Genomic DNA, 57,671 nt, shown 5'->3' on the forward strand with positions numbered 1-57,671 from the left:
AAAGGGAATCACACGATTTAGAAACGCATCAACGGCCACCTCATTCGCGGCATTAAGAGCGGTGGTCGCATGCTGCCCCATATAACAAGCATCAATGGCCAGTTTTAGACATGGATAACGTTGAAAGTCCGGCTCAAGAAATGTCAGTTCACCCACTTTGGTGAAATCGAGAGGCTTAACTCCCGCGGTCACACGCTCTGGATAGGATAATGTCAACGCGATAGGGGTTGCCATATCCGGCTCACCGAGTTGCGCTAATGTCGAGCCATCTTTGTATTGCACCATCGAGTGGATCACCGATTGAGGGTGAATCAACACTTTTAGCTGCTCGCGGCTTGCATTAAACAACCATTTAGCTTCGATGTACTCTAGCCCCTTGTTCATCATGGTGGCTGAATCTACCGAGATTTTCGGCCCCATTGACCAATTGGGATGGGCAATCGCCTGCTCAGGTGTCACTTGCTCGAGATCGGCTAAATTAGAATAGCGAAAAGGACCTCCCGATCCAGTCAGCAAGATATGCTCAATGCCATGCACGTTCAGATCGCAATGACCTAAGTTAGTTTGAATATCGCTTGGCAAACACTGAAAAATGGCATTGTGCTCGCTATCAACTGGCAACAGTTCGGCACCGTATTGCTTAACGGCATCAACGAACAGTTGTCCTGACATGACCAAAGCTTCTTTGTTTGCCAGTAGAATACGTTTACCCGCTTTTACCGCTGCCATCGTTGGCATTAGGCCTGCCGCACCCACAATCGCTGCCATCACCGTATCCACTTCATCCATCGACGAAACGTGACACATAGCTTCGATACCAGCCAATACTTGGGTATTTAAGTTCAGCGACTTCAGTTTAATCGTTAGCGCTTGCGCTGACTGCTCATCAGCCATTACCGCGTACTGAGGTTGCCACTTAACACATAACTGGGTCATCTTTTCTACATTCTGACCGGCAGCTAAAGCAACAATTTTGAACTGTTCGGGGTTGTTTTCGATAACCTTCAAGGTACTGGCACCGATAGAGCCTGTTGCACCTAAAATTGTTAATTTACGCATAGCGAGAAACCGATAGTTAAGAGAGTGAGGTTAACCTCACTCTACTTACGAGAATAAGAAATAAAGAAGAGCAAATACAGGGAAAGCCGCCGTTAAGCTATCAATTCGATCCAGCACTCCACCATGACCAGGAATGATATTGCCACTGTCTTTGATGCCCGATACGCGTTTAAACATACTTTCCACCAAGTCTCCTAAAACAGAGATAACAACGGTCGTCAACGTAATGACAACAAACGCAGCAAGGTTAGCAAACTGGATATCGAACCACTCAGCGGTACCCCAACCAACAAGCAGTGCAGTAAGGATACCACCGATTAAACCTTCAATAGTCTTGTTAGGGCTAACATGTGGTGCCATCTTACGTTGACCAAAGCTCTTGCCGGCGAAGTATGCGCCACTGTCCGCAGCCCATACAATAAAACAGACATAAAGAACGAGTTTCGAGCCATGGTAAGGGTCGCTGGTCACGCCCTCTGCACGGAGCATAATGATACTCCATAGGAATGGAAGCATGGTCAGCATGCCAAACAAGTGACGAAGTAGCTTAGAGTCTCGCCACAATGATGCCGACTTAGGATAGGTAATGGCTAAGCCACTGGAGAAAAGCCACCACACAAAGCCGATAACGAGTATGGCAAAGTGGCTGGCTGATAAATGATTAAGGCTGTACGCATCAAAAGGAATTAGAGCAAAACTTAGTCCGGTAACAGCTAGACTTGGTAGCAAAGCCACCATACGGTTATTCGTTTCGACAAATTGGGTCCACTCCCAAAAGCCAATCAAAGTAACCACAGAAATTAGAGCGATAAATAGCGGCAAAGAGAGCTTAAAAATCGCTAAAATCACTAATGGAGCAAGAATCAGTGCAGTGATAATTCGTTGTTTCAAACTTGAGTCCTTATTGGCATTCCATTAATGCTCTAACTTGCTCGCCAGTGCACCCGAAACGACGTTCACGTTCAATAAACCATGTAATAGCTTCAATTAAGCTATCTTCATTAAATTCAGGCCAGTAAATAGGAGTAAAGTAGATCTCGGCGTACGCAAGTTGCCAAAGCATAAAGTTGCTAATGCGGCACTCGCCACTGGTGCGGATCAAAAGGTCTACTTCCGGCAAATCTGCCATAGTGAGGTGCTGGGTAATCACACTCTCAGTGATCTCTTCCACCGAAAGATCACCTTGCTGAACTTGTCGAGCAACCTGTTTGGCGGCCTCAGTAATATCCCATTTTCCGCCGTAGTTTGCGGCGATATTAATCACCATACCGCTGTTGTTAGCAGTGAGCGCTTCAGCTTGGGCTATTTTTTGTTGGAGACGTTGATTAAAACGACTGCTATCACCAATCACTCGTAAGCGAAGGCCATTTTTGTGTAGTCGTTTCACTTCTGTCGATAGGACAGTAATAAACAACTCCATCAAGACCCCTACCTCTTCTTCAGGTCGACGCCAGTTTTCACTGCTAAAAGCGAATAAGGTTACCGCTTTAATCCCGAGACGAGCAGCCGTGGTAATGGTTTTTCTAACCGCAGCAACACCATTCTTGTGTCCAAAAACGCGGGGCTTGCCTTGCGCTTTCGCCCAACGGCCATTGCCATCCATAATGATAGCGATATGTTTAGGGAGCAGTTCCGGTGAGAGTTGTGAATTTTGCATAGAGGTATTTAGGTAACAAGCAGGGGGCAAAGAGTAGCATAAAAAAGCACTGCGCGCAGAGCACAGTGCTTTTTTTTGAGGAAGGTTGAAGAATTAAACTTCCATCAACTCTTTTTCTTTTGCCGCTAGAACGTCATCCACATTTTTCACTGCTACGTCAGTCAGTTTTTGGATTTCGTCTTGGCCTTTACGCTCTTCATCTTCAGAGATTTCTTTGTCTTTTAGTAGCGCTTTAAGATCGCTGTTTGCGTCACGGCGAATGTTGCGTACTGCAACACGTGCACCTTCTGCTTCACCACGTACGATCTTAACTAGGTCTTTACGGCGTTCTTCCGTTAGCGGTGGAAGTGGAACGCGGATGATAGTACCTGCTGACATAGGGTTTAGACCTAGGTCAGATTGCATGATTGCTTTTTCAACTTTCTGAGTAAGTTCACGGTCAAAAACTGTGATAGCAAGCGTACGTGCATCTTCTGCAACAACGTTAGCTACTTGGTTTAGCGGTGTTGGTGCACCGTAGTACTCAACAGATAGACCAGATAGCAAGCTTGGGTGTGCGCGACCCGTGCGAACTTTAGAAAGGTTGTTTTTTAGAGCTTCAACGCTCTTTTCCATGCGCTCTTGCGCGTCTTTTTTGATTTCGTTAATCACGGTTTCACCTTAATAATTCTTCTTTCTCAAAGAAATTTTAACAGGGTTAGTCGGCGAGTCGTCATTTTCCAAATAACGACATCACTGATAAAGCTTACTCAGTAATCAAAGTACCTTCAGCTTCACCCATTACCACGCGACGTAGTGCACCTGGCTTGTTCATATTGAATACGCGAATTGGCATTTTGTGGTCGCGAGCAAGTGTAAATGCTGCTAAATCCATCACTTTTAGTTCTTTATCAAGAATTTCAGCGTAGCTCAGCTTATCATACAGCTCTGCGTCAGGGTTTGCTACTGGGTCTGCGGTAAATACACCATCCACTTTGGTTGCTTTTAGAACCACATCAGCTTCGATTTCGATACCACGTAAGCAAGCCGCAGAATCAGTAGTGAAGAATGGGTTACCTGTACCTGCAGAGAAAATAACTACGCGGCCTTGGCGAAGTTCGCGAATCGCATCCGCCCAGTTGTAGTCGTCACATACGCCTTTTAGAGGAATCGCAGACATCACGCGAGCATTTACGTAAGCACGGTGCAGTGCATCACGCATTGCTAAACCGTTCATTACTGTCGCTAGCATACCCATATGGTCGCCCACAACACGGTTCATACCCGCTTCAGCTAGGCCTGCACCACGGAATAGGTTACCACCACCAATTACAACACCGACTTGAACACCTAGTTCAACCAGCTCTTTAACCTCTTGAGCCATACGGTCAAGAATTGCAGGGTCAATACCAAAACCTTCTGAGCCTTGAAGTGCTTCACCACTCAATTTTAACAAGATGCGTTGATATGCTGGTTTAGGGTTCGTAGTCATGGATTATACCTTCCAAAAAGAGAGTTATTAATTAACAGTCATGGATAGAGACTTACCAAAATCTTTATCCATCACGACTAATCATAAAAAGACCGCAGCCATGGCCACGGTCTAGATATCTCAGCGTCGCTAAGGATTAACCTTTTTGCGCTAGAGCAACTTCTTCAGCGAAGCTTAGGCCTTCAGCTTTCTCGATACCTTCACCTACTTCTAGGCGAACGAAGTTAGAAACTGATGCACCGCGCTCTTTTAGAATCTCAGCTACAGATTTCTTAGGTTCCATAACGAAAGGCTGACCAGTTAGTGAAACTTCGCCAGTGAATTTCTTCATGCGACCTTCAACCATCTTCTCAGCGATTTCTTTAGGCTTACCTTCGTTCATCGCGATTTCAACTTGAACTTCACGCTCTTTAGCTACTACGTCAGCAGGTACGTCAGTTGGGTTAACGTATTCTGGACGAGATGCAGCTACGTGCATTGCGATGTGTTTTAGAGTTTCAGCGTCGCCTTCACCAGCTACTACTACACCGATTTTCTCACCGTGACGGTAAGAAGCGATAGCAGCACCTTCAACGTACTGTACGCGACGGATAGTAACGTTTTCGCCGATTTTAGCAACTAGAGCAACACGCTCTTCTTCGAACTTAGCAACTAGCTCTTCAACAGAAGCTTTAGAAGCTAGTGCTTCTTCTGCTACTTTGTCTGCGAATGCAGTGAAGTTGCCGTCTTTAGCAACGAAGTCAGTTTGACAGTTAACTTCAAGAAGAACAGCTACGCCATCTGCGTCTTTGATGATGATTGCGCCTTCAGCAGCTACGTTACCTGCTTTCTTAGCAGCTTTAGCAGCACCTGATTTACGCATGTTTTCGATTGCCAGTTCGATGTCGCCGTTAGTTTCAACAAGCGCTTTCTTACATTCCATCATACCTGCGCCAGTACGTTCGCGCAGTTCTTTTACTTGAGCAGCAGTAACAGCCATTCTGTATTCCTCGGTTGATTCTGGATAGGGTAAAAATCAGGGGCCTACATTTTCGGCCCCTGATGATAACTATAACTCAGTATGTGCGACAAAAAGGTTGCACATTGACTAAGTAAGACTCGGAGCCGCTATTATTCAGCTTCTACGAAGCCGTCTTTTTCAGCTACAACAGCAACGTCTTTGTTGCGACCTTCAGTTACAGCAGAAGCTGCAGCGTTTAGGTATAGTTGTACTGCGCGGATCGCGTCGTCGTTACCTGGGATGATGTAGTCTACGCCATCTGGGTTAGAGTTAGTATCTACCACAGCGTATACTGGAATACCTAGGTTGTTAGCTTCTTTAATCGCAATGTGCTCGTGGTCAGCGTCGATCACGAATAGAGCGTCTGGTAGGCCGCCCATATCTTTGATACCACCAAGAGATTTCTCTAGCTTCTCCATTTCACGAGTGCGCATTAGAGCTTCTTTCTTAGTTAGTTTGTCAAAAGTACCGTCTTGAGACTGTGCTTCAAGATCTTTTAGACGCTTGATAGACTGACGAACAGTTTTGTAGTTTGTTAGCATACCGCCTAACCAGCGGTTGTTAACGTAGTACTGGTTGCTTGCGATAGCAGCTTCTTTAACAGCTTCAGATGCAGCGCGTTTAGTACCTACGAATAGAACTTTACCTTTCTTCTCGCCAACTTTAGCTAGTTCAGCTAGAGCTTCGTTGAACATTGGTACAGTTTTTTCTAGGTTGATGATGTGAACGCGGTTACGAGCACCAAAGATGAATGGCTTCATTTTTGGGTTCCAGTAACGAGTTTGGTGACCGAAGTGAACACCAGCTTTCAGCATATCGCGCATTGATACAGTTGCCATTTTAAAATCCTCTATGGGGTTAGGCCTCCACATCCCCCATGATTCCGACTAAGCTTCTGCTCAGCACCCCGGAATATGTGTCGGAATGTGTGTGATTTAAAGATAAATGTTTTAGGGAACTCATCAGCTTCGCCACTTAGCGTCGCTAGGTGAAGAGAACTGACAATGATTCCGGCGCGCTTTATATCACATTTTAGCCCTAATTGGCTAGAAATAATTCCGCTTCACCCTGCTCGTTTGCCATCTTTTGCAACAAGTTTCGACATTGGCTAAACAACACAAATACACATTCTCATCTCTTCCTGTTAAAATGTGTCGGTTAGCACATTTATGTGCAGTAGAGGAAATAGAGAAAAGCCAATGTCAATCAAGATTAAAACGGCTGAAGAAGTCGAACGTATGCGCTTAGCAGGTAGCCTAGCTGCTGAGGTTTTAGAAATGATCGAACCTTATATCAAAGAAGGGGTAACGACAGATGAGTTAAACCAAATTTGTCACGATTATGCTCTAGAAAAAGGCGCGTACTCTGCACCGCTCGATTACCATGGCTTTCCTAAGTCAATCTGCACCTCAATCAACCACATCGTTTGTCACGGTATCCCTGCAGCACAAGACGAGATGGGTGCAAATGGACAAATGAAACCAGCCGTTCTTAAGAATGGTGACATCATCAACGTCGATATCACAGTGATCGTGCCAGATGACGAAAATGCAGATTTGAGTGTTCGCCCAGCAGGCTACCACGGTGATACATCGAAGATGTTTTTCGTTGGTGAGACGTCACCAGAAGACAAGCGTCTATGCATGGTGACGCAAGAAGCATTATACATCGGTATGCGTCAAGTGAAGCCGGGTGCGACTGTTGGTGACATCGGCACTGCAATCGAGAAGTACATCAAGACCAACAACAAGAACAATCCGCGTAACAAGTTCTCTATTGTTAAGGATTTCTGTGGTCATGGCATCGGTAACGAGTTCCACGAAGAACCACAAGTTGTGCATTACCGCAATAGTGACCGCCGCGTACTGAAAGAAGGTATGTGTTTCACTATCGAACCAATGATCAATGCGGGTAAATTCGGTTGTAGCGTTGATGCTCAAGACGACTGGACGGTATACACCGGTGACGGTAAAAAGTCTGCGCAATATGAACACACTATCCTCGTGACCAAAGAGGGCTGTGAAGTATTAACACTGCGCAGTGACGATACAATTCCTCGCTTTATGAAAAACGCTTAATTTCCTTATCCCCGCTGTTGCGGGGATATTTTTTTGTGCAACATGATTTGGTAAAGTGAAGAGAGTCAATCTCTACCCGTAACCACAGTTAATGGGTACACAAAGCACGGATAGCCTTATGCCTTTTCAATCGCCACTCACATTTAGTGACGAGCAAATCAATGTCCATGAGCTCAAGTTACAACTAGAGCAATTTGCTAGCTATCAAAAGCAGGAATTTATAAACCACCACCCTGTCAGTGATTTGGTGTTAGGTCGCTCGGATTACTTCGACTTACTGCTCACACGTTTATGGCAGCATTATGGTTTTGATAAACTGCCCAACATCAGTCTCGTCGCCGTCGGCGGTTATGGGCGCGGTGAACTTCATCCTCTGTCTGATATCGATATTCTCATCCTGTCTAAAAAAACGCTTCCAGAGAATCTAGGGGCAAAAGTCAGTGAGTTTATCACCCTGCTTTGGGACTTACGTCTTGAAATCGGCCATGCTGTACGCACAGTGGAAGAGTGTGGCGAGATTGGGCGCAACGACCTTACCGTTGCCACCAACTTGCAAGAAGCACGCTTATTAACGGGCTGTGAAGAGACTTTCCACCAGCTCAAAATGGTCGTTCACTCTGAATACTTTTGGCCTAGCGAAGTTTTTTATAAAGCCAAAGTGCAAGAGCAAGCCGAACGCCATGCTCGCTACCACGACACCACCTACAACCTTGAGCCAGACATCAAATCAACCCCAGGTGGACTGCGTGATATCCATACCCTTAGCTGGGTGGCGCGACGTCATTTTGGTGCCACCTCATTGTTTGAAATGAGCCGCTATGGTTTTCTGACTGATGCCGAATATCGCGAGTTGGTCGAGTGTCAGGAGTTCCTTTGGCGCGTGCGTTTTGCTCTACACATTGAACTGCGTCGTTATGACAACCGCCTAACGTTTGCTCATCAACCGCCCGTTGCCGAAACCCTTGGCTTTACGGGCGAAGGCAACCGTGGGGTTGAGATGATGATGAAAGAGTTCTATCGCACCTTACGCCGTGTCGCAGAGCTCAACAAAATGCTGCTTAAACTGTTTGGCCAAGCCATATTAAACCGAGGGGTTGAAAGTTCAGTTCAAGTTATCAGTGAAGATTTCCAACGTCGCGGTAGCTTGATCGAAGCACGCAAGCCTGCACTATTCCAAGCCCGACCTGAAACCATTTTGGATATGTTTCTGCATATCGCCAATGACTCCACAATTGAAGGTGTATCGCCACCGACATTGCGCCAATTAAGAACGGCTCGCCGCCGTTTCAACAAATTTCTGCATACGATTCCCGATGCGCGTGAAAAATTTCTCGAGCTTTGCCGCCACCCTAATGCCTTACACAAAGCCTTCAGTTTAATGCACAAATTGGGGGTTTTATCGGCCTACTTGCCGCAATGGAGTCAAATCGTCGGCCAAATGCAGTTCGACCTATTCCATGTCTATACCGTTGATGAACATAGTGTGCGCCTGCTTAAGCACATCAATACATTCAGCTACGCCAAAAATCACAGCAAACACCCCATTTGCTGTGAAGTTTATCCGCGTATTCTGAAAAAAGAACTTCTGATCATCGCCGCTATTTTCCATGACATTGGCAAAGGGCGTGGCGGTGATCACTCCGTAATTGGTGCCGAAGAGGCCTACGCGTTTTGCCGCGAACACGGTTTATCGACGCCAGAAGCCAACTTGGTGTCATGGCTTGTGCGTAATCACCTACTGATGTCAGTCACGGCACAACGTCGTGATATTTATGACCCAGAGGTCATTACGGAGTTTGCCAAGCAAGTCCGTGATGAAGAGTATTTAGAGTATCTAGTCTGCTTAACTGTCGCCGATATTTGTGCAACTAACCCAGAACTGTGGAACAGTTGGAAGCGCACTTTACTTGCTGAACTGTTTTACTCCACGCAACGCGCATTACGCCGAGGGTTAGAAAACCCCGTTGATGTACGTGAGCGTATTCGTCATAACCAACAGATGGCCTCAGCGCTACTGCGTAAAGAGGGCTTTAGCAGTCGAGAGATCGAAGTGATTTGGCAGCGCTTTAAGGCCGATTATTTCTTGCGCCATACTCACAAGCAGATCGCGTGGCATTGCGCCAATTTACTGCGTCATGCCGACCCAACCCAACCACTGGTGTTGATCAGTAAAAAGCCCACTCGTGGCGGAACTGAGGTATTCGTCTATACCAAAGACCAAAAAGGTATTTTCGCCACTGTCGTTGCGGAACTGGATAGACGTAACTTTAACGTACACGACGCACAAATCATGACCAGCAAAGATGGTTATGTACTTGATACCTTTATGGTGCTTGATCAACATAGCAACCCGGTTGAGGAAGGCCGCCACAAAGCGGTCGAAAAACACCTGATACATGTATTAACCGATGGTCGCCCGACTAAGCTTCGCACCCGAAGAACGCCGCGCAATCTTCAGCACTTTAAAGTTAAAACGACCGTTGATTTTCTTCCTAGCAAGAGCAAAAAGCGCACGACGCTGGAGTTTGTAGCTCTCGATACTCCGGGGTTACTCGCAACCGTCGGAGCTACTTTTGCAGATTTAAATATCAACTTACACGCCGCTAAGATCACCACCATTGGTGAGCGGGCGGAAGACTTTTTCATTATTACGGGCACCGAGGGAGGTAAGTTGAGCGAAGAGGAAGAGATGGTATTGCGCGAAAAACTCATCGCGAATGTTGCCGAACTGGAACCAAGCTGATCACTACCACAGATTGAGAAAAATATAGATAGCTCAACTATATTGCCTGTCACTAGGCTGCTACATTTAAACGTGTTCAACTGCGCTACGCTAAACTTAGGTAGCAAAACTCACGATTAATGAGGTAGCCTATGTTTCCACACCTAACGGGTCTAGGCATACAAGATCCCAAACAGATTGAGCGCTATTCTTTGCGTCAAGAAGCCCACAAAGACATCCTTAAAATCTATTTTCGCAAACAGAAAGGTGAGCTATTCGCCAAAAGCGTGAAGTACAAATACCCTCGACAAATCAAAAATGTACTGGTTGATAGTGGCAGTCATCAATATAAAGAAGTCACTGAAATCAATCGTAACCTCACCCTGGTGATTGATGAGCTCAACAAACTCACCAAACCTCAGAAAACCGCAGAAGTGGATGTTAAACAGAAAATTCTCTCTGACTTAAAACATTTAGAGAAAGTTGTCTCGAGTAAGATTGCTGAAATAGAGGCGGATTTAGAGAAGCTGAAATAAGCGCTACACTTATCGTTATGAGAATGGAGAGTCGAGAGACCGCTTTGTCTCGACTCTCGAAACCATCTCTCAAAACAAGGCGTTCTCAACTCTTACGCACGGCAAAGCCATGTATTGCGGAGATTATGCGGCGGTTACAGCCAACCAGCAAACTTACCGATAAGGTAAAGCGCAACACCAGCCATAACACCAGCAACGATGTCATCAATCATGATGCCTAGGCCACCATGAACACGCTTATCGAGCCACCCAATAGGCCAAGGCTTAACCATGTCAAAAAAACGAAACAGAATAAAACCGGTCAATAACCATTTCCAATCTGTTGCTGACAATTGAAACAAAGGTACAACTGCCATCGTGATCCAGAATCCGGCAAACTCATCCCAAACGATAGAGCCATGGTCGTGAACCCCCATATCATCAGAAGTGACCTGACAGATTTTCACCCCGACTAGACACGCAACCAAAACCACCAGTAAATATCCACTTAACGGCAGTTGCACTAACAGCAAATACAGAGGTATCGCCGCTAAAGTTCCCATCGTACCGGGTACCACTGGAGATAAACCACTACCAAAACCTGTTGCAAGTAAATGCCAAGGATTCTTTAGAGAAATCAGAGAAAGAGGGTTTGTCATAATTCGGTCTTAATTGGTTTTAAAATGATCGTAGCCGCTTAACTGCCAAGCAAGGTCTTGCCCATCAAGGGTCAATCTCAGTTTATCATCATCGTTGATCGTACCGATACGGGTGATCTGACAATCAATATCTTGCAGAGCTTGCCACATTGCGTCCTCTCGACTGTCTGGTACGGTAAAACAGAGCTCGTATTCTTCCCCACTCGTCAGCGCATATTGCTGAGCTTGCGGCGAGCTACCCACGAACTCGAGAAGCGGCTGAGATAAAGGCAGTTGCTCTACCTCTACTTGAGCCCCTACACCAGAGCGCTTCAGTATATGACCTAAATCAGAGATAACGCCATCAGAAATATCAATAGCAGCACTGGCAATTCCACGCAGTGCTTCCCCTACTTGAGTTCGAGGCGTTGAGAGGTAATGACGTTTTTCCAGTTCACTTGCAAATGGTTTAGTTGCATTGCTCTTGTCGAGAATCACGTCTAATCCAGCTTGACTGTCACCCAGTAGCCCTGTGACATAGATACCATCCCCTACTTGAGCGCCGGAGCGCAGCAATGCTTCCCCCTGAGGCACTAAACCTTGTACCGTCAATGTCAAACTCAGAGGACCTTTAGTCGTATCACCGCCAATCAATTGCAAACCATATTGATCAGCTAGGGCAAAAAAACCTTCACAAAATGGGGCTAGCCAGATTTCATCAATTTCTGGCATCGTCAGTGCAAAAGAAACCCATGCTGGCGTCGCCCCCATTGCCGCTAAATCACTGATGTTAGAAGCAAGGGCTTTGTGCGCCACCCAACGAGGATTAGCGGAGGCTAAGAAATGCGTGCCCGCAACCAAGGTATCGGTGCTAATCGCAATCAAAGAACCAACCGGTGCAGAAACCAATGCGCAATCATCACCGGCAGCCAGCACAACATCGCTGCGCTGCGCTTGCTGATCGACAAAATACTTTTCTATTAGATTAAATTCGCCAGACATAGAATAGAGAGATGATGAACTTAGGCTGTAGTATATAAAAAAGGTCAGCGAAAGCTGACCTTTTTAAACTTAAATCGATTATTTCTTACGAACGTGTGGCGCGGCTTTATCTAGCACACCATTAACGAACTTGTGGCTGTCTTCTGCAGCGAACACTTTTGCAAGTTCAATCGCTTCGTTGATAACCACTTTGTAAGGAACGTCTTCACGACGAGTCATCTCATACATAGCGAGACGCAGCAATGCGAGCTCCATCAAATCCAAATCTTGCATTGGACGTGATGTGTATGGACGAATTTTACAATCTAGCTCTGTGTGACTTAGCACAACACCTGTTAGAAGGTCACGGAAGTAAGCAACGTCAGTGTCTGGTGCAGTTAGTGCAGGCTCTGATGCGTGATGCTCTTCTTCATCATACTTACCACCAGATAAAAACTGCTCTTCAATTGTGGCAACATTTTCTTTAGTGATTTGCCAAGAGTAGATCGCTTGTAGAGCGAATCGACGTGCGTTACGACGTGCGGCTGGTTTCACACTGGCCCCCATTAGGAATCAATTTCTGAAAGAACGTTAATCATCTCAAGTGCGCTTAGTGCAGCCTCTGCACCTTTATTACCAGCCTTGGTTCCTGCGCGCTCAATTGCTTGGTCAATTGTATCAACAGTCAATACACCAAATGCTACTGGAAGGCTGTATTCCAGAGAAACTTGTGCAAGACCTTTGTTACATTCACTGCAAACATAGTCAAAGTGTGGTGTACCACCACGAATTACTGTACCCAGAGATACAATCGCATCGTACTTACCTGTTTTGGCTACTCGTTGAGCAACTAAAGGTAGTTCAACGGCACCAGGACAGCGTACAACAGTAATGTTGTCTTCGCTAACTTGCCCATGACGCTTTAAAGTATCGATTGCACCAGACAATAGACTTTCGTTAATAAAACTGTTGAAACGAGAAATAACGATAGCAATTTTTGCGTTTGGCGCTGGGAAGCCACCCTCGATCACTTTCATAAGCCTTCCTTTAACTATGTTCATCAAGTGAGAATCGCCGGATTCTAGCACAAAACTGTGAGCAATATCTAATAGGTTTTTACATATATACTCAAGTCACTTCATCAAGCGGATTCAGAGCGTTGTTGCCGATTCAAGAACAAAGAAATCGGCACAACGGATCTACTTGAAAAGTATCATGGTAATTACTCTGTCACATACTCGACAACATTCAATCCAAACCCACCCAGAGCGTGGTAACGCTTACTGGTTGAAGAGAGTAGACGCATGTCATGAATGCCAAGATCTGCCAAAATCTGTGAACCCACACCCACACGACGAGAGGTGCCTTGTTTCTTGGCTAAGGTCGGTGCTGTACCTTGATCTTGAGCTTGGAACATTTTGACACGGTGGATCAACAAATCAGTCGGCTCTTCGTTGCCTAAAATCACCAAAACACCGCCATCTTGACCAATACGCTTCATCGCTTTATCAAGCGTCCAACTGCGTTCGGCATTGCGATCGCTACGCAATAAATCGGTAAATGTATCTTGTAAATGCACGCGAACCAGTGGAGCTTGTGAATCTGCACTTTGCTTGCAGAGTGCATAATGCACTTGGTTATCAATGGTATCGCGGTAGGTAACCAAATTGAACTCACCAAATTCGGTTGGTAGCAGACACTCGGCCACACGTTCAATCGTTGTCTCGGTGTTATTGCGATACTCGATCAAATCAGCAATGGTGCCCAATTTTAAACCATGCTTTTCAGCAAAAATTTCTAAATCAGGGCGACGGGCCATAGTGCCATCGTCATTAAGAATTTCGACAATCACCGAAGCCGGCTCAAGGCCAGCTAAACGTGCCAAGTCACAACCAGCTTCAGTGTGACCAGCTCGAGTCAGGACACCACCTTCTTGAGCTGCCAATGGGAAAATGTGTCCCGGCTGCACTAGATCCGCAGCTTTAGCATTCGGCGCAACGGCAGCTTGCACAGTGCGTGCGCGGTCAGCGGCAGAAATCCCGGTCGTGACCCCTTCAGCCGCTTCAATCGAAACGGTAAAGTTGGTGGTGTATTGAGCATTATTGTCTTGCACCATTGGCGGCAAACCGAGGTTTTCACAACGTGCTCGAGTCATTGTCAGACAGATCAAGCCTCTTCCATGAGTGGCCATAAAGTTGATCGCTTCAGGCGTGATGTGTTCCGCGGCCATAATAAGGTCGCCTTCATTTTCACGATCTTCGTCATCCATCAGGATAACCATTTTTCCTAAACGAATATCTTCGATAATTTCTTGAGGCGTACTAATTGGCATCTTCACTTCCTATTTCTGACTATTTTTCTTCAGCTCGCGACTAAGCAAAGCCATTTTGTTGTAGAAATTCCATCGTAATTCGAGATTCAGGCGCTTGTGATTGCTGGCTCGTGAGTAGACGCTCCATATAACGCGCCAAAACATCGACTTCTAAATTCACTTTACGACCAACATGAAAGTCAGCGATGGTTGTCTCTTCACCCGTATGGGGAACAATGGTCAGTTTAAACGCATTCTTACGTAATGCATTCACCGTTAGACTGATACCATCGACCGTAATTGAACCTTTTTCAGCGACATACTTGCAAATTTCTTCAGGCATCGCGACCCAAAACTCTATTGCGCGCCCTACCATATTGCGTTCGACAATCTCACCTACGCCATCAACATGCCCTGAGACGATATGCCCACCAAAGCGCGTTGTCGGTAGCATCGCCTTCTCTAGATTCACTTTGCCACCCACTTGATAGTGACTAAAGCCGGTCTTGTTTAAGGTTTCTAAAGAGAGATCCGCGGTGTAACTATGCTCATTGAATGCTACAACAGTCAAACAGACACCATTAGTCGCAATGCTATCACCGAGTTTAACGTCACGCATATCGAGCTTACCGCTCTCAATCGTCACACTAATATCTTCGCCCTTTGGCGTAATAGCAGTCAGTGTACCAACTGCTTCGACTATTCCTGTAAACATAACTATTGTTCTTTATAGATTGGCGTGGCAGTGATACGAATATCCGGCCCGACTTGCTTTAGTTCTTTAATTTCCAAGTCAATGACTTGATACATAGCGGTTAGCCCCAGAGCGCCAACTAAGCCGCGACCATCACTTCCCATAAGTTTAGGCGCTAAATAGATCACCAGTTCATCAACCAAACCTTGCTTGATCAACGAACTCGCCAAAGTTGCGCCCGCTTCGACCCAAAGGTGATTAACATTGTGCTCTGTCACCAAGGTCGTCAATAAATGGCGCAGTTCGATATGCCCACTTGCATCAAGTTGTGGTACCAAGTCGCCCTGTTCACCAACACGCACAACCTCACCCTCAACAGAGAACAGCTTTAACTCATCTTGCAACTGGTTTTGGCGGTCTAAGATAACGCGAAGCGGCTGTCGCAGCGCCTCTTGGGGGTAGATTGCTTGAACCGATGTAGGTAAATCATGCCAACGAACATTAAGCGAAGCGTTGTCATCAATCACAGTTTTGCTGGTGGAGAGAATAGCACCAGATTTCGCCCGCAAAGACTGCACATCTTGGCGCGCTTGAGGCGAGGTGATCCATTGGCTCTGTCCATTGGCGAGTGCCGTTTGACCATCGAGGCTCGCAGCCATCTTCAGTTGGACATAAGGATTGCCGCTTTCCATGCGTTTAATAAATGCAGGATTAAGGGCGCGGGCATCGGCTTCGAGTAAGCCAACTTGAACTTCAATACCGGCATCACGCAGCATCTGAATACCGCGACCCGCCACTTGTGGATTAGGATCTTGCATCGCGCAGATCACTTTGGCGACTTTGGCTTTTATCAGCCCCTCTGCGCAAGGAGGCGTGCGACCATAGTGTGAGCAAGGCTCCAACGTAACGTAAGCGGTTGCACCTTGAGCTTTATCACCCGCCATACGCAGCGCATGAACTTCTGCATGAGGTTCACCAGCACGAGCATGAAAACCCTCACCAACGATCTCTTCACCGTTGGTAATCACGCAGCCCACGTTTGGGTTAGGTGCCGTGGTATAAATGCCACGTTGTGCCAGTTTGATCGCTCGCAGCATCATGGCGTAATCTTGAGTACTGAATTGAGCCATCATGATTCCTATTTAATCTTCCAGCTTAGCGATTTCTTCACCAAACTCTCGGATATCTTCAAAGCTGCGATATACGGAAGCAAAGCGAATATAAGCGACTTTGTCGAGCTCTTTCAGTTGCTCCATCACTAAGTTACCGACCATTTCGCTCGGTACTTCTCTCTCGCCTGTTGCACGCAACTTCGACTTAATCATACTGATAGCAAGTTCGACTGCATCAGCACTTACCGGGCGTTTTTCAAGCGCACGTTGCAAACCACCCACCATTTTATCTTCATTAAATGGTTCGCGATTACCGTTGGATTTAATTACGCGAGGCATAACTAGCTCTGCGGTTTCAAAGGTTGTAAAACGCTCGCTACACGCCAAGCACTGTCTGCGACGGCGCACTTGATGGCCATCAGCCACTAATCGAGAATCGATAACTTTAGTATCAGTCTCGGAGCAAAAAGGACAATGCATATTACCTCCATATCAATGCCAGTAGTGTAGCGGAATTAGTAACTTGATTAAAAGAAAAAGGGGCTAGATAGCCCCTTTTCACTGCATATTTCGCAGAATTCCCACGACAGTTGCACGATTTAACGAACAACAACCTAACTACGTGACAAATAGTTGGCCTTACCAACCCACTTGTAGCTAGTCAGCTCTTCTAATCCCATTGGACCACGAGCATGAAGTTTCTGTGTGGATACCGCCACTTCAGCTCCTAAGCCAAATTGCGCCCCATCAGTAAAGCGGGTCGATGCGTTAACGTAAACAGCCGCAGACCCCACTGAGTTGATAAAACGCTCTGCATTCTCAAGGCTATTCGTCATAATCGCATCTGAGTGGCTAGCATTGTGGATACGCATATGATCAATCGCGTCTGCCACATCGGCGACAACCTTGACACCAAGCGTATAGCTCAACCATTCAGTATCGAAATCGCCTTCGCCAGCATCACGTAACTCTTGTGCATTCGCTAACAACGCTTTTGCTTTCGGTTCAGCAACTAACGACACCTTGCCGTTTAGACGCTCTGCGAGCATAGGTAGAAACTCAGCCGCGACTTTCTCATCGACAAGCAGAGTATCTAAAGCATTACACGCAGAAGGACGCTGCACTTTAGCGTTCTCCACCACATCAAGTGATTTCACTAAATCGGCTGTTTGATCAATAAATATGTGGCTAATACCAAAACCACCAATGATCACTGGGATAGTGCTGTTTTCTTTACACATTTTATGCAGACCAGCGCCACCACGAGGGATAATCATATCAACGTAATCATCCAATTTAAGTAGTTGCGACACCAATTCGCGGTCTGGTTTTTCAATGTACTGCACAGACGCAGCAGGTAGACCGGCTTTATCCAACGCAACTTGAATTACCTTAACTAACTCCATGTTAGAGAAGAAGGTCTCTTTACCGCCGCGGAGGATACTGGCATTACCGGTTTTTAAACACAATGCAGCAATATCAATCGTCACATTCGGGCGAGCTTCATAGATAACCCCGACCACACCAAGTGGCACACGGCGACGAGAGAGCGACATGCCGTTTTCAAGCACTTTACTGTCAATCTCACTGCCGACAGGATCATTGAGGCTAATTACGTTACGCACATCATTAGCGATGCCCGTTAAGCGCTCTTCATTCAGCAGTAGTCGATCAAGCAGTGCGTCTGTCAAACCCGCTTGACGTCCCAATTCGATGTCTTTTTCATTCGCTGCAAGAATATCAGCGGCATTAGCTTCAAGCTCATCAGCAATAATCGCTAGAGCTTGGTTTTTCTGCGCAGTCGAGGCTGTCGCAAGTACGAAAGCAGCATCTTTTGCCGCTTTACCCATATTGGTTAAGTTCACGTCAATTCCTTATTTCCCGTTCTACTTAACGTAGAGGTAGCCAATCTAAGACAAAAAAGGAATCTCGCTTTACATTGCTTAGCATATGTAGAGATTTACCTTATTTGCCGACTACCTCGTATACAAGTAGCTGGGTATCATTCTAATTATTCTTGTATTACGACCATATCATCGCGATGCAGTACTTCAGCACCGTAGTCGTAACCTAAAATCGAGAGGATGTCTTTACTGTGTTTACCCAAAATCTTGGTCATATCAACGCTTGAATAAGCGGAAATACCACGGGCAATCAATTTGCCGTCTTGATTGGTAATACGCACCACATCGCCTCGAGAAAACTTGCCGCTGACATCAAGCACGCCTTTTGCCAGCAAGCTACTGCCTTTGGTGATGACAGCATTCACTGCACCTTGGTCGATCACGACATCACCTGACGCAGCAGGACCAGCTAAAATCCAACGCTTGCGGTTCTCTAATGCTTCTTCACATGGTAGGAAACGGGTTCCCTGAGGGTCTTGGCTAAGAGAATCGAAGATTACGTTTGGTGCGCTACCAGCAGCAATAATTACTTCAATACCCGCACGACGAGCAATATCTGCCGCTTGCAACTTGGTTGCCATGCCGCCAGTCCCTAAGTTAGTCCCACTACCACCTGCGATTTTACGCAATGTATCGTCGATGGTTTTGACTTCTTTGATTAACTCAGCATTTGGGTCTTTACGCGGATCGGCAGTAAACAGACCTTTTTGGTCAGTGAGTAGCAACAGCTTATCAGCACCACATAAAATACCAACGAGTGCAGACAAATTATCGTTGTCACCCACTTTAATTTCGTTGGTCGCAACGGCATCGTTTTCATTCACGACAGGGATAATATCGTGGTTTACCAGTGCATTGATGGTGTCACGGGCATTTAAAAAACGCTCACGATCATCAAGGTCAGCGCGCGTTAGCAACATCTGACCAATTTTCATCCCATAAATGGCAAACAGCGATTCCCAAGTCTGAATCAACTGACTCTGACCCACAGCAGCAAGCAATTGTTTGCTCGCCATTGAGTTGGGCAGTGCGGGGTAACCAAGGTGCTCACGACCTGCGGCAATTGCCCCAGACGATACGATAACCACTGAGTGGCCTAGTTTTTTGAGCTCAGCACACTGACGCACCAACTCCACCATATGAGCACGGTTTAGTTGTAGCGTACCGCCAGTAAGTACACTGGTACCAAGTTTTACAACCACTGTTTGAGGCTGCATCACTTTTCCGCATTGTTGATTCGTTGTCATGATAAATTGAATTAATTAAAAACAAGAGCTGATGTTTTATCAATCAAACCGGAATTAAACAAGCAGAAAAGGCGCCATTAAGCGCCTTTTTACTAGTCAATGAGGATTCTCAGAGCCAATTACACAAATTCGACCGATTCTTTATGCAGTTTGACCTCAATTTCGTATTCCTCTTTCAGCATCTCAATAAGCGATTGATGAAAGCTGTTCTGAATACGATTAACATCAGCCACGGCACTATCCGGTAATGACTCTTCCACCCATTCGCCAAGCTTGTTGTATTTGCCAATACGATAACGTGCAGCAAATTGATTCGCTTCTTGCTCAAGTTCCAACCACCATCCCCAGAACTCACGTTCTTCCGGAGACTTCTTGTCATTGACACAAACACCTAAGCAATCAAAAAGATAGAATCCTTCTTTACTCTGCGAATCTCGAAGATAAGGACCAAGTGCCCTTAAACTTGTTAACAAGCGAAAATGAGTCGGAATCTTTGTCACTTTTGACATATTGACTCTCCATAGTTTTAGTTTTGTTAGAGCCCATCATCATTGCGGGCTTAACATTACTTTTCACTAAATTAGTAGAGAAGTCATCTCATTAACTCATCTTCTAGCCATTTGATCGCTAAATCGAGCGCTTGCTCATATCCTTGTGTAATTGTTTTGGAACTGATTTTCTTCGCTCTACCATAATCACTAAAAAGTGCCACAAGTTGGTTATCACTATGTGGTGAAACCGGGTCGCCTTCCAGACTCAAAGCCAGTATTGGTACTCGTGTTTTTCGGCTTCCTAAAATGCCTTGCGCTTTAAGCGACCAAGCTCGCATTTGCGCTGATAAACTACCGATATCGACAACGTCTTTGCCTAATCGAGTCGCCAATAGATCCAAGTACATCTTAGACATTTGCTTGAGCTTATCCGGTGAAGAAAGGATATCGTGGATAGGCGCACCGAGCGCAACGCACGCTTTAATTTTAGTTTGCTCCATAAATGACAAACGAACTAAGGCATTACCACCGAAACGAAATCCAATCAAACCCACGCGATAGTGATCCACCCACGGTAATGAAGGCAGATGATCCAATATCGCCTTATGTAGGCACGATGTATCCTCAGTTAATGGCCAATGGTTAGAATGCCCAATCGAAGGCATATCAACTGTCAACATCGCGATCCCTTTTGGTGCTAAGTAATCTCGGAATAGTCGCCACATATCCGTTTGTAAAGAGTCAAGACCAGCACTCACCATCACTACAGGTTGCGGCTTATCAGTTGCAGTAAGATGCAGATGGGCAAGGATTTTCTTACCTTTATACGGGACCTCGATTTTTTTGGTAATGTAACTGCTCTTTTCTGTCGCCTCTTGGTAAGCCTTAGCCGCCAGAGTATGCGCTTGAACAGCCAAATTATCGTTCTTGAGATGTGGATATCCCGCAATGCTGAAGCACAATGACGCGTTGAACAACTCATCGGCAGCACGGTCGCCAGCTAAATCATTCGCACGCTTTTGATGCAGCATACCCAACTTAGTCCACTCATAGGCCCAGTTGCCACTGCGATACCCCATAACTGTATCCAACCATTGGTCATGAGTACGTGAATGAGGAGAGCCTGCGATACGCGCTAAGACTTCTTCCATTTCAATTGGATCGATCCCTTGCCAACTCCATTGCAAACGATGCAAGTTACGATACCAACTACTGTTGTTTTTCTCTCGCATCTCATCGAGTAGTACTCGATTGGTTGGCATGTATCGAGTGAGCTCTGAAGTCTCCTTAGCTTGTTTGTGTTTTACAAACAAGGTTTCTGAAAGATTCTTATTGTCTGTGTCTGACATTTCGCTACCTAGCTTTGACATCTATAACCCCTTAAACCTATTAGCTCAGCGCATAGAAGGCAATAGCGGCTTATCACTTTCCGATTAGTCATGGTAAAAAAAATGACCCTTGCGGGTCATTTTGCTAAATCTGCAAACTTTATTTTTGCTTACGATTAATTGGCTCTACAAACTGAACCGTAGTGTCCCATGGTTGCTCAATCCATGTGTCTTGAGCAATATCGACTACATAATCATCCAGTAGTGCTGCACCTGAAGGCTTGGCACATACCGCAATCAGTTTTGCTTTAGGATACATTTCACGCAGTTTACGGGCCGTATCACCACTATCTACTAGGTCTTCTACGATTAGGTAACCTTCACCGTCACCCTCTGGTGCTTTTAACACGCTCATGTCACGTTGGTGATCGTGATCGTAGCTAGAGATACAAATAGTATCGACGTAACGAATACCTAGCTCACGCGCAAGGATAGCACCAGGAACGAGACCACCACGGCTAACCGCCCAGATACCTTTCCACTGTTCTGCTGGCATTTGTTTTTCAGCAAGTTGACGGCAGTAGTTCTGCATGTTGTCCCAAGTAATAATGAATTTTTTACTCATTGTCATAACCTAATAAATTTAAAATCGGCGTCCCTTGAATACGCAAATAGAGCTCCCATGCAGAAACCAGCCAAGTGCGAACAATAAAAAGGGACAAGCGGCGCAAACGATTATTCTACCCAATCAGGCATACAATACCAATGGTGAATTAAAAGAAAAGCCATAGCAGTGTGACCTACTATGGCTTTTGCAATTTGCTTGAAGATTACTCTAAGTCATTCGCCGTTCTAGCGATGTATCATTATGCGAGCATGTACTTGATGATAAAAATCGCAGACAACACCCATACACTCATTGAGACATCACGACCTTTACCACTCAATAGCTTAATTGCAGCATACGAGATAAAGCCTAGCGCGATACCTTCTGCGATCGAGTAAGTCAAAGGCATCAGTAAACAGGTGACTACAACCGGTGCCGCTTCGGTTAGGTCACGCCAATCCACGCTCACCAAACCAGACATCATTAAAATCGCAACATAGAATAGTGCGCCAGCTGTCGCATACGCTGGAATCATGCCCGCAAGCGGAGCAAAGAATAGTGCCAGTAGGAATAGAACGCCGACAACAACAGCAGTGAGACCAGTACGGCCGCCCGCAGCCACACCAGCTGTCGATTCAACAAATGAAGTAGTACTTGATGTACCCAGCACCGCACCTACAGAAGTTGCCGTTGAGTCAGCCAGTAGCGCTTTGCTTAAGCGAGGCAGCTTACCATCTTCTTTAATTAGGTTCGCTTTTGTCGCGACACCAACGAGTGTGCCAGCAGTGTCAAACAGGTCCACAAATAGGAAAGCAAACACCACCGAAATCATGCCGACTTCAAAGACATCAGCGATATTCATTTGCATCAATGTTGGTGCAATACTTGGTGGTGTCGACATCAAACCGCCCCATTGCACATCACCGACCACAATACCGATTGCGGTAATAATAAGGATCGCGATCATCACTGCACCGCGAACGCCGCGATAAACGAGGCCGATAGTCAGGAAGAAACCAAGGGCAGCGAGTGCTGGTTTAAGGCTAGTAATGTCACCACGACTCACCAAGGTTGCAGGGTTATCAACAACGATACCCGCATTTTGCAGACCAATAAAAGCAAGGAAAAGACCGATACCCGCCGAAATGCCAGTACGTAGAGAAAGTGGTATCGAGTTAATAATCCATTCACGAACTTTGAAGATACTCAAAGCCATAAAAAGAATGCCCGAAATAAATACTGCGCCTAGAGCTACCTGCCAAGTGTGCCCCATACCGAGAACCACACCATAGGTAAAAAACGCATTCAACCCCATACCAGGAGCAAGGGCAATTGGGTAGTTAGCGACAAAGCCCATAATAAAACAGCCAATCGCAGCAGCAAGACAGGTCGCGACAAACACCGCCCCTTTATCCATTCCTGCATCCGCCAACATTGCTGGGTTAACAAAAATGATGTAGGCCATGGTTAGGAAGGTGGTTAAACCGGCGATAATTTCTGTTTTTACACTGGTACCGTTTTCACTGAGCTTAAACAGTTTCTCGAACATGGTCGAATCCTATAAAATTTGTAAGTAAACGTTTGCGTAATCGATTGGCTGAATTATAAAGTTATCAAATAACAAATTCCAGATAGAATTATCACTCTAATTATTTTTTTTGTTCTGCTAAGGGCAAACTTTGCAGTCCACCCCACCAAAACTCATCTAATTAACATTATATTTCAATAACTAAAGTTAAAAACAACAGACAGACTCGATTGGTGACAAATCGTTCCATGTTGCAAACTTTCAGTGTCACTATGGGACTTTGCGTTCAGCAAAACAGGCAGAATACGCGAATAAAAATGAAATCACGCAAAATGTGCAGATTTATCCGGATAAACATCAAAGCCGGAGGGAGAAATGGCGAGATAAAAAAACGCCACTCAAAGTGAGTGGCGGTTGAATCATGTCAGCTAAAACAACAAGCTGTAAAAAAATTCCAATAATAGGGGTGAACAAAACTGTTCGAAAACAAGCTAAACCTTAGTAGCCAAAGCTTGTTGGGTATACAAAGTTACTAGTATAAACAGAGCTGTTAATCCAGAACATTGCACTTGGTAAACCTTTCATGCTATCACCTTTTAAATCAATGCAAATTACTACAAACGTTGATTTCTCGGTTCCTTGAGGCGATAAATCGGACTCATCCTTTGAGCATTTTCTCTTCAACTCGTGAAGTTGGTTTAAATATACCCTAAAGAAAAAAAAATTACAACCTTAAACATGCCTAAAGTCACAAAAAATTCATTTATTGACCAATATCAATTAATTTCTGTAATTAAATTACAGTTTAGTTTCATTATTACTGAGCATTTTCCCACCAAGTGAAAACGATTGCTTATAACGAAAGCGATAACTTTGCTGTTTTATTAAACGCTAAATGATTAATGTTCTCACCCCTCTACTCTCTTTGTTATGACAATGATATGCTAGGTTCCTCTATTTGTTAGGTCACCCTTAGTGTTTCATGTTGCGATTAGTTCCGATTACTAACTGCTCGTTGACCTTAAGTAATATAAAGGAGTCATCCGTGTCTGAGTTCCATTCTGAAATCAGCAAGTTATCACCTGCTCCACTTTGGCAGTTCTTCGATAAAATTTGTTCTATTCCTCATCCATCAAAACATGAAGAAGCGCTAGCGCAGTACATTGTCGCTTGGGCTCAGGAGCAAGGTTTAGACGTTCGCCGTGATCCAACGGGCAACGTGTTTATCAAGAAACCAGCAACGCCAGGCATGGAAAGTAAGAAGGGTGTCGTACTTCAAGCACACATCGATATGGTGCCGCAAAAGAACGAAGATACTCAGCACGATTTTACTGCCGATGCGATCCAACCATACGTTGACGGAGAATGGGTTACAGCAAAAGGCACAACCTTGGGTGCAGACAATGGTATTGGTATGGCATCTTGCCTAGCAGTACTGGCATCTACCGATATTAAACATGGTCCAATTGAAGTACTGCTGACTATCGATGAAGAAGCAGGTATGACAGGTGCTTTCGGTCTTGAAGCTGGCTGGCTAGAGGGCGACATCTTGCTTAACACTGACTCAGAGCAAGAAGGCGAAGTCTACATGGGTTGTGCTGGCGGTGTTGACGGTGAACTGACACTTAACGTTGAGCGCGAAAATACGCCTGCAGATTACACCACTCGTCAGTTGGTATTAAAAGGTCTTAAAGGCGGCCACTCTGGTTGTGACATCCACACAGGCCGTGGCAATGCAAACAAACTGCTGGGACGCTTCCTAGCGGGTCATGCTCAAGAGCTTGGTTTACGATTAGTCGAGTTCCGCGGTGGTAGTCTACGCAATGCGATTCCACGCGAAGCCTTTGTTACTGTCGCTTTGCCACAAGAAAACGAAGCCAAGCTAACTGAACTATTTGACTACTACACTGATCTACTTCGCGCTGAGCTAGGTCGTGTTGAAACGGACATTGTCACTTTCAATCAAGCAACTGATGCCGCGACACAAGTCTTTTCACAAGCGACACAACAACGTTTTATCGCGACACTCAACGCCCTTCCAAACGGCGTCATCCGTATGAGTGATGATATTGAAGGCGTGGTTGAAACTTCGCTTAACGTGGGTGTGGTTACAACTGAAGGCGATAAGCTTACCATTCTTTGCCTAATTCGCTCTCTAATCGACTCAGGTCGTCATCAAGTTGAAAGTACGCTTTCTTCTGTGGCAGAACTGGCTGGCGCAAGTATTGAATTTAGTGGCGCTTACCCAGGCTGGAAGCCGGATGCTGATTCTGAGATCATGCAAGTGTTCCGTGATCTGTACGAAAACATCTATGGCCGTAAACCAAACATCATGGTGATCCACGCCGGTCTTGAGTGCGGTCTATTCAAAGAGCCGTACCCACAAATGGATATGTTGTCATTTGGTCCTACGATCAAGTTCCCTCATTCTCCTGATGAGAAAGTATTGATCAGCACCGTTGCTCTATTCTGGGAGCAGATGGTTGCACTACTTGAAAACATCCCTGAAAAAGCATAATTGCTTTTAGCATTAGTATAACTTATCCGAAAAGCCAGCTTGCATTAGCTGGCTTTTTTATAGTTAACCATAAAAATATTTTGTCGTAACGAATGCATATTTTCGTTAGTCACAAATAAGTCAGGTTGCTACAGTCCCCCTCCTTGAAGCGTCTTTGGGCAAACCATCTTGCCTTCTTCAAGCCATAACACCGTGTTGTTATGTTGGGAGCACTCCATCCTGGAGTGTCTTATTTCTCTCATGTACTAATCTGTAATAGGTAGTCGTTCTCAAGCGCACGTTTTGCGATATGAGTTATTGGCTTTGATGATAAATCAGGCTAATTATAACTAAGCTCTCGCGGTGTTCGCATGCCTATTGAGCAAAGAATGACCTTATATATATTAGTATCAACAAATAACTGAATGACTGCGATGAAGAAAGAAAAACTACTTGTAGGTTGGTGTGAAACACTGAGCCTACCAGGACTTGGTATTGATAAAATTAACGCGAAAGTTGATACCGGCGCTAGAACATCTTGCTTACACGCGTTTAAAGTAGAGAGCTTCTCAAAGGAAGAGACACAATGGGTGCGCTTTTGGTTACATCCAATCCAGCACAACACGGAAGTAGAGGTCGTATGTGAAGCGAAAGTTGTCGACGCACGCGTCGTTCGTGACTCTGGCGGCCATGAAGAAAAACGCTATGTAATCGAAACTGAAATGAGCCTAGGTGGTCACACTTGGCCAATCGAAATTACTCTAAATAACCGCGAAAATATGGCGTTTCGTATGCTGCTAGGCCGTACTGCAATGCACGGTCGTATTCAGGTAGACCCTGTGGAATCTTTTTTAGTCCCGTTTGAGGAAAACAAATAATGAAAATTGGTATTCTGTCTCGCAACGCGAATCTGTACTCAACTCGTCGTCTGATCGAAGCGTGTGAAGTTCGAGGCCATGAAGTTAAAGTGGTTGATGCTCTGCGCTGTTACATGAATATCAATTCTCAAAAACCAGAGATTCACTTTAAGGGTGAAGAGCTGTCTGGTTATGATGCGATTATTCCTCGCATCGGCGCGTCTGTAACTTTTTATGGTACAGCAGTGCTGCGTCAATTTGAGATGATGGGTGTTTATCCAGTCAATGAATCTGTGGCGATCACACGTTCACGCGATAAGCTGCGTTCAATGCAGTTGCTCTCTCGTAAAGGGATTGGCATGCCAATTACTGGTTTCGCGAGTAAACCTGATGATGTCAAAGACCTGCTTGAGATGGTCGGCGGTGCACCAGTAGTGATCAAACTGCTTGAAGGTACTCAGGGGATTGGCGTAGTGCTTGCGGAAACTCGCAAAGCTGCTGAAAGTGTGGTTGAAGCTTTCATGGGTTTGAAAGCGAACATCATGGTTCAAGAGTTTATTAAAGAAGCAGGTGGTGCAGATATTCGCTGCTTCGTAATCGGCGACAAAGTTATCGCTGCGATGAAACGTCAAGGTGCTGATGGCGAGTTCCGCTCGAACCTTCACCGTGGCGGTAGTGCGTCATTGGTAAAAATTTCACCAGAAGAACGCCGCACCGCAGTGGCAGCTGCGAAAATAATGGGTCTAAATGTGGCTGGGGTCGATCTACTTCGTTCTGACCGTGGTCCATTAGTCATGGAAGTAAACTCATCTCCGGGTCTTGAAGGTATTGAGGCCGCTACTGGTAAAGACATTGCTGGAATGATTGTCGAATTTATTGAGAAAAACGCGGCAAGCAAAAGGACTAAAACTCGTGGCAAAGGCTAAAAAGAATCGTGCTTTTGAATTTCTCGGCGAATCCGTTTCGCCGGGGGAACGAAAGGTAATCGAGTTAGAAGCGGCCAAGCTTTACACTCATTCACCTTTATCGATTCCAGTCGAAATCATCAATGGTAAATTGGCAGGTCCAATATTGATGGTGAATGCTGCAATCCATGGCGATGAACTGAATGGCGTAGAAATCGTACGCCAACTGATCAATACCATTGATGCTAGCAAACTAAGAGGCACGCTCATTGCTGTGCCTATCGTTAACGTATTTGGTTTTATTCATAAGTCTCGCTACTTGCCAGACCGTCGTGACTTAAACCGTTGCTTCCCTGGTAGTGAAAAAGGCTCGCTTGCTTCACGCATGGCACACACCTTCTTTTCTCAGGTCGCGACACAGTGTGATTACATTTTGGATTTGCATACGGGTGCGATTCACCGTACCAATCTGCCACAAATCCGTGCTGATTTAAGCAATCCAGAAACACTGCGCATCGCACAAGCATTCGGTACGCCTGTGACGATCGATGCCCCACTTCGTGATGGGTCACTACGTAGCGAAGCTGAGCGTCTAGGGATTCCTGTTCTAACTTACGAGGCGGGCGAAGCTTTACGCTTTGAACCAATTTGTATTAGTGCCGGTTTCATTGGCGTTCAGCGCGTAATGCAGGCGATCGGCATGCTTCGCACCAGTCGCAAGAAGATCCCAAATACCGTGATTGCAAAATCAACCAGTTGGTTACGTGCAGAAAGCGATGGCATTTTGCGTACTGTGGTAACACTCGGTGATCGCGTAGAAAAAGGGCAAGTTCTGGCTTACATCAGCGCACCTCTCGGCCATAGTGAAATCGAACTCACTGCGCGCAAAGGGGGGATTGTCATCGGTCAGCAAACTCTACCTTTGGTCAATGAAGGCGATGCTATTTTCCATCTGGCTTATTTTGAAGGCGATGACGAAGAAGCAGAACTTCTGGTGGAAGAGTTTATTGAAGAGATCATTGATGCCGACTTAGAGCCGCTCACAACAGGTCAAATCAATACCTCAAATTAAGCGCTAGCTTGAATGAGAAAATGCCCGCTAATGCGGGCATTTTTGTTTGTCTGTGGAATCAACCGAAAGAAGCCCAAATTACTGTCGCTACGAGAATTGGACAGACGAACTTCACGTAAACAGGCCATAGCTTACCAAACCAACCTTGAGTAAACTCAGGGTACCCCTGCTCTAACTCCTTCACTTTAGAATGTCGGTTCCATACCCAGCCACCAAACAAGCAGAACAGCAGTGCCGCCATTGGCTGTAGATATTGAGTCGCCACCATCGCGACAAAACCAAACATTTGTGCAAAGTTGAAAACAATCACCGCACTAAACAGGGCAATCAAACCACCTAATACCCAGCTTGTTGGCCCACGCTTGGTACCAAGGCGCTCACCGACTAATGAAACCGGACACTCGAGCATTGAGATCGACGAAGTGAGCGCGGCGATAGTCAGCAATAAGAAGAAGATTGCTGCAAATACCTGACCAAGTACCCCTAAGCTATCAAACATCAATGGTAATACAGTAAAGACTAAGGTGTCAGAACTTAGCAGTGACCCATCCTCTGCATAAATTTGTACGCCTTTTTGCATCGCAACAAACATCGCGGGCATAACAACCAAGCCAGCAATAAACGCAACCGCAGTATCAACCAAGGTGACATTCATTGCCATTTTCGGCAGGTTCTCTTTCTTACTGAGGTATGAGCCATAAATCAGCATCGAACAACCACCGATAGTCAGTGAGAAAAAGCCTTGTCCCATCGCCGCTAAGATCAGTTTGCGGTCGAGTACCTTTTCAAAGTCTGGCACTAGGTAATGTTTTAGCCCTTCCATTGCACCAGCCTGTGTCATGATATAGACAAACAGAAGTCCAAATAGCACAAACAGCGCTGGCATCAGACGTGTTGACCACTTCTCAATACCTTGCTTAACACCGCCTTGTACAATCAGAATGGTGAGAACATAAAAAATAAGCGTACCAAACAGGTTGCGTTCTACACTGAATCCTTTAAACCATGCAGTGGCAGTATCAAAGCCGAAAATATCGGTCACAGCACCAAGCAAGAAACAAATTAACCATCCACCGACAATACTGTAGAAAGCCAGTACCGCACATGGAACACTCAAACCGATCCAGCCAACAAGGCCGCCAAGATTTTTTCCAGCAGGGTGATTCGTCAATGAACGCATACTGTCGACAGGGTTAGCTTGACCATAACGACCGATCGCCATTTCAACCACCAACATGGGAAAGGCCACGATGAGAATCATGATTAAGTAAACTAAAAGAAAAGCACCACCACCATTGCTGGCAGCTTGGGTAGGAAATCCCCAAATGTTGCCCAAACCGACAGCTGCACCAGCGGCAGCTAATACAAAGCCGATTCGAGAGCCGAAATGTTCACGGCTAGAAGAAGTTGCTTGTGTCATACCACTCACACAATATATCAATAAACTAGTTGACTAGTACACTATAGTAATTCGCAGTTCCGATCAATAAGCAACAGTGATTTATTCGGATAAATCAGCCTTTAAATGAACAATCTGTCTTTAATGAAAGCGATAAATATAAGGTCGATAAACGATTAAGGCGCTGATTAGCGCCTTATTTCTGAAAAAGTTCACTAGATAGTGAACACTTGATAATCTTTTAGCTGAGGGATTTTTTTCAGTACATCCTGTTCTTGTTCTGCCATTTCATCCAGCGATTCACAGAACTGCTCTGATTGTTGCTCTGCTTGCTGGGCGTGTTCAGCCATTCGCTGTTCAATTCGCGCTTTAAGCTCATACATACTTTCAGACAACTCGGTAAGATTGAGTCCACCGTCTTCCTGCATCTTTTCGGATAACACGCTCATGGCATTACCCATAAATTCAGTAGTAAATATCTCTTTGGCTTTCGCAAAATCTTCTGCCCATGACTCTGTCATTTCACTGAAACTATGAGCGGGGAGAACCAAGTCGCCATCTTTGTAGTAGCGAGCTTCAACGTCAGCGTAGAACTCTTTTACCGCCTGTTTAACATCATCAAACGCATCAGGCGCATCTAAGCTCTGCGCCACATCGTCAATTAGGTCATTCGCCAACGCAACGCTTTCATCCGCCATTTTCTTTGCTTGTGGAATATAAGCATTCATCTGTTCACGATACGTTTGTAGTGCCTGCTGTTGCTCTTCGCTCAAAGCAATCTTCTTTCCGTGAATATAGAGATTGTTGTCGCCATCAAGCTTGGCACTACCACCATCAGCTTGGGTAATTTCGACTTGCTCACCGTCTAATGAAATTTGGTTTTTGAGGTCAACACGACACTGAGCGGCATAACTACCGGCACTGACTAGTATTAAAGATAACGCGACTACTTGCTTCATGACCTTCTCTCAATCACTGGTTGTATCTACCATTACTATACCATTGGTGGCAAAAATGGATGTTATAAAACTGTCACGATATCATAATGAATTGATTTATCAGCAATTCTCAACTCAACCTCATCGCCTTCGTACTTACCTTTCAATAACTTACCTAACGGTGATTGAGTGGTGAGGAGATAAATACGCTTTTCAAGGCAAGCCACTTCTAAACCACCCGCGCACGGCGAGATAAAAAAGTGTTTCGCTTTTCCGTCATCGTCTTCGAGTTCGACGTAAGCGCCTACCGCGATGGCTTGTTGCTCGAAACTACGCACTTTAAAATGACGCATTAAACTAAGCTCACTCTCGCTCTCTTGCACTCGCAATGCTTGACCATGAGCAAGGTAAGAAGCTTCTAACGCTAAGGTATCGTACTTATGTTCTGGGATGGTCTCTTCATCAGTTGCGGCGTCGATTGCTCGTTGAGTCGATGAGCGCGCAATCGAGAGTTTCTCCTCCAATGCGAGAAGTATCGCATCGACAATTTGCTGTTTTTCCATGGGCAGTGAGTATGACTGAACAAAGCGCAGAGAATAGCACGGAACATTAAAAGAAGCTTAACTGTGCGCTCTGTAGTTCTGGCTTAAGCATCACATTAAGTCCCAATAGGCGAATTTCACGACCATTTTGACGTTTAAGGACGTCTCGCAATAACTGGCGAAAATCATCCAACTCCAACTGAGGATAAATATGTTCAATGGTGGTTAACTGAAAATCAGCAAACTTCACTTTTATTCCTTGCTTGATGATCGCTTTATCAGGGCTCGCTTTCGCTAAGCGTACTTCGAGCTCTGGAAACAACTTTTCTTCAATCACTTGCCAGCACTCTTCATAACTGCTGATATTTTGACTAAAGGTACGCTCTACCCCGACAGATTTTCGCTCTCTTTCGACCACAACGTCCCGTTCATCAATACCATGGCTACGTTTCCACAATGACTCACCTTGGCGGCCAAACTTGCGCAAAAGCTCACGGTAGTCCGCGTGTTTTATATCCTCACACAAGTAGAAGCCAGCTTGATGGAGCTTTTCTAAGCTAACTTTTCCAACCCCTGGGATCTTTTCCAGTGGCAGTTTGTCCACCACCTGTTGTACTTGATCTGGAGGGATCACAAACTGACCATTGGGCTTGTTAATATCCGAGGCCACTTTGGCAAGAAACTTAATTGGAGCGACACCTGCGGACGCCGTCAGATTCAATTCGTTAAAAATATCACGGCGGATCGCTTCAGCAATCAGTGTTGCAGAACCACGACAAGCAACGGCATGTGTTACATCAAGATAGGCTTCATCGAGAGAAAGAGGTTCAATTATGGAGGTATAACGTTCAAAGATTGCCCTTATCTGGCGAGATACCTGTTTGTAGACATCCATTCGCCCTCTTACTACCTGTAAGTTTGGACACAACTGAATCGCACGGGCGGTAGGCATAGCACTACGCACACCAAATTTGCGAGCTTCGTAGTTACACGTACTGATCACGCCACGCTGCTTCTCACTTCCCCCGACGGCAAGCGGTCTACCACGATATTCCGGGAAATCACGCATTTCAACCGCAGCAAAAAAACAATCCATATCCACATGGATGATCTTTTTTATCTGCTCTGACATTACGCCACCAAAAAATACTGTCTAAAAAAACAGTATAGTTAATTAGTCATCTTTTTTAAACTGTTTCACGCTACCTGTGTACCAGTTTTTCAGGTTACTGATAGCTCACACAGTTGTAACTCTTTATGATAACTCGCATAACGAGAGAATGAATGGAAGCAACGTGAATAGAAAGATTTTGCTGGTCGAAGATAGCCTCACTCTTCGTAACTATCTGGAGCAATTACTGACGCAATCTGGTTATGAAGTACTCAGCGCGAAAAGCATCAATGAAGCCAATGAGATTTTACTCCAGCATCAGGCGTTTCTCTGTTGCATCATCGATTACTGCTTACCGGACGCTAGCGATGGAGAAGCGATTGAGTTAGCACTCGCTTACCAACACAAGGTCATTGTTATCACCGCCCGATTTAACCCTCAGTTACGTGAAAAGATGCAAGCTAAAGGGGTTGTCGATTACTTGCTTAAAGACAGCACAGCCTCGGTCGCCTATGTACTTCCTCTAGTACAAAGACTTGAAAAAAATCAGCAGCACAAATGTTTGGTGGTTGACGATTCGCAAACCGTGCGCAACCACGTAGTACAACTGCTTGAACATCAATACATCACCACGCTTGAGGCGGAAAATGGTGAGCAAGCACTAACACTTTTACAAAATGACCCGGATATCAGCTTTGTGATCACCGATCATGATATGCCCCAAAAAGATGGGGTCACTATGATTCGCGAAGTTCGCCAAACATGGGACAAGAACCGACTCGCTATTTTAGGCTTATCCGCATCTGAAGACCCAACGCTGACTGCTCAGTTCTTAAAAGCGGGCGCGAATGACTTCCTCAATAAACCTTTCCACCCTGAAGAATTTTACTGTCGAGTACATCAAATCCTCGATATGAAAGAAGCAAGTAATGAGCTATTTCGTATGGCCAATCAGGATGCACTAACTGGGCTATGGAATCGTCGTTATCTATTTAATCAAACATGTGATGGCTGCCAGCAGCGCAATATCGCCATGCTTGATATCGATCACTTTAAGCAAGTCAATGATACCTATGGGCATGATGGCGGAGACAGTGCGTTGGTAACTATCGCCAAAATACTGCAACTCTATTTCCCAAATGATCTGGTTGCTCGTTTTGGTGGTGAAGAATTTTGCATTCAAGCATGCGGAGAATTTGATCATTTTACCGATCAGTTAGAGAAGCTGCGCAAGCGGGTCGAAAAGACCACCATTTACCATCAAGAGCGAGAAATCAAGGTGACCATCAGCATTGGGGTAGCTGTGGCAATGCCAAGCCTTGATGAACAAATCAAACAAGCTGATGATAGACTCTATTTAGCCAAAGAGAGTGGACGAAACCGGGTTATCTCTTGCTAATCAGGCGAAAAAAAACCGGCAGATTTGCCGGTTTTTATCGAAACACTGTGCCATTACGCGATGCGATCTTTTTCCCAAGCCGCTAACTTCTCAGCGCGTGCTGCTGCGCGAGCTTCACGCTTTTTACGCGCATCACAAGGCTCTGGGCAGTTACATACTTTTTCAATGCCTACCGCACCTAAGCCACCACAACTACCTTTCACTACCTTCTTTTGGAAGATATAACCGACAGCCATAGCAGCAATTACCGCCATGAAAACACCAAAAGTGATCAGAAATGTACTCATATTGATACGCTCACTTAGCTAATTATTTGTTGATATATGGCTTATAGGCCTCTGAGGCCAACTCTTTAAAGCCATCTTTTGTTTTCACAATCATGAAAACAGGAATATTGTTGTCATTGGCGATCTGCATACCTCGCTCTTCGCCCAACACCATCAAGCCGGTTGCCAACCCATCAGCAGTCATCGAAGACTTATCTAGTACCGTTACCGAAACCACTTTATGGTTAATTGGCTTACCGGTTTTTGGATCGATGATGTGCGAGTAACGTACACCGTTGCTTTCAAAGTAGTTTCGGTAGTCGCCACTGGTGGCTACCGCCATATCACCAGGCTCGATGATTTCCTGAATGCCTCGCGAATCTACCGTTGGTTTTTCGATTGCAATACGCCAAGGAACCCCCTCACGGTTTAAGCCTTTAAGGCGCATTTCACCGCCCACTTCGACCATGTAGTTTTGAATACCCGTCGCCTGCAGATAGTTCGCCACAACATCCACGCCCCAACCTTTCGCAATCGTAGAAAGGTCAACGTACAAGTTAGGGATATCTTTACTTAGCTTATTACCATCGACAGTCAGGTGCTCAATACCAATATTAGCACGACGCGCAGCTAACTCTTCATCGGTCGGAACAACATCTGGGCGCGCTTCTGGACCAAAGCCCCAAAGATTGACTAGAGGGCCAACAGTAACGTCCAATGCCCCTAGAGTAAGACCGTTCAAGCGCATCGCTTCTTTCACGACCGTCGCGGTTTGAGGCGATACTTCAAATGGCTCATTCGTTTGATGTTGGTTGAAACGACTGAGTTCTGAGTCTTTTCGGTAAGTAGACATCTGATCGTTAACTTGCTCTAGCAATCGGTCGATTTCAGTCTGTAATTCTTGAGGGCTAGGAATACCCTCTTGCTCAATATATTTAATGTTGTAAGTGGTACCCATAGTTGGACCACTTAAATGAACCTGTTCAACTGGCTTTTCACAGCCCGCTAAAATCAGTAGAGAAGCAAATGCAACAAGCCACTTTTTCACTTGTTTACTCCTATCTCAATAAAGAAAACATAAGAAAACGGTTACTGAATAGCGACGCATAAACATACCAGTTGCTATTCATCAGCTCTCTTATATTCACTAAAGCCATAAAATTATGGCTGACAAAAACGTCAGCCATCTTATACATCTTTGGTGAATCACCTATTTCAAATAATTTGTCGTTGTGGCTAAGCAGTAGTGTCGACTTATTGCTATGAGCATAGATAACTATGTGATTAGCGTAAGTTGACACTACTAACAACGCCACGGCGTCAAATTAGAAGAAATTAGCCACCGAAGTCATCTAGAAGGATATTCTCATCCTCTACACCAAGATCTTTCAGCATGCCGATAACTGCTGCGTTCATCATTGGTGGACCACACATGTAGTATTCACAATCTTCTGGTGCTTCGTGATCACGTAGGTAGTTCTCGTAAAGCACGTTGTGGATGAAGCCTGTGTAACCATCCCAGTTATCTTCTGGTAGTGGATCAGACAGTGCACAGTGCCACACGAAGTTATCGTTTTCTGCAGCTAGGCCGTCGAAATCTTCTACATAGAACATTTCACGCTTAGAACGCGCACCGTACCAGAAAGACATCTTACGCTTAGAGTGCAGACGTTTTAGCTGGTCGAAGATGTGTGAACGCATTGGTGCCATACCTGCACCACCACCTACAAACACCATTTCTGCATCGGTATCTTTCGCGAAGAACTCACCAAATGGACCAGAAATAGTACACTTGTCGCCTTCTTTTAGAGACCAGATAAACGATGACATGATGCCAGGTGCTACGTCTGGGTTGTTCGGCGGCGGAGTTGCGATACGAACGTTCAGCATAATAATGCCGTGTTCTTCTGGGTAGTTCGCCATTGAGTAAGCACGAATTGTTTCTTCGTTCACCTTAGACTCGTAACGGAATAGGTTGAACTTCTCCCAGTCCTCACGGTATTCCTGAGGAATATCATAATCTGCGTATTTCACGTGGTGAGCCGGTGCTTCAATCTGGATGTAACCACCAGCACGGAAAGGTACTGATTCGCCATCTGGAATTTGTAGCTTAAGCTCTTTGATGAATGTTGCTTTGTTATCGTTAGAGATAACCGTACATTCCCACTTCTTCACGCCGAAGATTTCTTCAGGAAGCTCGATATCCATGTCCGTTTTCATTGCAACTTGACATGCTAGACGCTCACCTTCACGCGCTTCACCTTTAGTAATATGGTCAAGCTCGGTCGGTAGGATGTCGCCACCACCTGATTTAACTTTTACGCGACACTGACCACATGAGCCACCGCCACCACAAGCAGAAGATACGAATACACCTGCACCCGCAAGAGCAGTCAGTAGCTTGCCGCCTGGTTGTGTAACGATCGCCAGATTAGGGTCATCGTTCACAGAAATTGTAATGTCACCTGTTGGTACTAGCTTAGATTTAGCGAAAAGAATCACTAAAACTAGCGCCAGTATAATCAGGGTAAACATTACTACACCAAAAATAATAGTAGACATTAACTATTCCTTATTTGCTGCGGTTTACCCGACTTACAGTTGAACACCAGAGAAAGACATAAAGCCCAACGCCATTAGACCTACAGTAATAAACGTGATGCCTAGACCACGTAGACCTGGAGGTACGTCAGAGTACTTCATTTTCTCACGGATACCTGCAAGAGCTACGATAGCGAGCATCCAACCCACACCTGAACCGAAACCGTAAACAACAGATTCAGCAAAGTTGTAGTCACGTTGTACCATGAAAGATACACCACCGAAGATGGCACAGTTTACTGTGATCAGCGGTAGGAAGATGCCTAGCGCGTTGTACAGAGGTGGGAAGAAACGGTCTAGAACCATCTCTAGGATCTGTACAAGTGCAGCGATTACACCGATAAAGGTGATGAAGTTTAGGAAGCTAAGGTCTACGCCCTCAACTAACGCATTCTCTTTCAGTACAAGGTTGTACACTAGGTTGTTAACTGGTACTGCGATAGTCAGAACTACCACAACCGCCACACCTAGGCCGAAAGAGGTCTTAACTTTCTTAGATACGGCAAGGAAAGTACACATACCCAAGAAGAAAGACAGTGCCATGTTTTCGATGAAAATCGATTTAACTAACAGACTGATGTAATGTTCCATGACGCCCTTACTCCTTCGCTTCTACTTGTTCTGGTCTCAGAATACGGATAACCCAGATCATAAAGCCGATTAGGAAGAATGCAGATGGTGCTAGAAGCATCAAGCCGTTTGGCTGATACCAACCACCATTGCTCACTAGCGGCAGAACTTCCAAACCGAACAGTTTGCCTGAGCCAAACAGTTCACGGAAGAAACCTACAGTGATTAGAACGAAACCGTAACCAAGACCATTACCGATACCATCGATAAATGATGGGAATGGAGCAGACTTCATCGCGAACGCTTCAGCACGGCCCATTACGATACAGTTAGTAATGATTAGACCTACGAATACCGATAGCTGTTTAGAGATATCGTATAGGTAAGCTTTCAATACTTGGTCTACCACGATTACTAACGATGCGATGATCGCCATTTGCACGATGATACGCACACTGTTAGGAATGTGGTTACGGATTAGCGAAACGAACAAGTTTGAGAAAGCAGTAACGAAGGTTACCGCTAACGTCATAACAAATGCCGTTTCTAGTTTGGTTGTTACTGCAAGAGCAGAACATACACCAAGAACTTGCAGCGCGATTGGGTTGTTATCCAACACCGGCGCCATAATGCTCTTTTTGATATTTTGTGCGCTAGACATTAGTTCAGACCTCCGTCACGAACTTTTGCTAGGAACGGACCAAAGCCCATATCGCCTAACCAGAAGTCGAATGTACCCTGAACACCGTTACCGGTTAGTGTCGCGCCTGAAAGGCCATCAACACCGTGCTCAGAACCTGCTGGTGCACCACCTTTAACAATTTTGATTGCTGGTTGGTGATTGTCGTCAAAGAGTTTTTTGCCAACGAACTGTGCGCGCCAAGTTGGGTTTTCAACTTCACCACCAAGCCCAGGAGTTTCACCTTGCTCGTAGTAAGTGATACCCGCAATCGTGTTACCGTCAGTTTCAACTGCCACAAAAGCGTACATCATTGACCATAGACCTGTACCGTGTACTGGGATGATCACTTTAGACACTTTGTCACCTTGTTTAACTAGGTAAACGATGCCAACGTCCGCACGACGAAGGATCTTTGCTTTGTCTTGGTCAGCCGTCAATTTAATTGAGTGTGCAGGCTCTTTCGCCGCTTTACGCTGGTCGTAGTTTGCTGCAGTTAGACCATCTTCAGTCTTCTCAATGAAATCGCCAGTTTTGAAGTCTACTAAACGAGGCTCGATGTACTCTGCAAATAGCTCAGGTACTTTCTTACCATTTGCTTCAACACCTGCAACTTCAACGATTTTAGATTGCTTATCTAGAACCGCGTTTGCTTTTTGCTGGCCACGTAGAGCTACCGCCGCTGTTGATACGATGATTGAGCAAACTAGGCTCAATGCGATAACAACAAACAGCGTCTTTTTAATGCTATCGTTATTACTTGCCATAGCGTGCTAGTCTCCGCTTGATGTTCTTCTCGATGACTACATGGTCGAACAAAGGTGCAAATAGGTTCGCGAACAGAATCGCCAGCATCATACCTTCTGGGTATGCTGGGTTAACCACACGAATAAGTACACACATTGCGCCAATCAAAACACCGTACCACCACTTACCTGAGTTCGTGAATGATGCCGATACTGGGTCGGTTGCCATAAAGAACATACCGAATGCGAAACCACCCAGAACTAGGTGCCAGTGCCAAGGCATGCTAAACATTGCGTTTGAATCAGAACCGATCACATTAAACAGCGTTGCTGTTGCAATCATACCGATCATCACACCCGCAATAATGCGCCAAGATGCAATTCGCATGTATACGATCATCGCTGCACCAATCATTAGAGCAAGCGTTGATACTTCACCAATTGAACCTGGGATATTACCAATAAAGGCATCCATCCAAGTGATTGGAGCACCAGTAATGTTGTTGATTAGTGCACCGTTACCACCTTGAGCCCATTGGCTTAGTGCTGTCGCACCAGAGAAGCCATCCGCAGCAGTCCATACTAGGTCACCTGAAATCTGTGCAGGGTAAGCAAAGAATAGGAAAGCACGACCAGCAAGCGCTGGGTTAAGGAAGTTACGACCTGTACCACCAAAGATCTCTTTCGCAACCACAACACCAAAGGTAATACCCAGTGCCGCTTGCCATAGAGGAAGTGTCGGCGGAACAATCAGCGCGAATAGGATCGAAGTAACAAAGAAACCTTCGTTAACTTCATGCTTACGCACCATACAGAACAGCACTTCCCAGAAACCACCCACAAGGAAAACAGTGGCGTAAATTGGTAGGAAGTAAGTGGCACCCAACAGCATTTTACTGCCAACGCCCGCATCAGCGATCGTGCCGCCAAGCATTTCCGTTAGCCAGTAGTGCCAGTTGCCAGCCACAACCGCCGCTAGTTGATCAGCAGCGTACATGTGGTTAAGTGCCGCAATAGCTTGGCCACCCGCGTTGTACATGCCCCAGAACATTGCTGGGAATACCGCGAACCAAACCATGATCATGATACGTTTTAAGTCAACGCTATCACGAACGTGCGAGCTTTTTTGTGTCACTAGACCAGGAGTGTAGAAAACTGTTGCAACAGCTTCGTACAGGGCAAACCATTTTTCATGCTTACCGCCTGGCTCAAAGTGGTGCTCGATGTCTTCAAGAAACTTTTTAAGAGCCATGAAAATTACCCTTCCTTCTCAATGGTGTCTAGGCACTCACGAAGTAACATGCCGTACTCGTATTTACCTGGACAAACATAGGTACACAAAGCTAGATCTTCTTCATCCAGTTCAAGTGCACCAAGCGCTTGCGCGCTATCTGTGTCACCGGCACAAAGATCACGAAGTAGCAATGTAGGCTCCATATCGAGTGGCATTACGCGCTCGTAGCTGCCAATTGGAACCATTGCACGGTCACTACCATTGGTCGACGTTGTCATATTGAACAACTGACCTTTGAATAGGTGACCAAGGAAAGAGCGAGTCACTGAGAACTTGTTCTTACCAGGCATAGCCCAGCCAAACAGTTCTTTCTCACGGCCTTCACGTAATACAGAAACTTGTTGATGGTAACGACCTAGGTAAGCGTGTGGCCCTATAGCGTGAGTACCTGTTAGTACTGAACCAGAGATCACTCGCACTTCACCCGGCATTAGCTCGTTATCAGTCAACTCGTCCAAGCTAGCACCAACAATAGTGCGAACTAGGCGCGGTTTGTTAACCACAGGACCCGCTAGAGAGATCACACGATCGACACATAGCTCACCTGTTAAGAACAACTTACCGAACGCGATTACGTCTTGATAGTTGATACTCCACGCCACATTACTTGCATTTACTGGGTATAGGAAATGCATGTGGGTGCCTGCAAGGCCTGCAGGGTGAGGACCGTCAAAAACGTGTTCTTCTACATTAGATTGAGAAGAGCGAGGTAGGCTTGAGCCAGATTTACATACGTAAACCTTGCCTTCCGTTAGGGCTGAAAGGACGTCAAGACCAGCAATAAACGCTTCTTCTTGTTCGTTGATGATCAACTCAGGCTGAGCTGCAAGAGGATTGGTATCCATTGCAGTCACAAAAATAGCCTTGGTAGAAGACGCGATGGCTGGAACCTTGCTGAACGGACGAGTACGTAAAGCTGTCCAAAGACCAGATTCAATCAGCTGAGTTTTGATCGTTTCACGATCTAGGCTCGCTAGTTGAGTCGCTTCGAACTTATCAAAAGTTACCTGTTCGTCACCTGCAGCTTCAATCACTACGGACTGAAGTACACGCTTCGCACCACGGTTAACTTCGATAACTTTACCGCAAATTGGCGAAGTAAATTTCACACCAGGATTCTTTTTATCTTCAAAAAGAACTTGAGCTTTCTTTACTTCGTCGCCTACGCGGACATGCATAGTAGGACGCATGCCGACGTACTCTTCGCCAAGCAAGGCGACTTTCGTGATGGTTTTACCATCATTAATCACCTGGGTAGGAGTTCCTGCGATAGGAAGGTCCAAACCCTTTTTTATTGTAATCATACGCACTTGCACTACTTTATCGGGAAAAAGATTCTTTAATTGCGTAACATTTAGACACGACATCAGTGTCCGGTTCTGACGTTCTAGAGACATCAGAATCGCAACATCCTATTAATATACTCGCTACATATAATAAGCGAGTTTCATCAGGGGCGATAGTCTATCATCAATTGGGAATATGATGCCATGACCAATGGCGGGTATACTGCGATTAATTGTTAGGAATTGAGTTTAAAAGGTTAAAGAATAGTCATAAGTTTGAGCTGTCGCACATCCTAAAAAAAGAGCACACCACTTACTCCCTATTGATAATTAACATATAGAAACAAAATTTGTTAATTTGTCGCAATTAAAAATTTGTTTCTATATTGTTAATGCGCTAACCACCTTCTTAGCTGGTTTAGCGCTTAAATCGCACCGAGCTACTTACTGCCTCCCAAGCACATTGGGCTGTGTGGTGCTTGTTGCTTTTCACTCCATTCATCTGGCGTGTAAGTATGAATCGCGAGCGCGTGAATGTGATTGGCTAATTCTTCAGCAAGAGTTTGATTAACCAAACGATGTCTTGCAATCAAGCGCAGTCCTGCAAACTGTTCACTCACGACGATAACTTTAAAATGACTTTCCGAACCTGGGGCAACATTATGCATGAAGCTCTCATTGATAACATCAAGATGAACAGGCGTAAGTTGTTGGTTTAATTTGAACTTAATCGTATCTTCGAGCATATAACTTCACCGCTTCCTATTAACAGCATGACTTATTATTTTTTGTTCATCATAGTCTTCTCGTAGGGAAATCTAAAGGTTTTAGTTTTCACATCGCGCCGCATCTGCGACAATTTCAACTCTTATCAAAACACCATACATTCCATTTATGAAATCTGAGCTTACTCTGTTCGGTCGCAACTTGACCCTTCACCGTTACCCGCTGCGAAACAATGAAACCCTACAAGCGTGGGATGCCGGTGACGAGTATCTGATTAACCATATCGAAGAGATGGCTCTACCCAAGCAGCAAAATATTTTGCTATTAAATGATAGTTTTGGTGCGCTCGCCTGTTGGTTTTCAAATCAACATAAGGTGTCAGTAATCAGTGACTCACACATTGCTCACCAGGCAATCAAACAGAATTTAGCGCAAAACGGTGGCTCGTCGGTTGAGTTACTCACCAGTCATGCTCCTTTGCCAGAAAAGATTGATTTGGTATTGATGCAAATCCCGCGCAACAATCGCTTTTTGACATGGCAATTGAGCCAACTTCGCCAAGCATTATCACCGGATATTCCAGTTATCGCAGTAAACAAAGCGAAGGAGATCCACAGCTCTACCTTAAAATTATTCGAGAAGCATCTCGGTACTACCACCACTTCACTCGCATGGAAGAAGCATCGTTTAGTGTTTAGTTTTGCCAACAGTCCTCAGCCAACTGAGGTTCAACCATTTACAACTTGGCAGGTCGATGAACACCAGATCACGCTAAAAAACTTACCGAATGTGTATTCTGGTGAAAGCTTAGATCAAGGTGCGCGCTTTATGCTTGAGCATTTACCGAAGGACAGCCAACATCGCAACGCGATTGATCTTGGTTGTGGCAACGGTGTTTTATCGGTAAAGCTTGCCCAACAAAATCCAAACCTAGCGATTACCTGTGTTGATGAAAGTTATATGGCGGTGGCCTCCGCGCAACAAAATTTAGCCGATAACATTGGCACAGGTCGAGATTTACGCTTTGTTGACAATAACTGCCTAGATGGTTTTGCCGCAGGCGAGTATGATTTGGTGGTTTGTAATCCTCCTTTCCACCAGCAGCAAGCCGTGACAGACCATATCGCTTGGCAAATGTTCTGTGATGCAAAGCATGTTCTGTGCAACGGTGGGCAATTATTAGTTATCGGCAATCGCCACCTCGGATACGATGTGAAGTTAAAGCGCCTGTTTGGTAAGTCGAATGTCAACTTAGTTGCTGCAAATAAAAAATTTGTGATTTTACAAGCGACTAAGTAGTCATCTATTATCCACTAAAACTTGAGCCTTTCAGCAAATTAGAAAAGGAAATGACAATGAGAAAACTGGTTCTAGCCGCGTCAATAGCATTACTGACTGCTTGTTCAGCGCCTCAGCAAGAGCAAATTAACTTTACGCCACGCGCTGAGTTAAGCAACAGCAACATCGTTAATGGCAGCAGTTTCACGCTAACCAGTAAAGACGTACGTTCTGCACAATATGTAGCACTGGTTGATAGCGGTCGCTCGAACATTGAGCCAATCCACTCAAAACAGAACGTTCGTATCACGCTTGAAAATGCTCTACTAGAGCAGTTCCAATCGCAAGGCTTCCGCAGTTCAGTCAATAGCGAGAATGCGATTGTGGTTGAAGTGCAAGAGCTTCTTGTGTCGGTCAAACACTCTGTAATGGAGAATGAGATGGATGCAAGATTAGTACTCGAAATCACAGCAGAAACACCACAAGGTAAGCTAGTAAAAACTTACACCGGTACCGCAGAGCGCACTGGCGCGTTGAGTGCTTCTAACGATGAAATTCAGTTGGTACTGAATGACGTATCGAACCTTGTGTTGCGTGAAGTTGCGAACGACCGTGAACTGCAAAGCTACATGCAGGAGCGTTTCTAATGTTGAAATACGCTATTGCGTGTGCGGCATTAGTCTCCAATCTGGTATTCGCTGGTCCTAAAGTCGAGATGGAAACCAACTTGGGTTCATTTGTTATTGAGTTAAATCAAGAGCAAGCCCCTGTTTCCGTGGCCAACTTTCTTAAGTATGTCGAAGACGGCAGTTACGTAGGCACACAGTTTCATCGCGTGATCCCTGGGTTTATGGCTCAGGGAGGTGGCTTTGACCAAAATATGAATCGTGCAGCGACCTATGCGCCAATTCAGAATGAAGCATCAAATGGTCTGAAGAATAACGCAGGCACGATTGCTATGGCTCGCACCAATGATCCTAACTCAGCCACACGTCAGTTCTTCATCAACTTGGTGGACAATGACTTTCTAAACTACAACTCTCGCCCACCGGGTTATGCGGTATTTGGACAAGTTGTTGAAGGTTTTGATGTTGTTCAGCAAATGGCTCAGCAACCAACTCATACCGTTGGCCGCTATCGTGATGTCCCTGTTGAAAACATTGTGATCGAAAGTGTCACCATTCTTAAGTAATGTTAGAGGCTCTTACTGATAAGAGCCTCTCCTCATTTACCCTTCTTCGCAATATTAACAAGGAATCGTTATGGCTAACGCTTCTCTGTCATGGGTAGAAACTGTTCGTAGTTACCTTGATAAACGCTTACTGTGGGTCTTTATGCTCGGCTGTTCGAGCGGCTTCCCTTGGGTCTTAATTGGCTCAAATATGTCAGGTTGGCTTAAAGACGCAGGGTTAACTCGTGCCGCTATCGGTTACTTTGGCAGCGTATTTGCCGTTTATGCGATTAACTTTCTCTGGGCTCCCCTTGTTGACCGAGTCAAGCTGCCATTACTGAATCGTCTTTTAGGTCAGCGTCGCAGCTGGATATTCCTTTGCCAGTCAGTTGTTTTGGTCTGCACCCTATTTATCGCCGGTGTCGATCCAGCACAGAACTTAATGCTGACGTCAATGTTGGCACTCTGTATTGCCTTAGCATCAGCGACTCAAGACATCGCAATCGATGCATACCGTATTGATACCTTTCCTAAATCTGAATCATCCAAACTGCCACAAGCCTCGGCAATGGCGGTGATTGGTTGGTGGACGGGCTATTCTCTTCCTGGTTACCTCGCATTTATCAATGCAGACAGTATCGGTTGGAATGGCGTCTACTACGGTATGGCGGCAATTGTAGGCATACTATTACTGTTTACCTTACTTGTTAGGGAACCGCAGACAAAACGCGACCAGTTACAGGCAGAAGCAGAAAAAAGACATGGTGAAGTGGTTAAAAATCCAATTCTCGCCTGGTTGAGCGTCACGGTACTTGAACCCTTTATCGACTTCTTTAGACGCAACGGTTTTAGAGTTGCGTTAACTCTATTGCTATTTGTCTTTTTGTTCAAAATTGGCGAGGCTTTTCTCGGGCGTATGTCGATCACCTTCTATAAAGAAATTGGGTTTAGCAATGAACAAATTGGCTACTACTCAAAACTCATTGGATGGGGATTAACCATGCTCTTCACTTTGATTGGCAGTATGGTCAACGTGAAATTCGGCATCGTACGAGGCTTAATGATAGGGGGCACCGCGATGGCAGCAAGTAACTTGATGTTTGCTTGGATTGCAAAAGTCGGCCCAAATGAGACCCTATTCCTTGCAACCTTGGTGGTAGATAATTTTACTTCCGCATTCTCGACCGTTGCTTTTGTTTCCTTCTTAACCGTCGTCACAGGTCAAGCATTCTCAGCGACCCAATATGCACTTTTGGCTTCGCTAGGTAATTTTGGTCGTACAACACTGGCTTCCTTTAGTGGTGAGTTGGTCGATTATCTCAATGACTGGTCGACCTTCTTTATCTTGACGGCTCTGATGGTTATCCCGAGCCTAATCATGCTTTACTCACTACGTCATTACTTTAGCGATATGCTCGAACGAGCCAGTAAACAACAAGATTAATCAATGCAAAAAGGTCGCCAAGGCGACCTTTTTAATACGTTGTCAAAACTACGGGTACAACCCTTTACCAAACATATTAAATATTCGAGCAACCCCTTGAGTAAAGAGCAGCGGCTCGGTCAACACCGTTAAACACAGGCAATCCTCGCCCTTCTTAGTAAACGGGCTATGTTTTATCGACGCATCTTTAAGCATGAAATCGCCCACTTCGTAGTGACCATCCTCATCACTAAAGCCACCATGAAGCACCAGCGTTGATTCAAGCCCTTTATGGGTGTGCTGCGGAATCTGCACGTCTTCACTTATGTAAAGCAAGCTAACTCGCGCTTCCTCACCGAGGTTTACCTCCGTACTAAACACTTTGCCACCGTAACTCTTCCACTCACCGATACCATCAACAAAGCGGCTCAATGATAGAGGTAATTTAAATTGCTTATCATTGACTGTCACTGTTCGGCTTTTGCGATTAAACTTGAACGGCCGCGGGTCCTCCTCCAGCGCGACAATCTTATCGAGCATCGCAGTCCAGTCATCAGTGGCGCTCACGTCACTGGCACACAAATCCATTCCGGCTTGCTCTTCCAACTGAGCACAGAGTTTCTTGCAACTTGGGCACATCTCTACATGGGTCGCGACTGCAAAACTGTTTGCCGCATCTAACTCGCCCTCTACATAGGCGCGCAACATATCTTCGCTAGGGTGATAACTCATAACTGCTCCGCCTCAATCTCATTTCGTAACTTTTCAACAGCCAAACGCAAGCGCGACTTCACTGTCCCCAAAGGAATATCAAACATGTCAGCCACTTGTTGGTGAGGCAGTTCTTCCAAATAAACGGCTTGCACCACTTTGCGTTGCGCTTCAGGGAGAATATCTAAAAATTTCAACACCTGTTCTTTCAACATCTCGTGTTCCGGCGCATAGTGTTCGACCAAATCAGGTGGAAGAAAGTCAGACGGCCAAATATCATCGGCAAGCACATGCGCATCTCGCCCTTTTTGCTTGCGCAGAAGATCGAAACACTGATTGCGTGCAATCGTGTAGATCCATGTTGAGAGTGAGCTTTTGGTGCCATCAAAGAGCGCACACTTTTGCCACACCGTTGCCATCGTTTCTTGAACCAGCTCAATTGACACCTGCTCATTGCCCATGTGCTTGTAAGCAAACTGCTTAAGGCGAGGAGAAAAGTGGTTAAAAATGAGCGCAAAGGCGTCTTTATCTCGTTGCTTCACCAGTTCCATACACTCGGACCATTCGGCGCGCGTGAATGTGTTCGTATCTTGTGTACTCATTGACCACGTCCTTGATATTTGGGTATCAGCTGTTTTACGCAAATTGCTCCTGATCGATCACTCTTTCTCAATCACTATAGATAAGAAACGCATCGCTTCGCTGCAATCTTTTTGTCGAACTAGGTAGTCGAATTGCGACAAATTGACAGGCAACAGCTCTAACCAACGCTGACTAACCCATGCCGCATCATCGAAAAAGCATTGGTCATACAACTCCCCAATTTGAGGGAATTGCGCATAAACCTTTTGCAATTGTAGTCCAATATAAGACTCCTCCTCAGTCATTGAACTCACATCCCAAGAAGGCAACCAATCTACCTTTGCGAAGCGCAATCCGTCTGGCTCAACTCTCACCTTAGTCGTTTGAAAGCGCTTCATGCCGACAACCGTGATGCCTAAGAGCCCGTCGTCTAAAGATTCAAAATCAACAATTTTGACCAGCGCCCCAGATACCGACAACTCGCCATCTTGAGAATTATCATCTCTTTGAAACATACAAACGCCAAACGTCCCATCTCCTTTGCTCGCTTCGGTCACTAAACGTTTATATCGAGGCTCGAAAATTCTCAGCCGCATTTTCCCTTCTGGTAATACAACTGAACCGAGCGGAAAAAGCATAATCTCCGACATTGTCATCCCCATATTTTTGATTCAGACATCAATACGAGACCACTCTCATAAACGATCAGTAACCGTTTGTGTTGGTTATTCGATCGCCACTAAAAAGCAAGTAAACGCTTGCGTAATCGATACCTAGCTCACAATTAGTGCAACAAAATGAAAGTTCCTTACAATTTGATTTTTTTGTTAATAAGCGTGATCAAGATCTCTCTGTTTTTATATTTTTGCAGCAAACAGCACTTTCATTTGAGAGAAATATCAATATTATTCCCACCCACAGCAGGCACAGCAACAGTTGTGCAACACAACTATAAACATCACGTTTCACACAGAAGAGAGTTCACTTATGCGTAAATCACTTTTAGCTCTTGGCGTCGTAGCGGCAGTGTCAGCAGTGCCAGCTCAAGCTGAATACCTATTTGGTTTTGGTAGCATGTATATTGACTACCAAAAATGGGGACAAGGTTTCGGCAACGACGCTTCAAACTTTGGTCAAGAAATCTCCGAACGCGACCAAGCGGTTATTGGCATCGAAGGTGGGGCTGTATTCGATTGGGGTCAAATTTACGGCTTCTACGACTATGAAGGTATCGACCGTGCTGGTGATGACAGAGGTGCATCACTAAAAGGTACTATCCACTACAACCTAACTGAATCAGGTGTGAGCCTTTATGCTCAGGTTTATAACACCGACAAAGATAAGAACCCTGTTCTGCACGAGCAAAACCGCGTTCTTGGTCTTGGTTACACAGGCCTTAAAGGCGATGGATGGGGCTTTACGCCATTTATTGGTTTCCACCAAGTCAACACTGAAGGCGGTGTAAGTGGTAGTAATGGCGGTATGTTTGGTTACGTTGGTTACTACAACACTGATATTGGCGGTCAAAACTTTACGTTCTCAACTTGGAATGAACTTGAGTTCGCGCGCAACGATGAATATGCAGCAATTCAAAGTACTGACTTCGCATCTGGCGTAGATTCTGAAAGCTGGGGTCTAAATGGTAGCCTAAATGCAATGTGGAACGTTACTGACCATATCTCAACGGGTATCCTTTACCGTTACACAGTCAACAAACTCGCACGTAAAGACTACCAAGATATCTTAATCTACCGTATTCAATACAATTTCTAAGCAGTGTGGAACAACCACATATATTGAGTATCAAGCAAAAGGCACCTTAGGGTGCCTTTTCTATTGGCTTTCCCTAGTGATGGCATTATCCTCTGACATCAATATTAAGTTGGTTAGATAAGCTTACGATGAATTTTACCGTGGTTGGTCCTGGTGCAATTGGTTCACTATGGGCAAGTTACTTAAAAGATGCAGGACACCACATATCGCTGTGGAGTCGGCAAACCGCAAATCAAATAGTGATCAAAAGAGATCATTGCCTTGCCAACACTTTCACCAACAATGATCCCAGCTCAGTAATGAACGCGGATGTTATTCTGGTGACACTCAAAGCACCGATTGTTGAGCAAGTGCTTACTCAGATGAAATCCTACATTAACTCTGATGCGATTATTGTGTTGATGCACAACGGCATGGGCACCGCAGAGGCGATAAAAACGCACTTACCGGATAATCCACTACTCCTCGCAACCACGACCCACGGAGCCTATCGCCCGTCGAGTGATTTGGTCAGCCACACCGGGCGGGGCAAAACTCTACTCGGCGCAGCCAATCAAAAAGGTCAGCAATGTGAGTTTCTAGTTGAGGTGCTCAACCATGCTCTTGCAGACGTGGCGTGGCATCATAATATTGATCAAGCGTTATGGAACAAGCTGGCAATTAACTGTGCGATAAACCCTCTGACTGCAATACACCAAATCCGCAATGGAGAGTTAGCACAGCCGCAATATCATGCTCAACTCACCGCCATTGTCAGCGAGGTTTGCGCGGTGATAAACGCACAAGGCTTTAAAGCAGAGGAAAACAATCTGCGCCAAATCATTGATGAAGTCATTCTCGCCACCAGCCAGAATTTTTCGTCGATGGAGCAAGATATTGCCCATCAGCGCCCAAGCGAGATAGACTTTATCACTGGGTATGTCGTCAAGTGTGCTCATCAGCACAATATCGCGGTACCTGCCAATCAAGCCCTATATAACGCAGTAAAGCAAATTGAACAACGCTGGTAACGAGGCCACAGAGATATGAGCAAAAAAGTATTGGTACCCATCGCGACGGGTACGGAAGAAATGGAAGCGGTCACTGTTATCGATATCATGGTTCGAGCTGGCTACGACGTGGTGGTTGCAAGTGCTGAGTCTGATGGCGAACTGACGATGAAAGCCTCAAGAGGGGTAACACTCACTGCGGATTGTCGCTTGGTCGATATCGCGGATGACGAGTTTGATGCCATCATTCTTCCCGGCGGCGTTGGTGGTTCAGAAACGTTCCGTGACAGCACCGTACTTGTCGAAATCGTCCGCCAACAAATGTATGAAGGCAAACTGGTTGCTGCCATTTGTGCCGCTCCAGCCTTGGTATTAGCGCATCACAAGCTGTATCCAGAGGCATTAATGACTTGCCATCCCAACTTTGAAAGCCACATTCCAGCCAAAAACTGGCGCGTAAAACGCGTCACTTACGATGTGAATCACAACCTGCTGACCAGTCAAGGACCAGGAACCGCCCTTGAGTTCGCCATAGAAATTATCATTCGTCTTTCTGGTAAAGCCCATGCTTGGACCGTTGCAGAGCCAATGGTGACAATTCCAACACTTCATTACCACGAAATCGGTGAAGCCTAATGCTTGATATTGCATCTATTCGGGCGCAGTTTCCGGCACTAAACCAGCAAGTCAATGAACAAACCTTGGTGTATCTTGATAGCGCGGCAACCACACAAAAGCCACAAGTGGTTATTGATGCGATTAGCCAATACTACAGCGCGCAAAATGCCAATGTACATCGAGGCAGTCACAGCCTTACAGCCAAAGCCACCAGCCAGTTCGAAGCAGCTCGTCACTCCGTCGCTGAGTATATAAACGCGAGCAGCGATAAAGAAATCATTTGGACTCGCGGGGCGACTGAGGCACTCAACTTAATTGCCCAAACCTATGCGCGCAGTAACTTGCAAGCCGGGGACGAGATCTTAATCGGTGAGATGGAACATCATGCCAATATCGTTCCTTGGCAGATCGTCGCTGAGCAAACGGGTGCCCGAGTGGTAAAAATACCGATGACTGCAGAGTGTCAGCTAAATGAGCAAGCTTTCTCTTCACTATTGAATGAGAAGACCAAAATTGTTGCTCTTGCTCATACCACCAATGTCACCGGGACACGTCAGTCGATTGAGTCTTTTATTCAACAGGCTCACCATGTTGGTGCCGTTGTCGTCATTGATGCTGCTCAAGGTATCGTGCACGCTCCTATTGATGTGCAAGCACTCAATGCGGATTTTGTGGTGTTTTCTGGCCACAAGATTTTTGCTCCAGCCGGTATTGGGGTACTTTTTGGTAAGCTCGCCTTGCTCGAAGCTATGCCTCCTTGGCATGGCGGCGGAAAGATGGTTGAAAAAGTCTCTTTTGACGGCACCACCTACAGTCAATTGCCAGGCAAGTTTGAGGCGGGCACACCTAATGTTGCAGGAGCTATTGCACTAGCGAAAGCGCTTGAGTGGTATTCACAGTTTGATCGCAACCAAGTTGAAGAACATATTCAGCGCTTAGTTGAGCTGACCTATCATTCTCTACGACTGCATGACGATATCAAAATTATCGGCTATCAACCGAAAGCATCGTTGATTTCCTTTATCGTCGAAGGTGTCCACCATCAAGATGTCGCAACATTACTTGACCAACAAGCTATCGCTGTTCGCTCAGGGCATCACTGTGCTCATCCATTGATGGACGCGTTGGGCATTACCGGCACGATCCGTATTTCTTATGCGATTTACAACAATGAAGACGATGTAAAGCGCGTGGTTGCCGCGATAGATAAGTGTTTAGATATGTTATAAAACGACACTTTTGAAAAATCAAAAGAGCCTCAATTGAGGCTCTTTGCTTTGGATTTACCTAAACCACGTGAAGTCGCAGTTAGGATTGCTGTCGATGATTATCGAGGGCAGATTTCCGACTCAGGGAAAAAGAAAGCGATTTCACGCTCAGCCGATACAGGGCTATCTGAGCCATGAACTGAGTTGTGGCGCATACTCAATGCGTAATCTGCGCGAATCGTGCCACACGCCGCTTCTTCTGGGTTAGTTTTACCCATCAACTCGCGGTAACGTGCGATCGCATCTTCGCCTTCCAACACTTGCACCATAATTGGGCCAGAAGTCATAAACTCCTTTAATGACGGGAAAAATTCTTTACCTTCATGTTCCGCATAAAAGCCACTTGCTTGTTCTTCAGTCAGATGAATCATCTTCGCGGCGACAACTTGCAGGCCAGCTTTTTCGATACGATTGTAAATTTCACCGATTAGGTTACGTTTAACGGCATCGGGCTTAACAATAGAAAACGTTCTTTCTAGAGCCATAAGGTTTCCTTCTACTTCTCTTTTAATTATCAACTTGCAGTCTAACTGCTGCTCAACTTGTTGGTTTTATTATTGGGTCAAAATGCGAGCTAGTGTGCGCACACCCATTCCCGTCGCACCAGGTGCTAACTTAACAGTTGCTGACTTACGATACGTCCCCGCACAATCAAAATGCAGCCACCCTTTCTTGTAATCATCAACAAAGAATGACAAGAAAGCTGCTGCAGTGCTTGCACCAGGACTAAAGTCACCACTGCCAATATTTGAGAGATCGGCAAAGTTAGATGGCAACATGCCGCGGTGGAAATCTGCAAGCGGAAGTGGCCACAAGCCTTCTTTCTCTTCACGAGCAGATGTCAGTGCTTTGTGTGATAGCTCATCATCAAAGCTCATTAATGCATGGTAATCATTGCCTAGAGCGTACTTAGCTGCACCCGTTAGGGTTGCGCAATCAATGATAAGCTCTGGCTTTTGCTCACTGGCGTAAATAAGACCATCAGCTAACACTAAACGACCTTCCGCATCCGTGTTCATGATCTCAACGGTTTTGCCGTTTTTATAAGTAATAATGTCGCCCAACTTAAGCGCACGACCAGAGATCATATTTTCAGCGCAGCATAGGATCAATTTCACACGTTTATTCAGACCACGCATAATCGCAAGCCCTAAGCCACCAGTGATCGTCGCCGCACCGCCCATATCGGCCTTCATTGCCGTCATAAAATCCGATGGCTTAATGCTGTAACCACCTGAATCGAAGGTAATGCCTTTACCAACCAAACATGCGAACACTGGTGCGTTTTCATCACCCGTTGGGTTGAAGTCCAGTTGCAGCATGGCAGAGGTGCGCTCTGAACCACGACCAACGGCATAGATACCTTCCCAACCTTCGGTTAGCAGATCTTTATCTTTAACAATGCGAGCGGTTACAGTGCCTTCTGGGGCAACGGATTTAATAAATTCAGAAGCCATGGTTGCCAGCTGGCGCGGCGCGACTTCTTCTGCTGATTTGTTGATAATTTCACAAGTGAACTTTGTCGCTTTGATACGTGCTTCTAGTTCTGCTTGGTCTGCTTCATTAAGTGCAGGCCAATCGAAAGATGTACTGTTCTTAGGTTCACGGTAGCCTTGGTGGAAAGCCCATACGCTTTCAAGATCCCAGCCGTCACCAGCTAGTGATACACTCTTAATACCTTGAGTAACAAATTGGCGTGCCGCTCTTTGAATTGCACCAAGATCATGCCCCTCACCTTGATGGACAAATGCGCCTTGCTCTGAAAATGATACAATCGCTTTATCGCCCCATACTGGTGCTGCTTCTTCTTGGGTTAAAAATACCGACATCTGTGTAGACATGGTTTCTCCTTGTCTGAATCTTTGGCATTACCTGCCATCTACGTGGTGATGTTAGCATTATGTCAGGTAAAAATGTCAAATGGATAAAAAAACGGGCCTAAAGGCCCGCTTATTTTAATAAAAAATGTTAACTGAACGATGTTTTGTCAGAGTTAATCCGCTTCGTCCATCCAGCATAGAATTACCGCTTCTAGAATCTTTTCATTTGAACGATTTGGCTCATCATCAAACTCTTCAAGTTCTAAAATCCATTGGTGAAGATCGGTAAAACGTACCGTTTTTGGATCAATCTCTGGAAACTTATCGCAAAGCTCAATCGCAATATCATGTGAATCTGTCCATTTCATAACCAATTCCTTATGTAATTCTTCTTGCTCACATCCATCGATGTAAAATACGCAAAATAATTGGAGTTACAGCTTACGCAGTTAACAACGCTGCAGCTTCAAATATAACGAGTATTTAGTGATCTTCTGAAGCGTGGTTAAGGGTGTATTTAGGGATCTCGACAACAAGATCTTCATCCGCAACGCGCGCTTGGCAACCTAGACGAGATTCTGGCTCTAGACCCCATGCTTTATCAAGCATGTCATCTTCGAGTTCATCACTCTCTTCTAGTGAATCGAAACCTTCACGAACGATCACATGACAAGTGGTACAAGCACAAGATTTTTCACAGGCGTGTTCAATTCCAATGCCGTTTTTTAGTGCAACGTCTAGTACGGTCTCACCGCTAGCCGCTTCAAGTACTGCACCCTCTGGACATAGGTCTTCATGAGGTAAAACGATAATTTTAGGCATAACTTCTACTCTTAAATATCATCAACAGATTGACCTGACAACGCAGCTCGAATCGATTTATCCATACGACGTGAGGCAAACTCTTGGCTTGCTTTATCCGTCTCTTTAATTCCCAACTCAATCGCATCAGCATCATCGCCGTTGCGTAGTGCAATCAGGGCTTCAATCGCTTTGAGCAAATCTTGATTTTCTTGCTCAGACAGTAATTCGTCACCATCCATTTGTAGCGCAGCAATCAAGCCTTCGATAACACGATCAGCCTCAACACGTTGCTCTGCCAGAGCGCGAGCTTGCATATCTTCTTTAGCGTAAGTCATTGAGTCACGTAGCATGTCAGCGACTTCATTATCACTTAAACCATAAGAAGGCTTAACCTGAATTTCAGACTGAACGCCGGTACTCTTTTCCATAGCCGTTACGGATAGCAAACCATCAGCATCAACTTGGTAAGTAACGCGAATATGCGCGGCGCCTGCCGCCATAGGTGGAATGCCTTTCAGTGAGAAACGAGCAAGAGAGCGACAGTCGTCGACCATCTCACGCTCACCTTGAACAACGTGAACACTCATTGCAGTTTGACCATCTTTAAACGTCGTAAACTCTTGAGCGCGTGCCACAGGAATGGTGGTATTGCGTGGAATGATCTTTTCAATTAATCCACCCATGGTTTCAATGCCGAGAGACAATGGAATCACGTCAAGTAGTAGCATCTCTGAGTCAGGCTTATTACCCACCAGAATATCGGCTTGAATACCCGCGCCAATTGCCACGACTTCATCGGGGTTAATGCTAGTCAGTGGTGTACGACCAAAGAACTCGCCCACCATTTCTCGCACTAATAGCGTGCGAGTTGAACCACCCACCATCACCACTTCGTTAACTTCTTCAAGCTCAACGTCAGCGTCTTTTAACGCACGGCGACAAGACATCAGTGTTTTCTTAACCAGTGGACGAATCAGTTCTTCAAACTCAGCACGGCTCACTTCACCTTGCCAACCAAACACGTCGACAGTGACAGAATCTTGCTCTGAAAACGCTTGTTTGGTTTTTTGTGCCAGATTAAGCAAAGTACGATTTTGCTCCGCACTCAACGCTTCTGTCAGGCTGGCTTTCTCAAGCAAGAAATCGGCTAATAGATGGTCAAAATCGTCACCACCTAATGCAGAGTCACCTCCGGTCGCCAAGACTTCAAACACACCTTTTGATAGACGTAGAATCGAAATATCGAATGTGCCACCGCCAAGATCATAAACCGCAATAACACCTTCTTGACCGGAATCTAGGCCATAGGCTATCGCAGCTGCCGTTGGCTCATTAAGCAAACGCAATACATGTAAGCCAGCTAACTTAGCTGCATCTTTGGTGCCAGCACGTTGAGCATCATCGAAGTAAGCAGGAACGGTAATCACTACGCCTGCAAGCTCACCACCAAGTGTGTCTTCAGCTCGCAGTTTTAGCGCGCTTAGAATATCAGCTGAGACTTCGATTGGGTTTTTATCCCCTGCAGCAGTCGCAAGGATAGGTAAGCCATTGTCGCTCGCTTTAAGCTGATAAGGTAAAGATGGGTAACGCTGTTGAATATCGGTAAGAGAACGACCGATAAGGCGTTTAACTGAAATGATGGTGTTCGTTGGGTCAACTTCTGCACTCTCAAGTGCTTGATAACCTACTTGATGCGCTTCGGCAGTGTAACGTACTACGGATGGCAAAATTCGGCGACCTTGAGCATCTTCAAGAGGTGCGATGTTGCCACTACGAGCAGAGGCCACCAAAGAGTTGGTTGTACCTAAATCAATGCCCGCTGCCAGTTTGTGCTCATGAGGTGCCGAGCTCTGACCCGGTTCTGCAATTTGAAGTAATGCCATTATTATTCCTTGCTCTTGGGTTAGCCGAGTAGTTTATCTTCTACCAACTCGATTTCATTTTTTAGTTTGGCAATAAATTTAAGCTTACGAACGCTATCAGCAGCTTGTGACCATTGGGCTTGGTTTAATTGCTCTTCAACATTCACAAGTTGTTGTTTGTACATCTTGGATACTTTGCTATCAAAGTCAAACAGTGCCGATTCAGGATCTGCTGATGTAGCAAGTTCTTCTAATTCTTCACGAAGTTCCATCTGTTCCATCAAAAACATCGGATCTTGCATTGTCTGCTGCTCAGCTCGAATATCGGAGCCATTTTCAGCTAGCAGATATTCAGCGCGAGAGATTGGGTGCTTAAGCACTTGGTATGCATCATTAATTTGTGCCGCTTTCTGCACCGCCATTAAACGGTCTCGCTCTGAAGCCGTGGCAAAATTGTCTGGATGAAAGCGTTTTTGTAATTCGCGGAATTGAGAAGAAAGAAGGCTACCATCCAGTTCAAACTGAGTTGGTAGCCCAAATAATTCAAAGTGATTCATTTAAATCTGACCCTTGGTAACGTCTCTCCTGCCTGCTTTGCTCAAACAGGAGAGCAAGAATTAAACGTTGAAGCTCTCACCACAGCCACATTCGCTTTTAGCATTAGGGTTGTTGAACTCAAAGCCTTCATTCAACCCTTGCTTAATATAGTCAAGCTCAGTGCCATCAAGGTAAACAAGGCTCTTTTTATCAATGATAACGTTAACGCCTTTGTGCTCGAACACTTCGTCTTCTTCATTTACTTCATCGACAAACTCTAGTACGTAAGCCATACCAGAACAGCCTGTCGTTTTAACTCCAAGACGCAAACCAACGCCCTTCCCGCGGTTCTCTAGGAAAGCTCTTACTCGGCTTGCTGCTGCATCTGATAGTGTAATGGCCATACTGCACCTTGAATTTTGATATACCAATGAAATGGGAGCGACGCTCCCATTATTTAAACGTCAATTTTACTGATGTTTTTTCTTATAGTCAGCAACTGCTGCTTTAATTGCATCTTCAGCTAGGATTGAACAGTGAACCTTAACTGGTGGCAACTCTAACTCTTCAGCAATTTCAGAGTTTTTGATCGCTGCGGCTTCAT

General features: G+C 45.4%; 61 protein-coding genes (2 of these 61 only partly in view). 16 read left to right on the plus strand and 45 right to left on the minus strand.

What is annotated here, in order from left to right:
• The 7 genes from ispC to rpsB all read right to left on the minus strand — a co-directional run.
• A protein-coding gene (gene ispC, locus GZK95_RS11550) for a 1-deoxy-D-xylulose-5-phosphate reductoisomerase (RefSeq protein ID WP_075706888.1) crosses the window boundary here: on the minus strand, positions 1-1,059 show its 5' portion. It extends 150 nt beyond the left edge of the window; only the first 1,059 of its 1,209 coding nucleotides appear in the window; it begins with the start codon at positions 1,057-1,059; the stop codon falls past the left edge of the window.
• Positions 1,060-1,104: 45 nt separating this feature from the next.
• The gene (locus tag GZK95_RS11555) at positions 1,105-1,950 is read right to left on the minus strand and encodes a phosphatidate cytidylyltransferase (protein ID WP_075706886.1); all 846 of its coding nucleotides are present in this window, start codon (positions 1,948-1,950) and stop codon (positions 1,105-1,107) included.
• Between the two features lie 10 nt (positions 1,951-1,960).
• Positions 1,961-2,716: a polyprenyl diphosphate synthase gene (gene uppS / locus GZK95_RS11560; protein WP_075713366.1), complete on the minus strand. Its 756-nt coding sequence runs from the start codon at positions 2,714-2,716 to the stop codon at positions 1,961-1,963.
• Between the two features lie 93 nt (positions 2,717-2,809).
• Positions 2,810-3,367, minus strand: a complete 558-nt coding sequence (gene frr / locus GZK95_RS11565) for a ribosome recycling factor (protein WP_075649513.1) — start codon at positions 3,365-3,367, stop codon at positions 2,810-2,812.
• 94 nt (positions 3,368-3,461) lie between these two features.
• Positions 3,462-4,187 (minus strand): UMP kinase, encoded by a 726-nt coding sequence (gene pyrH / locus GZK95_RS11570; protein WP_075706882.1) that lies wholly within the window; start codon positions 4,185-4,187, stop codon positions 3,462-3,464.
• A gap of 136 nt (positions 4,188-4,323) precedes the next feature.
• Positions 4,324-5,166, minus strand: a complete 843-nt coding sequence (gene tsf, locus GZK95_RS11575; RefSeq protein ID WP_075706880.1) for a translation elongation factor Ts — start codon at positions 5,164-5,166, stop codon at positions 4,324-4,326.
• A 131-nt stretch (positions 5,167-5,297) separates the two neighbouring features.
• Positions 5,298-6,026, minus strand: a complete 729-nt coding sequence (gene rpsB / locus GZK95_RS11580) for a 30S ribosomal protein S2 (protein ID WP_075649516.1) — start codon at positions 6,024-6,026, stop codon at positions 5,298-5,300.
• A gap of 360 nt (positions 6,027-6,386) precedes the next feature.
• Here rpsB and map point away from each other — a divergent pair, with 360 nt between their 5' ends.
• From map to GZK95_RS11595, 3 genes are all read left to right on the plus strand, one after another.
• Positions 6,387-7,265, plus strand: a complete 879-nt coding sequence (gene map / locus GZK95_RS11585) for a type I methionyl aminopeptidase (protein WP_075706878.1) — start codon at positions 6,387-6,389, stop codon at positions 7,263-7,265.
• Positions 7,266-7,383: 118 nt separating this feature from the next.
• On the plus strand, positions 7,384-10,008 hold the full coding sequence (gene glnD / locus GZK95_RS11590) for a bifunctional uridylyltransferase/uridylyl-removing protein GlnD (protein WP_075713368.1): 2,625 nt from the start codon (positions 7,384-7,386) through the stop codon (positions 10,006-10,008).
• 131 nt (positions 10,009-10,139) lie between these two features.
• A complete protein-coding gene (locus tag GZK95_RS11595; RefSeq protein WP_075706874.1) occupies positions 10,140-10,523 on the plus strand; it encodes a DUF3461 family protein in 384 nt (127 codons plus the stop codon).
• Positions 10,524-10,657: 134 nt separating this feature from the next.
• Here GZK95_RS11595 and pgpA read toward each other — a convergent pair whose 3' ends face one another.
• The 14 genes from pgpA to GZK95_RS11665 all read right to left on the minus strand — a co-directional run bounded on the left by pgpA (position 10,658) and on the right by GZK95_RS11665 (position 23,364).
• Positions 10,658-11,161, minus strand: coding sequence for a phosphatidylglycerophosphatase A (gene pgpA, locus GZK95_RS11600; RefSeq protein ID WP_075713370.1), 504 nt, complete (start codon positions 11,159-11,161; stop codon positions 10,658-10,660).
• A 9-nt stretch (positions 11,162-11,170) separates the two neighbouring features.
• Positions 11,171-12,142, minus strand: coding sequence for a thiamine-phosphate kinase (thiL, locus tag GZK95_RS11605; RefSeq protein WP_075713372.1), 972 nt, complete (start codon positions 12,140-12,142; stop codon positions 11,171-11,173).
• Between the two features lie 78 nt (positions 12,143-12,220).
• Complete coding sequence (gene nusB / locus GZK95_RS11610) at positions 12,221-12,688, minus strand: transcription antitermination factor NusB (protein ID WP_075706868.1); 468 nt, start codon at positions 12,686-12,688, stop codon at positions 12,221-12,223.
• On the minus strand, positions 12,688-13,158 hold the full coding sequence (gene ribH / locus GZK95_RS11615; protein WP_005440184.1) for a 6,7-dimethyl-8-ribityllumazine synthase: 471 nt from the start codon (positions 13,156-13,158) through the stop codon (positions 12,688-12,690). The genes nusB and ribH overlap by 1 nt, the downstream gene beginning before the upstream one ends.
• Positions 13,159-13,343: 185 nt before the next feature.
• The gene (ribBA, locus tag GZK95_RS11620; protein ID WP_075706866.1) at positions 13,344-14,453 is read right to left on the minus strand and encodes a bifunctional 3,4-dihydroxy-2-butanone-4-phosphate synthase/GTP cyclohydrolase II; all 1,110 of its coding nucleotides are present in this window, start codon (positions 14,451-14,453) and stop codon (positions 13,344-13,346) included.
• Positions 14,454-14,493: 40 nt separating this feature from the next.
• A complete protein-coding gene (locus tag GZK95_RS11625) occupies positions 14,494-15,147 on the minus strand; it encodes a riboflavin synthase (protein ID WP_075713374.1) in 654 nt (217 codons plus the stop codon).
• Between the two features lie 2 nt (positions 15,148-15,149).
• Positions 15,150-16,256 carry a bifunctional diaminohydroxyphosphoribosylaminopyrimidine deaminase/5-amino-6-(5-phosphoribosylamino)uracil reductase RibD gene (ribD, locus tag GZK95_RS11630; protein ID WP_075713376.1) on the minus strand — a complete coding sequence of 369 codons (1,107 nt, stop codon included), beginning with the start codon at positions 16,254-16,256 and terminating at the stop codon, positions 15,150-15,152.
• 12 nt (positions 16,257-16,268) lie between these two features.
• Positions 16,269-16,718, minus strand: a complete 450-nt coding sequence (gene nrdR / locus GZK95_RS11635; protein ID WP_075649526.1) for a transcriptional regulator NrdR — start codon at positions 16,716-16,718, stop codon at positions 16,269-16,271.
• 134 nt (positions 16,719-16,852) lie between these two features.
• Positions 16,853-18,103: a glutamate-5-semialdehyde dehydrogenase gene (locus tag GZK95_RS11640; protein WP_075706860.1), complete on the minus strand. Its 1,251-nt coding sequence runs from the start codon at positions 18,101-18,103 to the stop codon at positions 16,853-16,855.
• Between the two features lie 146 nt (positions 18,104-18,249).
• Positions 18,250-19,389 carry a glutamate 5-kinase gene (gene proB / locus GZK95_RS11645; RefSeq protein WP_075706858.1) on the minus strand — a complete coding sequence of 380 codons (1,140 nt, stop codon included), beginning with the start codon at positions 19,387-19,389 and terminating at the stop codon, positions 18,250-18,252.
• 119 nt (positions 19,390-19,508) lie between these two features.
• A complete protein-coding gene (crl, locus tag GZK95_RS11650; protein ID WP_075706856.1) occupies positions 19,509-19,898 on the minus strand; it encodes a sigma factor-binding protein Crl in 390 nt (129 codons plus the stop codon).
• Between the two features lie 83 nt (positions 19,899-19,981).
• A complete protein-coding gene (gene frsA / locus GZK95_RS11655) occupies positions 19,982-21,229 on the minus strand; it encodes an esterase FrsA (RefSeq protein WP_075706938.1) in 1,248 nt (415 codons plus the stop codon).
• A gap of 139 nt (positions 21,230-21,368) precedes the next feature.
• Positions 21,369-21,833: a xanthine phosphoribosyltransferase Tet(34) gene (gene gpt / locus GZK95_RS11660; RefSeq protein WP_075706854.1), complete on the minus strand. Its 465-nt coding sequence runs from the start codon at positions 21,831-21,833 to the stop codon at positions 21,369-21,371.
• Positions 21,834-22,074: 241 nt separating this feature from the next.
• Positions 22,075-23,364: an NCS2 family permease gene (locus GZK95_RS11665; RefSeq protein ID WP_075706852.1), complete on the minus strand. Its 1,290-nt coding sequence runs from the start codon at positions 23,362-23,364 to the stop codon at positions 22,075-22,077.
• A gap of 1,024 nt (positions 23,365-24,388) precedes the next feature.
• On the opposite strand from GZK95_RS11665, the gene GZK95_RS11670 reads away from it, so the two are divergent.
• The 4 genes from GZK95_RS11670 to GZK95_RS11685 all read left to right on the plus strand — a co-directional run bounded on the left by GZK95_RS11670 (position 24,389) and on the right by GZK95_RS11685 (position 28,674).
• Positions 24,389-25,861, plus strand: a complete 1,473-nt coding sequence (locus GZK95_RS11670; RefSeq protein ID WP_075706850.1) for an aminoacyl-histidine dipeptidase — start codon at positions 24,389-24,391, stop codon at positions 25,859-25,861.
• A gap of 413 nt (positions 25,862-26,274) precedes the next feature.
• A complete protein-coding gene (locus tag GZK95_RS11675) occupies positions 26,275-26,718 on the plus strand; it encodes an ATP-dependent zinc protease family protein (RefSeq protein ID WP_075706848.1) in 444 nt (147 codons plus the stop codon).
• Positions 26,718-27,623 carry a 30S ribosomal protein S6--L-glutamate ligase gene (gene rimK / locus GZK95_RS11680; protein ID WP_075706846.1) on the plus strand — a complete coding sequence of 302 codons (906 nt, stop codon included), beginning with the start codon at positions 26,718-26,720 and terminating at the stop codon, positions 27,621-27,623. Before GZK95_RS11675 ends, rimK begins: the two co-directional genes overlap by 1 nt.
• Entirely contained in the window at positions 27,610-28,674 is a 1,065-nt protein-coding gene (locus tag GZK95_RS11685) for a succinylglutamate desuccinylase/aspartoacylase family protein (protein WP_075706844.1), read from the plus strand. Before rimK ends, GZK95_RS11685 begins: the two co-directional genes overlap by 14 nt.
• 58 nt (positions 28,675-28,732) lie before the next feature.
• Here GZK95_RS11685 and GZK95_RS11690 read toward each other — a convergent pair whose 3' ends face one another.
• From GZK95_RS11690 to dinB, 4 genes are all read right to left on the minus strand, one after another.
• Complete coding sequence (locus tag GZK95_RS11690; protein WP_075706842.1) at positions 28,733-30,094, minus strand: sodium-dependent transporter; 1,362 nt, start codon at positions 30,092-30,094, stop codon at positions 28,733-28,735.
• A 194-nt stretch (positions 30,095-30,288) separates the two neighbouring features.
• On the minus strand, positions 30,289-31,032 hold the full coding sequence (locus tag GZK95_RS11695) for a YggN family protein (RefSeq protein WP_075716412.1): 744 nt from the start codon (positions 31,030-31,032) through the stop codon (positions 30,289-30,291).
• A gap of 62 nt (positions 31,033-31,094) precedes the next feature.
• Positions 31,095-31,574, minus strand: a complete 480-nt coding sequence (locus tag GZK95_RS11700) for a GreA/GreB family elongation factor (RefSeq protein ID WP_075716411.1) — start codon at positions 31,572-31,574, stop codon at positions 31,095-31,097.
• Positions 31,575-31,620: 46 nt separating this feature from the next.
• Positions 31,621-32,685 carry a DNA polymerase IV gene (gene dinB, locus GZK95_RS11705; protein WP_075706836.1) on the minus strand — a complete coding sequence of 355 codons (1,065 nt, stop codon included), beginning with the start codon at positions 32,683-32,685 and terminating at the stop codon, positions 31,621-31,623.
• 163 nt (positions 32,686-32,848) lie between these two features.
• Here dinB and GZK95_RS11710 point away from each other — a divergent pair, with 163 nt between their 5' ends.
• The gene (locus GZK95_RS11710) at positions 32,849-34,063 is read left to right on the plus strand and encodes a response regulator (RefSeq protein WP_075716410.1); all 1,215 of its coding nucleotides are present in this window, start codon (positions 32,849-32,851) and stop codon (positions 34,061-34,063) included.
• 53 nt (positions 34,064-34,116) lie between these two features.
• Here the strand turns inward: GZK95_RS11710 and nqrM are convergent, their stop codons facing one another.
• The 9 genes from nqrM to GZK95_RS11755 all read right to left on the minus strand — a co-directional run bounded on the left by nqrM (position 34,117) and on the right by GZK95_RS11755 (position 42,251).
• Positions 34,117-34,350, minus strand: coding sequence for a (Na+)-NQR maturation NqrM (gene nqrM, locus GZK95_RS11715; protein WP_005592795.1), 234 nt, complete (start codon positions 34,348-34,350; stop codon positions 34,117-34,119).
• A 22-nt stretch (positions 34,351-34,372) separates the two neighbouring features.
• Positions 34,373-35,377 (minus strand): FAD:protein FMN transferase, encoded by a 1,005-nt coding sequence (locus tag GZK95_RS11720; RefSeq protein WP_075716409.1) that lies wholly within the window; start codon positions 35,375-35,377, stop codon positions 34,373-34,375.
• Positions 35,378-35,664: 287 nt separating this feature from the next.
• A complete protein-coding gene (gene nqrF, locus GZK95_RS11725) occupies positions 35,665-36,891 on the minus strand; it encodes an NADH:ubiquinone reductase (Na(+)-transporting) subunit F (protein WP_075706830.1) in 1,227 nt (408 codons plus the stop codon).
• A 33-nt stretch (positions 36,892-36,924) separates the two neighbouring features.
• Positions 36,925-37,521 carry an NADH:ubiquinone reductase (Na(+)-transporting) subunit E gene (gene nqrE / locus GZK95_RS11730; protein WP_005436652.1) on the minus strand — a complete coding sequence of 199 codons (597 nt, stop codon included), beginning with the start codon at positions 37,519-37,521 and terminating at the stop codon, positions 36,925-36,927.
• Between the two features lie 7 nt (positions 37,522-37,528).
• Complete coding sequence (locus GZK95_RS11735; RefSeq protein WP_075706828.1) at positions 37,529-38,161, minus strand: NADH:ubiquinone reductase (Na(+)-transporting) subunit D; 633 nt, start codon at positions 38,159-38,161, stop codon at positions 37,529-37,531.
• Entirely contained in the window at positions 38,161-38,946 is a 786-nt protein-coding gene (locus GZK95_RS11740; protein WP_075706826.1) for a Na(+)-translocating NADH-quinone reductase subunit C, read from the minus strand. The genes GZK95_RS11735 and GZK95_RS11740 overlap by 1 nt, the downstream gene beginning before the upstream one ends.
• Positions 38,936-40,177: an NADH:ubiquinone reductase (Na(+)-transporting) subunit B gene (locus tag GZK95_RS11745; RefSeq protein WP_075706824.1), complete on the minus strand. Its 1,242-nt coding sequence runs from the start codon at positions 40,175-40,177 to the stop codon at positions 38,936-38,938. Before GZK95_RS11745 ends, GZK95_RS11740 begins: the two co-directional genes overlap by 11 nt.
• A gap of 5 nt (positions 40,178-40,182) precedes the next feature.
• On the minus strand, positions 40,183-41,523 hold the full coding sequence (locus tag GZK95_RS11750; RefSeq protein ID WP_075716408.1) for a Na(+)-translocating NADH-quinone reductase subunit A: 1,341 nt from the start codon (positions 41,521-41,523) through the stop codon (positions 40,183-40,185).
• A 422-nt stretch (positions 41,524-41,945) separates the two neighbouring features.
• Complete coding sequence (locus tag GZK95_RS11755; protein ID WP_075716262.1) at positions 41,946-42,251, minus strand: BolA family protein; 306 nt, start codon at positions 42,249-42,251, stop codon at positions 41,946-41,948.
• Between the two features lie 148 nt (positions 42,252-42,399).
• Here GZK95_RS11755 and GZK95_RS11760 point away from each other — a divergent pair, with 148 nt between their 5' ends.
• The 4 genes from GZK95_RS11760 (at position 42,400) to GZK95_RS11775 (ending at position 46,124) form a co-directional block, all read left to right on the plus strand.
• On the plus strand, positions 42,400-43,530 hold the full coding sequence (locus tag GZK95_RS11760) for a methyltransferase (RefSeq protein ID WP_075716263.1): 1,131 nt from the start codon (positions 42,400-42,402) through the stop codon (positions 43,528-43,530).
• A 56-nt stretch (positions 43,531-43,586) separates the two neighbouring features.
• On the plus strand, positions 43,587-44,156 hold the full coding sequence (locus GZK95_RS11765) for a YajG family lipoprotein (protein ID WP_075706815.1): 570 nt from the start codon (positions 43,587-43,589) through the stop codon (positions 44,154-44,156).
• Positions 44,156-44,701, plus strand: coding sequence for a peptidylprolyl isomerase (locus tag GZK95_RS11770; RefSeq protein WP_075716264.1), 546 nt, complete (start codon positions 44,156-44,158; stop codon positions 44,699-44,701). Before GZK95_RS11765 ends, GZK95_RS11770 begins: the two co-directional genes overlap by 1 nt.
• A gap of 70 nt (positions 44,702-44,771) precedes the next feature.
• Entirely contained in the window at positions 44,772-46,124 is a 1,353-nt protein-coding gene (locus GZK95_RS11775) for an AmpG family muropeptide MFS transporter (protein WP_075716265.1), read from the plus strand.
• A 48-nt stretch (positions 46,125-46,172) separates the two neighbouring features.
• Here GZK95_RS11775 and GZK95_RS11780 read toward each other — a convergent pair whose 3' ends face one another.
• The 3 genes from GZK95_RS11780 to GZK95_RS11790 are packed head-to-tail and all read right to left on the minus strand — an operon-like array spanning position 46,173 to position 48,046.
• Complete coding sequence (locus tag GZK95_RS11780) at positions 46,173-46,835, minus strand: ChrR family anti-sigma-E factor (RefSeq protein WP_075716266.1); 663 nt, start codon at positions 46,833-46,835, stop codon at positions 46,173-46,175.
• On the minus strand, positions 46,832-47,416 hold the full coding sequence (locus tag GZK95_RS11785) for an RNA polymerase sigma factor (RefSeq protein ID WP_075706808.1): 585 nt from the start codon (positions 47,414-47,416) through the stop codon (positions 46,832-46,834). Before GZK95_RS11785 ends, GZK95_RS11780 begins: the two co-directional genes overlap by 4 nt.
• Before the next feature lie 57 nt (positions 47,417-47,473).
• A complete protein-coding gene (locus GZK95_RS11790; RefSeq protein WP_075706807.1) occupies positions 47,474-48,046 on the minus strand; it encodes an LON peptidase substrate-binding domain-containing protein in 573 nt (190 codons plus the stop codon).
• Between the two features lie 337 nt (positions 48,047-48,383).
• On the opposite strand from GZK95_RS11790, the gene GZK95_RS11795 reads away from it, so the two are divergent.
• The 4 genes from GZK95_RS11795 to csdA all read left to right on the plus strand — a co-directional run bounded on the left by GZK95_RS11795 (position 48,384) and on the right by csdA (position 52,005).
• Positions 48,384-49,169 carry an outer membrane protein OmpK gene (locus GZK95_RS11795; protein WP_075706806.1) on the plus strand — a complete coding sequence of 262 codons (786 nt, stop codon included), beginning with the start codon at positions 48,384-48,386 and terminating at the stop codon, positions 49,167-49,169.
• Positions 49,170-49,297: 128 nt separating this feature from the next.
• Positions 49,298-50,179: a 2-dehydropantoate 2-reductase gene (panE, locus tag GZK95_RS11800; protein ID WP_075716267.1), complete on the plus strand. Its 882-nt coding sequence runs from the start codon at positions 49,298-49,300 to the stop codon at positions 50,177-50,179.
• Between the two features lie 15 nt (positions 50,180-50,194).
• The gene (locus GZK95_RS11805) at positions 50,195-50,794 is read left to right on the plus strand and encodes a DJ-1 family glyoxalase III (protein WP_075706804.1); all 600 of its coding nucleotides are present in this window, start codon (positions 50,195-50,197) and stop codon (positions 50,792-50,794) included.
• Complete coding sequence (csdA, locus tag GZK95_RS11810; RefSeq protein WP_075716268.1) at positions 50,794-52,005, plus strand: cysteine desulfurase CsdA; 1,212 nt, start codon at positions 50,794-50,796, stop codon at positions 52,003-52,005. The genes GZK95_RS11805 and csdA overlap by 1 nt, the downstream gene beginning before the upstream one ends.
• Before the next feature lie 98 nt (positions 52,006-52,103).
• Here csdA and ndk read toward each other — a convergent pair whose 3' ends face one another.
• From ndk to iscU, 8 genes are all read right to left on the minus strand, one after another.
• Entirely contained in the window at positions 52,104-52,529 is a 426-nt protein-coding gene (gene ndk / locus GZK95_RS11815) for a nucleoside-diphosphate kinase (protein WP_075706802.1), read from the minus strand.
• 69 nt (positions 52,530-52,598) lie between these two features.
• On the minus strand, positions 52,599-53,885 hold the full coding sequence (gene pepB, locus GZK95_RS11820; RefSeq protein WP_075706801.1) for an aminopeptidase PepB: 1,287 nt from the start codon (positions 53,883-53,885) through the stop codon (positions 52,599-52,601).
• Between the two features lie 152 nt (positions 53,886-54,037).
• On the minus strand, positions 54,038-54,232 hold the full coding sequence (iscX, locus tag GZK95_RS11825) for a Fe-S cluster assembly protein IscX (protein WP_075716269.1): 195 nt from the start codon (positions 54,230-54,232) through the stop codon (positions 54,038-54,040).
• A 115-nt stretch (positions 54,233-54,347) separates the two neighbouring features.
• The gene (gene fdx, locus GZK95_RS11830; protein ID WP_075706799.1) at positions 54,348-54,686 is read right to left on the minus strand and encodes an ISC system 2Fe-2S type ferredoxin; all 339 of its coding nucleotides are present in this window, start codon (positions 54,684-54,686) and stop codon (positions 54,348-54,350) included.
• An 11-nt stretch (positions 54,687-54,697) separates the two neighbouring features.
• Complete coding sequence (hscA, locus tag GZK95_RS11835) at positions 54,698-56,551, minus strand: Fe-S protein assembly chaperone HscA (RefSeq protein ID WP_075716270.1); 1,854 nt, start codon at positions 56,549-56,551, stop codon at positions 54,698-54,700.
• 20 nt (positions 56,552-56,571) lie between these two features.
• Entirely contained in the window at positions 56,572-57,087 is a 516-nt protein-coding gene (gene hscB / locus GZK95_RS11840) for a co-chaperone HscB (RefSeq protein ID WP_075706797.1), read from the minus strand.
• Positions 57,088-57,147: 60 nt separating this feature from the next.
• Entirely contained in the window at positions 57,148-57,471 is a 324-nt protein-coding gene (gene iscA / locus GZK95_RS11845; protein WP_075706796.1) for an iron-sulfur cluster assembly protein IscA, read from the minus strand.
• Between the two features lie 66 nt (positions 57,472-57,537).
• Positions 57,538-57,671, minus strand: partial view of a Fe-S cluster assembly scaffold IscU gene (gene iscU, locus GZK95_RS11850; protein WP_005592829.1) — the 3' portion only. 247 nt of this gene lie beyond the right edge of the window; only the last 134 of its 381 coding nucleotides appear in the window; the start codon falls outside the window, past its right edge; the stop codon is at positions 57,538-57,540.

Origin of the sequence: Vibrio panuliri (assembly GCF_009938205.1) — a bacterium.
Lineage (GTDB): Bacteria > Pseudomonadota > Gammaproteobacteria > Enterobacterales > Vibrionaceae > Vibrio > Vibrio panuliri.

Bases quoted from the DNA above. Each gene is read 5' to 3' on its own strand.
- uppS (WP_075713366.1), bottom strand. From the start codon at position 2,716: ATGCAAAATTCACAACTCTCACCGGAACTGCTCCCTAAACATATCGCT.
- pyrH (WP_075706882.1), bottom strand. From the start codon at position 4,187: ATGACTACGAACCCTAAACCAGCATATCAACGCATCTTGTTAAAATTG.
- tsf (WP_075706880.1), bottom strand. From the start codon at position 5,166: ATGGCTGTTACTGCTGCTCAAGTAAAAGAACTGCGCGAACGTACTGGC.
- rpsB (WP_075649516.1), bottom strand. From the start codon at position 6,026: ATGGCAACTGTATCAATGCGCGATATGCTGAAAGCTGGTGTTCACTTC.
- map (WP_075706878.1), top strand. From the start codon at position 6,387: ATGTCAATCAAGATTAAAACGGCTGAAGAAGTCGAACGTATGCGCTTA.
- glnD (WP_075713368.1), top strand. From the start codon at position 7,384: ATGCCTTTTCAATCGCCACTCACATTTAGTGACGAGCAAATCAATGTC.
- GZK95_RS11595 (WP_075706874.1), top strand. From the start codon at position 10,140: ATGTTTCCACACCTAACGGGTCTAGGCATACAAGATCCCAAACAGATT.
- pgpA (WP_075713370.1), bottom strand. From the start codon at position 11,161: ATGACAAACCCTCTTTCTCTGATTTCTCTAAAGAATCCTTGGCATTTA.
- thiL (WP_075713372.1), bottom strand. From the start codon at position 12,142: ATGTCTGGCGAATTTAATCTAATAGAAAAGTATTTTGTCGATCAGCAA.
- nusB (WP_075706868.1), bottom strand. From the start codon at position 12,688: ATGGGGGCCAGTGTGAAACCAGCCGCACGTCGTAACGCACGTCGATTC.
- ribH (WP_005440184.1), bottom strand. From the start codon at position 13,158: ATGAAAGTGATCGAGGGTGGCTTCCCAGCGCCAAACGCAAAAATTGCT.
- ribBA (WP_075706866.1), bottom strand. From the start codon at position 14,453: ATGCCAATTAGTACGCCTCAAGAAATTATCGAAGATATTCGTTTAGGA.
- GZK95_RS11625 (WP_075713374.1), bottom strand. From the start codon at position 15,147: ATGTTTACAGGAATAGTCGAAGCAGTTGGTACACTGACTGCTATTACG.
- ribD (WP_075713376.1), bottom strand. From the start codon at position 16,256: ATGGCTCAATTCAGTACTCAAGATTACGCCATGATGCTGCGAGCGATC.
- nrdR (WP_075649526.1), bottom strand. From the start codon at position 16,718: ATGCATTGTCCTTTTTGCTCCGAGACTGATACTAAAGTTATCGATTCT.
- proB (WP_075706858.1), bottom strand. From the start codon at position 19,389: ATGACAACGAATCAACAATGCGGAAAAGTGATGCAGCCTCAAACAGTG.
- crl (WP_075706856.1), bottom strand. From the start codon at position 19,898: ATGTCAAAAGTGACAAAGATTCCGACTCATTTTCGCTTGTTAACAAGT.
- frsA (WP_075706938.1), bottom strand. From the start codon at position 21,229: ATGTCAGACACAGACAATAAGAATCTTTCAGAAACCTTGTTTGTAAAA.
- gpt (WP_075706854.1), bottom strand. From the start codon at position 21,833: ATGAGTAAAAAATTCATTATTACTTGGGACAACATGCAGAACTACTGC.
- GZK95_RS11665 (WP_075706852.1), bottom strand. From the start codon at position 23,364: ATGTTCGAGAAACTGTTTAAGCTCAGTGAAAACGGTACCAGTGTAAAA.
- GZK95_RS11675 (WP_075706848.1), top strand. From the start codon at position 26,275: ATGAAGAAAGAAAAACTACTTGTAGGTTGGTGTGAAACACTGAGCCTA.
- rimK (WP_075706846.1), top strand. From the start codon at position 26,718: ATGAAAATTGGTATTCTGTCTCGCAACGCGAATCTGTACTCAACTCGT.
- GZK95_RS11690 (WP_075706842.1), bottom strand. From the start codon at position 30,094: ATGACACAAGCAACTTCTTCTAGCCGTGAACATTTCGGCTCTCGAATC.
- GZK95_RS11695 (WP_075716412.1), bottom strand. From the start codon at position 31,032: ATGAAGCAAGTAGTCGCGTTATCTTTAATACTAGTCAGTGCCGGTAGT.
- GZK95_RS11700 (WP_075716411.1), bottom strand. From the start codon at position 31,574: ATGGAAAAACAGCAAATTGTCGATGCGATACTTCTCGCATTGGAGGAG.
- dinB (WP_075706836.1), bottom strand. From the start codon at position 32,685: ATGTCAGAGCAGATAAAAAAGATCATCCATGTGGATATGGATTGTTTT.
- nqrM (WP_005592795.1), bottom strand. From the start codon at position 34,350: ATGAGTACATTTCTGATCACTTTTGGTGTTTTCATGGCGGTAATTGCT.
- nqrF (WP_075706830.1), bottom strand. From the start codon at position 36,891: ATGTCTACTATTATTTTTGGTGTAGTAATGTTTACCCTGATTATACTG.
- nqrE (WP_005436652.1), bottom strand. From the start codon at position 37,521: ATGGAACATTACATCAGTCTGTTAGTTAAATCGATTTTCATCGAAAAC.
- GZK95_RS11735 (WP_075706828.1), bottom strand. From the start codon at position 38,161: ATGTCTAGCGCACAAAATATCAAAAAGAGCATTATGGCGCCGGTGTTG.
- GZK95_RS11740 (WP_075706826.1), bottom strand. From the start codon at position 38,946: ATGGCAAGTAATAACGATAGCATTAAAAAGACGCTGTTTGTTGTTATC.
- GZK95_RS11745 (WP_075706824.1), bottom strand. From the start codon at position 40,177: ATGGCTCTTAAAAAGTTTCTTGAAGACATCGAGCACCACTTTGAGCCA.
- GZK95_RS11750 (WP_075716408.1), bottom strand. From the start codon at position 41,523: ATGATTACAATAAAAAAGGGTTTGGACCTTCCTATCGCAGGAACTCCT.
- GZK95_RS11755 (WP_075716262.1), bottom strand. From the start codon at position 42,251: ATGCTCGAAGATACGATTAAGTTCAAATTAAACCAACAACTTACGCCT.
- GZK95_RS11760 (WP_075716263.1), top strand. From the start codon at position 42,400: ATGAAATCTGAGCTTACTCTGTTCGGTCGCAACTTGACCCTTCACCGT.
- GZK95_RS11765 (WP_075706815.1), top strand. From the start codon at position 43,587: ATGAGAAAACTGGTTCTAGCCGCGTCAATAGCATTACTGACTGCTTGT.
- GZK95_RS11770 (WP_075716264.1), top strand. From the start codon at position 44,156: ATGTTGAAATACGCTATTGCGTGTGCGGCATTAGTCTCCAATCTGGTA.
- GZK95_RS11775 (WP_075716265.1), top strand. From the start codon at position 44,772: ATGGCTAACGCTTCTCTGTCATGGGTAGAAACTGTTCGTAGTTACCTT.
- GZK95_RS11780 (WP_075716266.1), bottom strand. From the start codon at position 46,835: ATGAGTTATCACCCTAGCGAAGATATGTTGCGCGCCTATGTAGAGGGC.
- GZK95_RS11785 (WP_075706808.1), bottom strand. From the start codon at position 47,416: ATGAGTACACAAGATACGAACACATTCACGCGCGCCGAATGGTCCGAG.
- GZK95_RS11790 (WP_075706807.1), bottom strand. From the start codon at position 48,046: ATGTCGGAGATTATGCTTTTTCCGCTCGGTTCAGTTGTATTACCAGAA.
- GZK95_RS11795 (WP_075706806.1), top strand. From the start codon at position 48,384: ATGCGTAAATCACTTTTAGCTCTTGGCGTCGTAGCGGCAGTGTCAGCA.
- panE (WP_075716267.1), top strand. From the start codon at position 49,298: ATGAATTTTACCGTGGTTGGTCCTGGTGCAATTGGTTCACTATGGGCA.
- GZK95_RS11805 (WP_075706804.1), top strand. From the start codon at position 50,195: ATGAGCAAAAAAGTATTGGTACCCATCGCGACGGGTACGGAAGAAATG.
- csdA (WP_075716268.1), top strand. From the start codon at position 50,794: ATGCTTGATATTGCATCTATTCGGGCGCAGTTTCCGGCACTAAACCAG.
- ndk (WP_075706802.1), bottom strand. From the start codon at position 52,529: ATGGCTCTAGAAAGAACGTTTTCTATTGTTAAGCCCGATGCCGTTAAA.
- pepB (WP_075706801.1), bottom strand. From the start codon at position 53,885: ATGTCTACACAGATGTCGGTATTTTTAACCCAAGAAGAAGCAGCACCA.
- iscX (WP_075716269.1), bottom strand. From the start codon at position 54,232: ATGAAATGGACAGATTCACATGATATTGCGATTGAGCTTTGCGATAAG.
- fdx (WP_075706799.1), bottom strand. From the start codon at position 54,686: ATGCCTAAAATTATCGTTTTACCTCATGAAGACCTATGTCCAGAGGGT.
- hscA (WP_075716270.1), bottom strand. From the start codon at position 56,551: ATGGCATTACTTCAAATTGCAGAACCGGGTCAGAGCTCGGCACCTCAT.
- hscB (WP_075706797.1), bottom strand. From the start codon at position 57,087: ATGAATCACTTTGAATTATTTGGGCTACCAACTCAGTTTGAACTGGAT.
- iscA (WP_075706796.1), bottom strand. From the start codon at position 57,471: ATGGCCATTACACTATCAGATGCAGCAGCAAGCCGAGTAAGAGCTTTC.